At 70.5% G+C, this 57,671-nt stretch carries 49 protein-coding genes and 1 riboswitch (2 of these 50 running past the window's edge); of the genes, 31 read left to right on the top strand and 18 right to left on the bottom strand.

The features are described 5' to 3' along the window. The 4 genes in view from ABZ098_RS06385 to ABZ098_RS06400 are tightly spaced (at most 17 nt apart) and all read left to right on the top strand, a layout consistent with a single transcriptional unit that may run on beyond the window. On the top strand, positions 1-257 hold the 3' portion of the coding sequence (locus tag ABZ098_RS06385) for a hypothetical protein (RefSeq protein WP_356587855.1). Its footprint begins 58 nt before the window's first position; 257 of the gene's 315 nt are visible here — the last part of the coding sequence; its start codon lies off the left edge, out of view; it ends in the stop codon at positions 255-257. Between the two features lie 17 nt (positions 258-274). Next, positions 275-2,545 carry a bifunctional polysaccharide deacetylase/glycosyltransferase family 2 protein gene (locus ABZ098_RS06390; RefSeq protein WP_356587857.1) on the top strand — a complete coding sequence of 757 codons (2,271 nt, stop codon included), beginning with the start codon at positions 275-277 and terminating at the stop codon, positions 2,543-2,545. After that, entirely contained in the window at positions 2,545-3,786 is a 1,242-nt protein-coding gene (locus ABZ098_RS06395; protein ID WP_356587859.1) for an acyltransferase, read from the top strand. The genes ABZ098_RS06390 and ABZ098_RS06395 overlap by 1 nt, the downstream gene beginning before the upstream one ends. Continuing rightward, entirely contained in the window at positions 3,783-4,478 is a 696-nt protein-coding gene (locus ABZ098_RS06400) for a demethylmenaquinone methyltransferase (protein ID WP_356587861.1), read from the top strand. The genes ABZ098_RS06395 and ABZ098_RS06400 overlap by 4 nt, the downstream gene beginning before the upstream one ends. Before the next feature lie 47 nt (positions 4,479-4,525). Here ABZ098_RS06400 and ABZ098_RS06405 read toward each other — a convergent pair whose 3' ends face one another. Continuing rightward, positions 4,526-4,843, bottom strand: coding sequence for a PASTA domain-containing protein (locus ABZ098_RS06405; RefSeq protein WP_356587863.1), 318 nt, complete (start codon positions 4,841-4,843; stop codon positions 4,526-4,528). Positions 4,844-4,953: 110 nt separating this feature from the next. Continuing rightward, entirely contained in the window at positions 4,954-5,478 is a 525-nt protein-coding gene (locus tag ABZ098_RS06410; protein ID WP_356587865.1) for a GNAT family N-acetyltransferase, read from the bottom strand. Between the two features lie 122 nt (positions 5,479-5,600). On the opposite strand from ABZ098_RS06410, the gene ABZ098_RS06415 reads away from it, so the two are divergent. Then, positions 5,601-6,887: a geranylgeranyl reductase family protein gene (locus ABZ098_RS06415; protein WP_356587867.1), complete on the top strand. Its 1,287-nt coding sequence runs from the start codon at positions 5,601-5,603 to the stop codon at positions 6,885-6,887. A gap of 105 nt (positions 6,888-6,992) precedes the next feature. Here the strand turns inward: ABZ098_RS06415 and def are convergent, their stop codons facing one another. Both def and ABZ098_RS06425 read right to left on the bottom strand, forming a co-directional pair. Next, on the bottom strand, positions 6,993-7,721 hold the full coding sequence (gene def / locus ABZ098_RS06420; RefSeq protein ID WP_356587869.1) for a peptide deformylase: 729 nt from the start codon (positions 7,719-7,721) through the stop codon (positions 6,993-6,995). A gap of 399 nt (positions 7,722-8,120) precedes the next feature. Further along, positions 8,121-8,927, bottom strand: a complete 807-nt coding sequence (locus ABZ098_RS06425; protein ID WP_356587871.1) for a C40 family peptidase — start codon at positions 8,925-8,927, stop codon at positions 8,121-8,123. Positions 8,928-9,661: 734 nt separating this feature from the next. Here ABZ098_RS06425 and ABZ098_RS06430 point away from each other — a divergent pair. From ABZ098_RS06430 to nuoN, 14 genes are read left to right on the top strand one after another with little or no spacing between them, the layout of a single operon-like run. Further along, positions 9,662-10,021 carry an NADH-quinone oxidoreductase subunit A gene (locus tag ABZ098_RS06430; protein ID WP_007383963.1) on the top strand — a complete coding sequence of 120 codons (360 nt, stop codon included), beginning with the start codon at positions 9,662-9,664 and terminating at the stop codon, positions 10,019-10,021. Positions 10,022-10,035: 14 nt separating this feature from the next. Further along, positions 10,036-10,590 carry an NADH-quinone oxidoreductase subunit B gene (locus ABZ098_RS06435; RefSeq protein WP_007383964.1) on the top strand — a complete coding sequence of 185 codons (555 nt, stop codon included), beginning with the start codon at positions 10,036-10,038 and terminating at the stop codon, positions 10,588-10,590. Next, entirely contained in the window at positions 10,587-11,330 is a 744-nt protein-coding gene (locus ABZ098_RS06440; protein ID WP_356587873.1) for an NADH-quinone oxidoreductase subunit C, read from the top strand. Before ABZ098_RS06435 ends, ABZ098_RS06440 begins: the two co-directional genes overlap by 4 nt. After that, complete coding sequence (locus tag ABZ098_RS06445) at positions 11,327-12,649, top strand: NADH-quinone oxidoreductase subunit D (RefSeq protein ID WP_356587875.1); 1,323 nt, start codon at positions 11,327-11,329, stop codon at positions 12,647-12,649. Before ABZ098_RS06440 ends, ABZ098_RS06445 begins: the two co-directional genes overlap by 4 nt. Then, a complete protein-coding gene (nuoE, locus tag ABZ098_RS06450; protein WP_356587877.1) occupies positions 12,646-13,506 on the top strand; it encodes an NADH-quinone oxidoreductase subunit NuoE in 861 nt (286 codons plus the stop codon). Before ABZ098_RS06445 ends, nuoE begins: the two co-directional genes overlap by 4 nt. Then, positions 13,503-14,855 (top strand): NADH-quinone oxidoreductase subunit NuoF, encoded by a 1,353-nt coding sequence (nuoF, locus tag ABZ098_RS06455; RefSeq protein ID WP_356587878.1) that lies wholly within the window; start codon positions 13,503-13,505, stop codon positions 14,853-14,855. Before nuoE ends, nuoF begins: the two co-directional genes overlap by 4 nt. Next, positions 14,852-17,356: an NADH-quinone oxidoreductase subunit G gene (locus ABZ098_RS06460; RefSeq protein ID WP_356587879.1), complete on the top strand. Its 2,505-nt coding sequence runs from the start codon at positions 14,852-14,854 to the stop codon at positions 17,354-17,356. The genes nuoF and ABZ098_RS06460 overlap by 4 nt, the downstream gene beginning before the upstream one ends. Then, the gene (nuoH, locus tag ABZ098_RS06465; protein WP_356587881.1) at positions 17,353-18,720 is read left to right on the top strand and encodes an NADH-quinone oxidoreductase subunit NuoH; all 1,368 of its coding nucleotides are present in this window, start codon (positions 17,353-17,355) and stop codon (positions 18,718-18,720) included. The genes ABZ098_RS06460 and nuoH overlap by 4 nt, the downstream gene beginning before the upstream one ends. Continuing rightward, a complete protein-coding gene (nuoI, locus tag ABZ098_RS06470; protein WP_037720707.1) occupies positions 18,713-19,354 on the top strand; it encodes an NADH-quinone oxidoreductase subunit NuoI in 642 nt (213 codons plus the stop codon). Before nuoH ends, nuoI begins: the two co-directional genes overlap by 8 nt. After that, entirely contained in the window at positions 19,351-20,205 is an 855-nt protein-coding gene (locus tag ABZ098_RS06475; RefSeq protein WP_356587883.1) for an NADH-quinone oxidoreductase subunit J, read from the top strand. Before nuoI ends, ABZ098_RS06475 begins: the two co-directional genes overlap by 4 nt. Then, positions 20,202-20,501, top strand: coding sequence for an NADH-quinone oxidoreductase subunit NuoK (gene nuoK / locus ABZ098_RS06480; protein ID WP_003974374.1), 300 nt, complete (start codon positions 20,202-20,204; stop codon positions 20,499-20,501). Before ABZ098_RS06475 ends, nuoK begins: the two co-directional genes overlap by 4 nt. A 14-nt stretch (positions 20,502-20,515) precedes the next feature. Next, the gene (nuoL, locus tag ABZ098_RS06485) at positions 20,516-22,480 is read left to right on the top strand and encodes an NADH-quinone oxidoreductase subunit L (protein ID WP_356587885.1); all 1,965 of its coding nucleotides are present in this window, start codon (positions 20,516-20,518) and stop codon (positions 22,478-22,480) included. A gap of 5 nt (positions 22,481-22,485) precedes the next feature. Then, positions 22,486-24,057: an NADH-quinone oxidoreductase subunit M gene (locus tag ABZ098_RS06490; RefSeq protein WP_356587887.1), complete on the top strand. Its 1,572-nt coding sequence runs from the start codon at positions 22,486-22,488 to the stop codon at positions 24,055-24,057. Beyond that, positions 24,054-25,703, top strand: a complete 1,650-nt coding sequence (gene nuoN, locus ABZ098_RS06495; RefSeq protein WP_356587889.1) for an NADH-quinone oxidoreductase subunit NuoN — start codon at positions 24,054-24,056, stop codon at positions 25,701-25,703. The genes ABZ098_RS06490 and nuoN overlap by 4 nt, the downstream gene beginning before the upstream one ends. 71 nt (positions 25,704-25,774) lie before the next feature. Here nuoN and ABZ098_RS06500 read toward each other — a convergent pair whose 3' ends face one another. Beyond that, positions 25,775-26,329: a hypothetical protein gene (locus tag ABZ098_RS06500; protein ID WP_356587891.1), complete on the bottom strand. Its 555-nt coding sequence runs from the start codon at positions 26,327-26,329 to the stop codon at positions 25,775-25,777. Positions 26,330-26,575: 246 nt separating this feature from the next. On the opposite strand from ABZ098_RS06500, the gene recQ reads away from it, so the two are divergent. Beyond that, on the top strand, positions 26,576-28,633 hold the full coding sequence (recQ, locus tag ABZ098_RS06505; protein ID WP_356589325.1) for a DNA helicase RecQ: 2,058 nt from the start codon (positions 26,576-26,578) through the stop codon (positions 28,631-28,633). A gap of 197 nt (positions 28,634-28,830) precedes the next feature. Here recQ and ABZ098_RS06510 read toward each other — a convergent pair whose 3' ends face one another. From ABZ098_RS06510 to fahA, 8 genes are all read right to left on the bottom strand, one after another. Continuing rightward, positions 28,831-31,614 (bottom strand): fumarate reductase/succinate dehydrogenase flavoprotein subunit, encoded by a 2,784-nt coding sequence (locus ABZ098_RS06510; RefSeq protein WP_356587893.1) that lies wholly within the window; start codon positions 31,612-31,614, stop codon positions 28,831-28,833. A gap of 11 nt (positions 31,615-31,625) precedes the next feature. After that, positions 31,626-32,414: an ABC transporter ATP-binding protein gene (locus ABZ098_RS06515; protein ID WP_356587894.1), complete on the bottom strand. Its 789-nt coding sequence runs from the start codon at positions 32,412-32,414 to the stop codon at positions 31,626-31,628. Beyond that, entirely contained in the window at positions 32,398-33,282 is an 885-nt protein-coding gene (locus ABZ098_RS06520; RefSeq protein ID WP_356587896.1) for an ABC transporter permease, read from the bottom strand. The genes ABZ098_RS06515 and ABZ098_RS06520 overlap by 17 nt, the downstream gene beginning before the upstream one ends. Continuing rightward, a complete protein-coding gene (locus ABZ098_RS06525) occupies positions 33,279-34,616 on the bottom strand; it encodes an ABC transporter substrate-binding protein (RefSeq protein ID WP_356587898.1) in 1,338 nt (445 codons plus the stop codon). Before ABZ098_RS06525 ends, ABZ098_RS06520 begins: the two co-directional genes overlap by 4 nt. A gap of 16 nt (positions 34,617-34,632) precedes the next feature. Then, positions 34,633-34,860: a ferredoxin family protein gene (locus ABZ098_RS06530; protein WP_355747586.1), complete on the bottom strand. Its 228-nt coding sequence runs from the start codon at positions 34,858-34,860 to the stop codon at positions 34,633-34,635. Positions 34,861-34,900: 40 nt separating this feature from the next. Continuing rightward, positions 34,901-35,686: a GntR family transcriptional regulator gene (locus ABZ098_RS06535; RefSeq protein ID WP_356587900.1), complete on the bottom strand. Its 786-nt coding sequence runs from the start codon at positions 35,684-35,686 to the stop codon at positions 34,901-34,903. A gap of 238 nt (positions 35,687-35,924) precedes the next feature. Beyond that, positions 35,925-36,866, bottom strand: a complete 942-nt coding sequence (locus ABZ098_RS06540; protein ID WP_356587902.1) for a M56 family metallopeptidase — start codon at positions 36,864-36,866, stop codon at positions 35,925-35,927. A 151-nt stretch (positions 36,867-37,017) separates the two neighbouring features. Beyond that, a complete protein-coding gene (gene fahA, locus ABZ098_RS06545; protein WP_356587904.1) occupies positions 37,018-38,253 on the bottom strand; it encodes a fumarylacetoacetase in 1,236 nt (411 codons plus the stop codon). 274 nt (positions 38,254-38,527) lie between these two features. On the opposite strand from fahA, the gene ABZ098_RS06550 reads away from it, so the two are divergent. Then, positions 38,528-39,766, top strand: coding sequence for an ATP-grasp domain-containing protein (locus ABZ098_RS06550; protein WP_356587906.1), 1,239 nt, complete (start codon positions 38,528-38,530; stop codon positions 39,764-39,766). A gap of 50 nt (positions 39,767-39,816) precedes the next feature. Further along, entirely contained in the window at positions 39,817-41,037 is a 1,221-nt protein-coding gene (locus ABZ098_RS06555; RefSeq protein WP_356587908.1) for an FAD-dependent oxidoreductase, read from the top strand. Between the two features lie 245 nt (positions 41,038-41,282). Here the strand turns inward: ABZ098_RS06555 and ABZ098_RS06560 are convergent, their stop codons facing one another. Further along, positions 41,283-42,467, bottom strand: a complete 1,185-nt coding sequence (locus ABZ098_RS06560; protein WP_356587910.1) for an arabinogalactan endo-1,4-beta-galactosidase — start codon at positions 42,465-42,467, stop codon at positions 41,283-41,285. Positions 42,468-42,854: 387 nt separating this feature from the next. On the opposite strand from ABZ098_RS06560, the gene ABZ098_RS06565 reads away from it, so the two are divergent. The 5 genes from ABZ098_RS06565 (at position 42,855) to ABZ098_RS06585 (ending at position 48,665) form a co-directional block, all read left to right on the top strand. Continuing rightward, entirely contained in the window at positions 42,855-44,192 is a 1,338-nt protein-coding gene (locus ABZ098_RS06565) for a sugar ABC transporter substrate-binding protein (RefSeq protein ID WP_356587912.1), read from the top strand. Beyond that, a complete protein-coding gene (locus ABZ098_RS06570; RefSeq protein ID WP_356587914.1) occupies positions 44,189-45,184 on the top strand; it encodes a sugar ABC transporter permease in 996 nt (331 codons plus the stop codon). Before ABZ098_RS06565 ends, ABZ098_RS06570 begins: the two co-directional genes overlap by 4 nt. Then, complete coding sequence (locus tag ABZ098_RS06575; RefSeq protein WP_356587916.1) at positions 45,181-46,050, top strand: carbohydrate ABC transporter permease; 870 nt, start codon at positions 45,181-45,183, stop codon at positions 46,048-46,050. Before ABZ098_RS06570 ends, ABZ098_RS06575 begins: the two co-directional genes overlap by 4 nt. 41 nt (positions 46,051-46,091) lie before the next feature. Next, positions 46,092-47,120, top strand: coding sequence for a LacI family DNA-binding transcriptional regulator (locus tag ABZ098_RS06580; protein ID WP_356587918.1), 1,029 nt, complete (start codon positions 46,092-46,094; stop codon positions 47,118-47,120). A 732-nt stretch (positions 47,121-47,852) separates the two neighbouring features. Continuing rightward, positions 47,853-48,665: an HAD family hydrolase gene (locus ABZ098_RS06585; protein ID WP_356587920.1), complete on the top strand. Its 813-nt coding sequence runs from the start codon at positions 47,853-47,855 to the stop codon at positions 48,663-48,665. A gap of 3 nt (positions 48,666-48,668) precedes the next feature. Here ABZ098_RS06585 and ABZ098_RS06590 read toward each other — a convergent pair whose 3' ends face one another. Both ABZ098_RS06590 and ABZ098_RS06595 read right to left on the bottom strand, forming a co-directional pair. Then, complete coding sequence (locus ABZ098_RS06590; RefSeq protein ID WP_356587922.1) at positions 48,669-49,151, bottom strand: transglycosylase SLT domain-containing protein; 483 nt, start codon at positions 49,149-49,151, stop codon at positions 48,669-48,671. A gap of 5 nt (positions 49,152-49,156) precedes the next feature. After that, a riboswitch (cyclic di-AMP (ydaO/yuaA leader) is annotated at positions 49,157-49,357 on the bottom strand. A gap of 241 nt (positions 49,358-49,598) precedes the next feature. Then, positions 49,599-51,617, bottom strand: coding sequence for a CocE/NonD family hydrolase (locus tag ABZ098_RS06595; protein ID WP_356587924.1), 2,019 nt, complete (start codon positions 51,615-51,617; stop codon positions 49,599-49,601). 299 nt (positions 51,618-51,916) lie between these two features. Here ABZ098_RS06595 and ABZ098_RS06600 point away from each other — a divergent pair, with 299 nt between their 5' ends. From ABZ098_RS06600 to ABZ098_RS06615, 4 genes are all read left to right on the top strand, one after another. Further along, positions 51,917-52,927 carry a polyprenyl synthetase family protein gene (locus ABZ098_RS06600; RefSeq protein ID WP_356587926.1) on the top strand — a complete coding sequence of 337 codons (1,011 nt, stop codon included), beginning with the start codon at positions 51,917-51,919 and terminating at the stop codon, positions 52,925-52,927. Positions 52,928-53,210: 283 nt separating this feature from the next. Continuing rightward, on the top strand, positions 53,211-54,476 hold the full coding sequence (locus ABZ098_RS06605; protein WP_356587928.1) for a sigma-E factor regulatory protein RseB domain-containing protein: 1,266 nt from the start codon (positions 53,211-53,213) through the stop codon (positions 54,474-54,476). A 34-nt stretch (positions 54,477-54,510) separates the two neighbouring features. Continuing rightward, positions 54,511-55,515, top strand: coding sequence for an ABC transporter ATP-binding protein (locus tag ABZ098_RS06610; protein WP_356587930.1), 1,005 nt, complete (start codon positions 54,511-54,513; stop codon positions 55,513-55,515). Then, complete coding sequence (locus ABZ098_RS06615) at positions 55,502-56,413, top strand: ABC transporter permease subunit (protein WP_356587932.1); 912 nt, start codon at positions 55,502-55,504, stop codon at positions 56,411-56,413. The genes ABZ098_RS06610 and ABZ098_RS06615 overlap by 14 nt, the downstream gene beginning before the upstream one ends. Here ABZ098_RS06615 and ABZ098_RS06620 read toward each other — a convergent pair. Beyond that, a complete protein-coding gene (locus ABZ098_RS06620; protein WP_356587934.1) occupies positions 56,403-56,993 on the bottom strand; it encodes an NAD(P)H-dependent oxidoreductase in 591 nt (196 codons plus the stop codon). The genes ABZ098_RS06615 and ABZ098_RS06620 overlap by 11 nt on opposite strands. Before the next feature lie 83 nt (positions 56,994-57,076). Continuing rightward, on the bottom strand, positions 57,077-57,671 hold the 3' end of the coding sequence (locus ABZ098_RS06625) for an amidase (RefSeq protein ID WP_356587936.1). Its footprint extends 716 nt past the window's final position; 595 of the gene's 1,311 nt are visible here — the last part of the coding sequence; its start codon lies beyond the right edge, outside the window — the gene reads right to left on this strand; it ends in the stop codon at positions 57,077-57,079.

The raw sequence follows: 57,671 nt of genomic DNA on the forward strand, positions 1-57,671 counted from the left end.
TCGGCGCCCTGTCCCTCGGCTACGCCGTCGTGCTGGGCCTGGCCTTCATGGGCATCGGCGTCTCCAGCACGACGCTGCTGCCCTTCGCGGGCGGAGGCCCTGGCGGTTCCTCGAACACCGGCCCCGGCGGCATCCGGCCGCAGGGCGGAATCGGCACCCCGCCGGCGCTGCCCACCGGTACCCCGCCCGCCGGCACCGCCACAGGCGCTCCGCCGAGCGCCACCGCGACCCCGACCGCCTCCGCGACCGCCAACTGACCGGAACGGCCCACCACATGACCACGACGACGCCCTCCCGTGGCCGCCGGCGTGCCCCCTCCCGCATCGAGCGGGCGGCGGGCAAGGCCGCGGCGTTGCAGAAACCGCGGGTCATCCTCGCCCTGCTGCTCCTGCTCGGTCTAACCAGTGTGATGCTGCTCGACGGCTATCTGCGTGCCGAGGTCGGCGGCGACCAGCGGGTACGCGACGGTGCCAGCTCCAGCGAGGTCCCCGACAAGATCATCAACGGCGGGCCGATCATCAGCTTCCGGGGCGGCCGGGCGACCACGATCTCCGTGCCGTCCAAGACGATCGCGCTCACCTTCGACGACGGCCCGAACCCGACGTACACGCCCCAGGTGCTGGACATCCTGGAGAAGTACGACGTCCCGGCGACCTTCTTCGTCGTCGGCTCGATGGTCTCGCGCTACCCCGGCATCGTGAAGGGCATGGTCGACCAGGGCAACGAGGTGGGCATCCACACCTTCACCCACGTCGACCTCTCCTACCAGAGCGACGCCCGCGTCCGGCGCGAGATGACCCAGACACAGCTCGCCCTCGCGGGCGCGGCCGGCATCACCACCACGCTGTTCCGGGCGCCGTACTCCTCGGAGACGGACGCGATCGACAACTACAGCTGGCCCGTCTACAAGAAGCTCGGCGAGGAGGGCTACACCAGCGTCTTCGTCGACACCGACAGCGACGACTGGAAGAAGCCGGGCGTCTCGAAGATCGTCAAATGGGCCACCCCGTCCGGGACCTCGGGCGCCTCCGTGCTGATGCACGACGCCGGTGGCGACCGCGAACAGACGATCAAGGCGCTACCGAAGTACATCGAGAAGATGAAGGCGAAGGGCTACACCTTCACCACCATCAGCGGGGTGCTGGAGGCGCAGAACGCGAGCACCGGTCCGCAGGGGCAGCAGCAGGTGGGAGGCGTGACCGGCCGACAGGGGCAAGGACTGACGAACGCCCAACGCCTCCAGGCCGCCCACCGCGAGGCCACCGGCACCACCCTCTACGAGGGCAAGGCACTCATCGCTGCCGTGGCCGTCGCCGAGCTGACGGTGCCCACCCTGTCGGTCGGACTGGTGATCGTGGGCGTGGCCGTCATGGGCCGGTTCGGGATGATGCTGATCCTCGCCCGCCGCCACTACAGACAGCGCAACAAACGTCGCTTCAGCTGGGGGCCGACGGTCACCAGGCCGGTCAGCGTGATCGTCCCGGCGTACAACGAGAAGGAGTGCATCGCCAACACCCTGGAGTCGTTGTCGAAGAGCACCCACCCGATCGAGGTCATCGTCGTCGACGACGGCTCCTCGGACGGCACCTCCGAGATCGCCCGGGCCGCGGCCGACAAGCTCGGCATGACGAACGTCCGTGTCATCCGCCAGGAGAACGCGGGCAAGCCGGCCGCCCTCAACAACGGTGTCCGCAGCGCCAGTCACGACATCGTCGTGATGATGGACGGCGACACCGTCTTCGAACCGGACACCGTACGGCAGCTCGTACAGCCCTTCGCCGACCCCGCGGTCGGCGCGGTCGCCGGCAACGCCAAGGTCGGCAACCGCGACACAATCATCGGCGCCTGGCAGCACATCGAGTACGTGATGGGCTTCAACCTGGACCGCCGGATGTACGACCTGCTGCGCTGCATGCCCACCATCCCGGGCGCGATCGGCGCGTTCCGCCGCGAGGCGGTCCTCCAGGTCGGCGGCATGAGCGAGGACACCCTCGCCGAGGACACCGACATCACCATCGCGATGCACCGCGCGGGCTGGCGGGTCGTCTACCAGGAGCACGCACGCGCGTGGACCGAGGCGCCGGGCTCCCTGAAACAACTGTGGTCCCAGCGCTACCGATGGTCGTACGGCACCATGCAGGCGCTGTGGAAGCACCGCAAGTCCCTCACCGACAAGGGCCCCTCGGGCCGCTTCGGCCGGGTCGGCATGCCGTTGGTGGTGATCTTCCAGATCGTCACGCCGGTCTTCGCCCCGCTGATCGACGTGTTCACCGCCTACTCGATGATCTTCGTCGACTTCCGGGCGGCGCTGTACGCCTGGCTCGCGGTCCTCGGGGTCCAGCTCGTGTGCGCGGCGTACGCCTTCAAACTGGACAAGGAGCGGTACCGGTATCTGCTGATGATGCCGCTCCAGCAGCTCGCCTACCGCCAGATGATGTACCTCGTCCTCATCCATTCCTGCATCACCGCGCTCACCGGCGGCCGCCTGCGCTGGCAGAAGCTGAAGCGGACCGGCGAGGTCGGCACCCCGGCGGGGGTGGGCTGATGAGCTGGGAGCAGCAGGGGTATCAGTCGCAGGGGTACGGGGGGTACGGCCAGGAGTACGGGTACTCGGGGTTCGCGGAGCAGCCACGGGTTCTCGAAGCCCCCGCTGACGCCGAGGCGGAGGAGGAGAAGCCTCCGTCTCGGCCCTCCCGGCTCTCTCGCTCCTCCCGGCGCTCTCGCCCCTCCGGCCGTGACCGTTACTTCGACACGCTCCGGGCCGTCGCCCTGATCCGGGTCGTCGCGTATCACACGTTCGGGTGGGCCTGGGCCGGCATGGTCTTCCCCTCCATGGGCATCATGTTCGGCCTGGCCGGGTCGCTGATGGCGAAGTCCCTGGAGCGGCCCGCCCTGACGGTGATCAGGAGCCGGATGCGCCGCCTGCTGCCGCCGTTCTGGTTCTGGGGCGTCTTCGTGGTCCTCGCGATGCTGGTCCACGACTGGATGCCGGGCTGGCAGATCGTCTTCTGGGTCGTGCCGCTCGGCGACCCGCCGGGCAACGCGTGGGGCGAGCAGGCCTGGGAGATCCTCTGGTACCTGCGGACGTACCTCTGGTTCGTCCTGCTGTCCCCGGTGCTGCTGAGGGTGTTCCGGCTCGCCCCGGTGCCGGTCCTGCTGCTGTCCCTGGCCCCGATCGTGGTCTTCCAGTTCCTGTGGGAGCCCCCGGACAACCGCCTCGGCGGCGCGCTGACCGACCTCGCGACCTTCCTGTTCTGCTGGCTCCTCGGCTTCGCCCACCGGGACGGGGTCCTGGAGCGGCTGAAGCCGGTCGCTGTCGTCGTGGCCTCGCTCGCCGCGACCGGGTTCGGCGGCTGGTACGCCTTCACCCACCAGGCCGAGACGGGCTCGTACGACCTCGACGACATCCCCCTCGCGCAGGCCTTCTGGTCCGCCGGTTACGTGACGGTGCTGATGTGGGCGAAGTCGTACTTCGGGATCGACTTCGCCCGGCTCACCCGCTTCCGGCGGACCGACCGTCTCGTCACGGTCTTCAACTCCCGTGCGGTGACGATCTACCTGTGGCACGAGATCGCGCTGATCCTCGCCGTGCCGCTGATCGACCGGTTCTGGGACGTGCCCGCGTTCGAGAAGTGGCTGCCGTTGGAGAGCCAGTGGTTCATGTTCGGCGTCGGGTGGGTCCTGATCGCGGTGTTCGTGCTGCTGTGCGGATGGGTGGAGGACGTGGCCGGGAAGAAGAAGCCGCAGCTCCTTCCGGGAGGGGGGCCTGCAAGAATGGGGACGTGACCCGCGCTTCCCTGAACAAGCAGCCGCACGAAGTCGCCTCGATGTTCGACGACGTGGCGGAACGGTACGACCTGACCAACGACGTGCTGTCGCTGGGCCAGGACCGGGTGTGGCGCAAGGAGGTCGCCCGGGCCGTCGACGCCCGCCCCGCCCAGAAGATCCTGGACCTGGCGGCGGGCACCGCCACCTCCTCGCTGCCCTTCGCCCGCACCGGCGCCTACGTCGTGCCCTGCGACTTCTCGCTCGGGATGCTCCAGGTCGGCAAGCGCAAGCACACCTGGCTGCCGTTCACCGCGGGCGACGCGACGAAGCTGCCCTTCCAGGACGACACCTTCGACGCCGTCACGATCTCCTTCGGGCTGCGCAACGTCCAGGACACCGACTCCGCGCTGCGCGAGATGTACCGGGTGACCAAGCCCGGCGGCCGGGTCGTGATCTGCGAGTTCTCCCACCCGACCTGGGCGCCCTTCCGCACGGTCTACACCGAGTACCTCATGCGCGCCCTGCCGCCGGTCGCCCGTGCGGTCTCCTCCAACCCCGACGCGTACGTCTACCTCGCCGAGTCCATCCGCGCCTGGCCCGACCAGCCGGCCCTCGCGGAGCGCCTCCAGAAGGCGGGCTGGTCAAAGGTGGCGTGGCGAAACCTGACGGGCGGCATCGTGGCCCTGCACCGGGGCGTCAAGACGGCCTGAGCGGCTCGGACGGGACGGGGCGTACGCCGGCCCCGTCCGAGCCAACGTCAGAGCCCCGTCACACAGCGGACCACGTACGGGTCGCCCGGCTCGTCCAGTTCGCGCTGGAGGCCGCCGCTCGGGGGTCTGGGGACGCGCGGCTCGCGGATGCCGCCGCCGCCCTCACCCGGGCCGAGGTCGAACCACACGTACACCACCGAGTCCCGCGGCACCTCCGCACCGGCCTGCGGGTACTGGCGTACGACATAGTCGACGACCGCCTGGTGGAAGTCCTTGCGATCCGGCGCGTTGACGAACAGGCCCTGCGCCTGGGCCGTCTCGCGCGCGTCGACGGCCATGAGTCCGACCAGACGCGGTACGCGCACTTCGGGCGTCTTGGGTGTTATGTGCACAGATGTCACCCCCAGCGGTACTGGAAGGGTAACTCCGGCCCGGTGGCGCCCGGAAGTGCCGCGTGTCTTTCTGTAACAGACCGCTACCCTGCGTCACTTCCTTGCAGGGTGAGCCGGAAGCACAGCGCCTCTTCCGGCAGCAGTGGGTGCGGATAGGTCTCCGCGAGTTCCATTCCGAGGCGCTTGGTGACCGCTATCGACCGTTCGTTGCCGGGTCTGACCATCGCCACCACGTCCTTGACGCCCGCCGCCCTGAGCCGCTCCAGGGTCATCCGCGCGGCCACCGTGGCGTACCCCCGGCCCCAGTACGCACGCCCGAGCCGCCACCCGATCTCGATCTCGCCCGTCGGCCCCCAGTCCCGCGGCCACGGCTGGGCACCGGTGAAACCGATGACCTGCCCGTCCTCGTCGACCATGGTCCACAGGCAGAAACCCAGCTCGGCGTCGTGCCGGCGCTGGCGCGCGGTGAGTTCCTCGTAGACGTACAACTCCGCGGACTTGCCACCATGGAACTCCATGACGTCCGGGTCGTCGAAGACCCGGTGCCAGGCCACGGCGTCCTCGTCGGTGGGGACACGCAGCCGTACCACGGGCAGAGCTCGGTTCACTGGGGCAGCCCTTCAGCCGGGTGATCAATTCTGCTGAATAGACTGCCCATGTCCAGTGCCGGTCGGCACGCGGATTCAGAACTTGATTCCGAACTTGATTCCGAGCCTGGGGAGATCCCGCCGTGACCGAGCCCCTGTCCGAGAACACCGCCGATGTCATCGTCGTCGGCGCGGGGCCGGCAGGCTCCACGACCGCCTACCACCTCGCCAAGTCCGGACTCGACGTGCTCCTCCTGGAGAAGACCGAGTTCCCGCGCGAGAAGGTCTGCGGCGACGGCCTCACCCCGCGTGCCACCAAGCAGCTGGTGGCCATGGGCATCGACATCTCCGAAGAGGCCGGCTGGCTGCGGAACAAGGGCCTGCGCATCATCGGCGGCGGCGTACGCCTCCAGCTCGACTGGCCGGAACTGGCCTCCTTCCCCGACTACGGCCTCGTCCGCAAGCGCGACGACTTCGACGAGCAGCTCGCCCGCCAGGCCCAGAAGGCCGGGGCGCGGCTCTACGAGCGCTGCAACGTCGGTGCCCCGATCGTCGACGACCGCACGGGCCGCATCACCGGCGTCCACGCGAAACTCGGTGAGGAGAAGCGCGAAGTCACCTTCCACGCGCCCCTCGTGGTCGCCGCCGACGGCAACTCCACGCGGCTCTCCCTCGCGATGGGCCTGCACCGCCGCGAGGACCGCCCGATGGGCGTGGCCGTACGGACGTACTTCGAGAGCCCCCGCCACGAGGACGACTACCTGGAGTCCTGGCTGGAGCTGTGGGACCGCCGCGGTCCCGGCGAGGACCGGCTGCTGCCCGGTTACGGCTGGATCTTCGGCATGGGCGACGGCACCTCCAACGTCGGCCTCGGCGTGCTCAACACCTCCGACTCCTTCAAGGAGCTCGACTGGCGCGAGGTGCTGAAGGCCTGGTGCGCCTCCATGCCGGAGGACTGGGGCTACACCCCGGACAACATGACCGGCCCGATCCGCGGTGCCGCCCTCCCCATGGCCTTCAACCGCCAGCCGCACTACACCAAGGGCCTGCTCCTGGTCGGCGACGCCGGCGGCATGGTGAACCCCTTCAACGGCGAGGGCATCGCCTACGCCATGGAGTCCGGCCAGATCGCCGCAGACGTCATCGTCCAGGCCCACGCCCGCGCGACGCCCGCCCAGCGCGAGATCGCCCTTCAGCGCTACCCGCAGGTCCTCAAGGACACCTACGGCGGCTACTACACGCTGGGCCGCGCCTTCGTGAAGCTCATCGGCAACCCGAAGGTCATGAAGATCGCGGCCCAGCGCGGCTTGACCCACCCGCTGCTCATGAAGTTCACCCTCAAGATGCTCGCGAACCTCACCGACCCCACGGGCGGCGACGCGATGGACCGGATCATCAACGGGTTGAGCAAGGTGGCGCCGAAGGCGTGACGGGAGCCCCTTCACCGGAGCACCGTGGAGGGATGGACGCAGGGATCGCGTTACCCGTGTTCGTCATCCTCATCGCGGTGTCGGTGTGGGCGCTGGTCCACTCCCTCAGGCGCTGAAGGTGCCCGGGGCGCTGACGGTGCCCTGGGCGCTCTCCGTGCCCTGAGGGCCCTGGCTGCCCGGGGACCTCTGGCTGCCCTGAGTGCTCCGAGCGCCGTTCAGCGCCTCGACGTTGGCCGCCCGGCGGGCGAACACCTCCTCCCGCCGGTCCGCCATCTGCCGCAGCGCCTCCTTGCGGTCCCGCTTGGACAGCCGGTCCAGATACACGTGCCCGTTCACATGGTCCGTCTCGTGCGCCAGGCACCGCGCGAAATAGCCGGTCCCCTCGATCACGAGGGGCTCGCCGTCCCTGTCGAACCCGCGGACCACGGCCCGGTCCGGACGCGGTACGTCCATGACGGCGCCCGGCACCGACAGGCACCCCTCGCTGTCGTCGAGCAGCCTGCGCCCGGCCGGGTCGAGCTGGTCGAGCACCGGGTTGACGACGTGTCCGACATGCCGGACCCCGTCGTCGTCCGGGCAGTCGTACACGAAGAGCCGCAGACCGACGCCGACCTGGTTCGCCGCGAGGCCCGCCCCTTCGGCGATGTACATCGTGAGGAACATGTCGTCGATCAGCGCGGCGAGGTCGGGCCCGAACTCGGTCACGTCCCGGCACGGCTTGTGCAGCACCTCCTCGCCGACCTCGGTGACGCGCCGCACCTGCCCGCGCCGGGCCTCGGGGGCGAGCCGAGGGTACGAGTCGGTGGGCCTGCCCTGGACGAACACACTGGGCATGGTGATGTCTCCTGTTCGATGCGGTTGTTGAGGGTGCCGCTGTGCGCGGCGGGTCCAACAGAACACATCAAACAGCCCCGGGAGCGGAGCGGCCACAGTCGCGGGCGGTGCCGGGCGGGGGTGGTGGGCGAGAGCTGAGGCGGGGGCGAGGGCGAAGGCTGAGGCGAGGTCGGGGGCGAGGGCTGAGGCAGGTCGGGGGAGCGGCGGTCGGGTCAGGGGCCGTGGGTCGGGCTCGCGGTCAACCCGGTGCCGGACGCGGACAATTCGGGCGCCGTTCGGCGGACGTGCCGGAGGAGCCCCACCTGCCCCCGGCGAGGGAAGCACCCGCGACCCGGGAAGAACCAGCAGGGCCGCAGCCCCCGAGCGGCTGCGGCCCTGCCAAGCTGATCCGTCGTCCCGTCAGAGCACCCGCACCGCGCCGGTCGGCGGGTCGTAGGACATCGGCTTCTCGGCGACACCCGTCGAGGGGTTCTGCGCGCCGACGAACATGCCGTCACCGACGTACACCGCCACGTGGTACGCGCTGCCCGCGCTGCCCCAGTACAGGATGTCGCCCGGCTGCAGATTGCTCAGCGAGACCTGGGTACCCGCGGTCGACTGGTCCTGCGAGACACGCGGCAGGTCGACGCCGATCTGGCTGAACGCCGCCTGGACGAGGCCGGAGCAGTCCCAGGAGTTGGGGCCCGTGCCGCCGGAGACGTAGGCGTCACCGATCTGCGCCTTCACGAAGGCGATGACGGCCGCGGCCGAACCGGTGGCCGTGGACGAGCTCGTGGAGACACTGGCGCTCGCCGAGGCGGACAGGGTGGCCCGCTCGGAGCTGCGCGAGGCGGCCTCCTCGGCGGCGGCCCTGCGAGCCTCCTCGGCCTTCTTCTTGGCCTCCGCCTTCTTCTTGGCCTCCGCGAGGTCCGCCTTGGCCTGCTTCGCGGCCTTTGCGGCGGCCGCGTCACGCTCGGCCTGAAGCTGGTAGTTGGCGGCCGCCTGCTGCATCGCGTCGGCGGACTCGGCGACCTGGCTGCCCAGGTCGGCCGAGAGGGTGGGCAGTTCGAGGGTCTGCGTCGTCGACTCGGCGGCGAACGCCGAAGCCGACGCGCCCGCCGCTGCCATGCTGAGCACGCCACCGGCGACTCCGGCACGCACGGCGATCGAAGTCGTCGCGCTGCGGCGGGGTTTCCGGTGGCTGCGTATGTGAGCGGTGTGGGACATGAGACCAACTGGTATCAGGGGCTCCTCCATACCTTCAAGAAACGTGTGCTGCGCCACAGTTGTTCAATCGGCGGCCCGAATCCCGGGCGTGGCGTTCTTTATTGACGCCGTAACGGACATTGCGGACTCTCGTGATCATGGCTGTGATCATGGACTTTCGCTGTTACGCCCGAATTGCCCCGCAGCTACCATCCGTTGGGGCCGATGGCCAAGCCCCCTTCTTATGGATCTCTCATGGGTGTGGCGGAGGTCACGCAACGGTTACGACGACGGCTGCGTCCGGAGCCGTCCGGCACTCGTGAATGTGTGCACGCGTCCACATCCGTCCTCCTGCCTCCCCCTGATGTGTGAACGCGGGTCACTACCAAGCGGCCGCGTCCAGCGCCAATTTGCATGCAGAAGAAGTCTCTTGATATGGAGACGCCTGCCGCGACCTGCGCCGACTAGCGAAAATGTCACCTCTGGTGATCACTCGGACGCTTCTCGTATGAAGATCACCGCTGATCCGACTTCATGATCCTTCGTCTGGTGGTGGAGATCACAAAGCTTGTGCAATACCCCGTGTCGCAGATCACAGACCGGCGGGCATAAGATGCGGGTCAGTTGGGCTTGTGACCTGCTTCACATGTTCGCGATCTTCGTCGGGACGGACGGAGGTCAGAGGGACGTATGAGTCGGGTGTGAGTCCGATGCCATCGCCAGCAGTCAGTGCCGACTGAGAGGAGCGAGGAGCGGTGAACGCTTATGCGCCCATCCTCGTACTGGGAGCCCTCGGGGCAGGCTTTGCGATCTTCTCCGTGGTCATGGCCACGCTGATCGGTCCGAAGCGGTACAACCGGGCCAAGCTCGAGGCCTACGAGTGCGGGATCGAGCCGACCCCCACGCCGGCCGGCGGCGGGCGCTTCCCCATCAAGTACTACCTGACGGCGATGCTCTTCATCGTCTTCGACATCGAGATCGTCTTCCTCTACCCCTGGGCCGTCACCTTCGACGCCCTGGGTGTTTTCGGGCTCGTGGAGATGCTGCTCTTCGTGCTCACCGTCTTCGTCGCGTACGCGTACGTATGGCGGCGCGGCGGCCTGGAATGGGACTGAGGGGCCTTTAACTCATGGGACTCGAAGAAAAGCTGCCGAGCGGCTTCCTGCTGACCACCGTCGAGCAGGCCGCGGGCTGGGTGCGCAAGGCGTCCGTCTTCCCGGCCACCTTCGGCCTGGCCTGCTGTGCCATCGAGATGATGACCACAGGAGCCGGACGCTACGACCTGGCCCGCTTCGGCATGGAGGTCTTCCGCGGCTCACCCCGCCAGGCGGACCTCATGATCGTCGCCGGCCGGGTCAGCCAGAAGATGGCGCCGGTGCTCCGGCAGGTCTACGACCAGATGCCGAACCCCAAGTGGGTCATCTCCATGGGGGTCTGCGCCTCCTCGGGCGGCATGTTCAACAACTACGCGATCGTGCAGGGCGTCGACCACATCGTCCCGGTCGACATCTATCTGCCCGGCTGCCCGCCACGGCCGGAGATGCTGATGGACGCCATTCTCAAGCTCCACCAGAAGATCCAGTCCTCCAAGCTCGGCGTGAACGCCGAGGAGGCGGCCCGCGAGGCGGAGGAGGCGGCGCTCAAGGCCCTGCCCACGATCGAGATGAAGGGGCTGCTGCGGTGAGCGACGCGAACGGCACCAACGGAGCCAACCCGGAGAAGGAACTGAGCGGCTCCAACCTCCCCGGCCAGCGCGGCGACGGCGGCGAGGAGATCCGCGTCCAGCGCGGCATGTTCGGCGCCAACAACGGCGGCGACACCTCCGGGTACGGCGGCCTGGTCCGCTCGGTCCGCCTCCCGGGACCGGCGGCCCGCCCCTACGGCGGCTGGTTCGACGAGGTCGCCGACGAGCTGGAGGGCGCCCTGGAGGAGCAGGGACTGCTCCCCGACAACGCCATCGAGAAGACGGTCGTCGACCGCGGCGAGATCACCTTCCACATCGAGCGCGAGCACCTGCTGCGCGTCGCACAGACCCTGCGCGACGACCCGGCCCTGCGCTTCGAGCTCTGCACCGGCGTCAGCGGGGTCCACTACCTCCACGACAAGGGCCGCGAGCTGCACGCCGTCTACCACCTGCGCTCGATCACCCACAACCGGCTGATCCGCCTGGAGGTCAGCGCGCCGGACGCCGACCCGCACATCCCGTCCCTGGTCTCGGTGTACCCGACCAACGACTGGCACGAGCGCGAGACCTACGACTTCTTCGGGATCGTCTTCGACGGTCACCCGGCCCTGACGCGGATCATGATGCCGGACGACTGGCAGGGCCACCCGCAGCGCAAGGACTACCCCCTCGGCGGCATCCCCGTCGAGTACAAGGGCGCCCAGATCCCGGCTCCGGACCAGCGGAGGTCGTACTCGTGAGCACTTCGCATGCCTCCCCTCGGGAGACCACAGAGGGCACCGTCTACACGGTCACCGGCGGCGACTGGGACGAGATCGTCCAGGCCGCGGCCCGCGCCGACGACGAGCGCATCGTCCTCAACATGGGCCCGCAGCACCCCTCCACCCACGGGGTGCTCCGGCTGATCCTGGAGATCGACGGCGAGACGGTCACCGAGGCCCGCTGCGGCATCGGCTACCTGCACACCGGCATCGAGAAGAACCTCGAGTTCCGCACGTGGACGCAGGGCACCACGTTCGTGACGCGCATGGACTACCTGACGTCCTTCTTCAACGAGACCGCCTACTGCCTCGCCGTCGAGAAGCTCCTCGGAATCGAGGACCAGATCCCCGACCGGGCCGAGATCATCCGGGTGCTCCTGATGGAGCTGAACCGGCTCTCCTCGCACCTGGTGTGCATCGCCACCGGCGGCATGGAACTCGGCGCCACCACGATCATGATCTACGGATTCCGTGATCGTGAAATGATTCTCGACATCTACGAGCTCATCACGGGCCTTCGGATGAACCACGCGTACATCCGCCCCGGCGGACTCGCGCAGGACCTGCCGCCCGGCGCGGTGGACCACATCCGCGAGTTCGTGAAGAAGATGAAGAAGAACCTCCCGGAGTACGACAAGCTCGCCACCGGGAACCCCATCTTCAAGGCCCGTATGCAGGACGTCGGCTACCTGGACCTGGCGGGCTGCATGGCCCTCGGCGCCACCGGCCCCATCCTGCGCTCCACCGGCCTGCCGCACGACCTGCGCAAGGCCCAGCCCTACTGCGGCTACGAGACCTACGAGTTCGACGTCCCGACCGCCGACACCTGCGACTCCTACGGGCGCTTCCTGATCCGCCTGGAGGAGATGCGCCAGTCGCTCAGGATCGTCGAGCAGTGCCTGGACCGGCTCCAGCCGGGACCGGTCATGGTCGCCGACAAGAAGATCGCCTGGCCCGCCCAGCTCGCGCTCGGCCCCGACGGGCTCGGCAACTCCCTCGACCACATCAAGAAGATCATGGGCACCTCCATGGAGGCCCTGATCCACCACTTCAAGCTGGTCACCGAGGGCTTCCGCGTCCCGCCGGGACAGGCGTACGCGGCCGTCGAGTCGCCCAAGGGCGAACTCGGGGTGCACGCCGTGTCCGACGGCGGCACCCGCCCCTTCCGGGTCCACTTCCGCGACCCGTCCTTCACCAACCTTCAGGCCATGGCGGCGATGTGCGAGGGCGGCCAGGTCGCCGACGTCATCGTCGCTGTCGCGTCCATCGACCCCGTGATGGGAGGCGTCGACCGGTGACCACCAGTTCTTCCGAGCGGGGCGTCAGCCTGGGCATGCCCGAACTGCCCGCACCCGCTTACCCGGACGACGTCCGAGCCCGGCTGGAGGCCGACGCGCGCGAGATCATCGCCCGCTATCCGGACTCCCGCTCGGCCCTGCTGCCGTTGCTGCATCTCGTGCAGTCGGAGGAGGGCCATGTCACGCGCACCGGCATGCAGTTCTGTGCCGACGTGCTGGAGCTGACCACGGCCGAGGTCACGGCGGTGGCCACCTTCTACACCATGTACCGGCGCAAGCCGTCCGGCGACTACCAGGTGGGGGTCTGCACCAACACCCTCTGCGCGGTGATGGGCGGCGACGCGATCTTCTCCGAGCTCCAGGAGCACCTGGGCGTCGGCAACGGCGAGACCACCGACGACGGCAAGGTCACCCTGGAGCACATCGAGTGCAACGCGGCCTGCGACTTCGCGCCGGTCGTGATGGTCAACTGGGAGTTCTTCGACAACCAGACCCCGGCGACGGCCAAGCGGCTCGTCGACGACCTGCGCGCGGGGCGCCCCGTCGAGCCCACGCGCGGGGCGCCGATGTGCACCTTCAAGGAGACCGCGCGGATCCTCGCCGGCTTCCCCGACGAGCGGCCAGGGGCCGTCGAGGCGAGCGGCGGGGCCGGACCCGCGTCGCTGGTGGGACTCCGCCTGGCCAGGGGAGAGGCCGCACCCGCGCGCGTGGTCCATCCGCGTGACGGCGCACCGCAGGACCGGGACGTCCACGAGCCGTCCCCGTCGGAGCACCTGAGTTCGCACGACGCGCCACAGGACACGTCGGCCTCCGACCCGGCCCACCCGGCCGGGCCCGCCGCCGAGGAGGGGGAGTGATGACCTTGGCACCCGAACTGAAAGACACCAGCCCCGAGAAGCTGCTCGCACCCGTGCTGTCGGCCTTCTGGGACGAGGACAAGTCCTGGACGCTGGACGTCTACAAGAGGCACGAGGGGTACGAGGGACTCCGCAAGGCGCTCGCGATGTCGCCGGACGACCTGATCGCGTACGTCAAGGACTCCGGTCTGCGCGGCCGCGGCGGCGCCGGGTTCCCCACCGGGATGAAGTGGCAGTTCATTCCGCAGGGAGATGGAAAGCCGCACTATCTAGTTGTCAACGCCGACGAGTCGGAGCCGGGGACCTGCAAGGACATCCCGCTCCTCTTCGCGAACCCGCACAGCCTCATCGAGGGCATGATCATCGCGTGTTACGCCATCAGGTCTTCGCATGCGTTCATCTATCTGCGTGGTGAAGTCGTCCCTGTGCTGCGGCGGTTGCACTCGGCCGTGAGCGAGGCCTACGCGGCCGGCTACCTCGGACAGAACATCCTGGGCAGCGGCCTCGATCTCGACATCACCGTGCACGCCGGGGCCGGGGCGTACATCTGCGGTGAGGAGACCGCACTGCTCGACTCGCTCGAAGGCCGCCGTGGTCAACCGCGGCTCCGTCCCCCCTTTCCTGCGGTCGCGGGCCTCTACGCCTGCCCGACTGTTGTAAATAACGTGGAGTCGATCGCGTCGGTTCCCGCGATTCTCCAAAGGGGGAAAGACTGGTTCAGGTCGATGGGCAGCGAGAAGTCCCCGGGCTTCACGCTCTACTCGCTCAGCGGCCACGTCGCGAACCCCGGCCAGTTCGAGGCCCCGCTCGGCATCACGCTCCGCCAGCTGCTGGAGATGAGCGGCGGGATGCGGCCGGGCCACCGGCTGAAGTTCTGGACGCCCGGAGGTTCCTCCACGCCGATGTTCACCGAGGAGCACCTCGACGTCCCCCTCGACTACGAGGGCGTCGGCGCCGCCGGCTCGATGCTCGGCACCAAGGCGCTCCAGTGCTTCGACGAGACGACCTGCGTCGTGCGCGCCGTCACCCGCTGGACCGAGTTCTACGCCCACGAGTCCTGCGGCAAGTGCACCCCCTGCCGTGAAGGCACCTACTGGCTCGTGCAGTTGCTGCGGGACATCGAGGCCGGCAAGGGCGTCATGTCCGACCTCGACAAGCTCAACGACATCGCCGACAACATCAACGGCAAGTCGTTCTGCGCCCTCGGTGACGGCGCCGCCTCGCCGATCTTCTCCTCGCTCAAGTACTTCCGCGAGGAGTACGAGCAGCACATCACGGGCCGTGGCTGCCCCTTCGACCCGGCCAAGTCGACGGTCTGGGCCGACTCCCGCACGGAGGTGAACGCATGACCGTGACCACCAACGCTCCCTCCGGTGGGGGAGAAGCGGCGGTCCCGCCGGAGGATCTCGTCTCGCTGACGATCGACGGCGCCGAGATCAGCGTGCCCAAGGGCACCCTGGTCATCCGGGCCGCCGAGCAGCTCGGCATCGAGATCCCCCGGTTCTGCGACCACCCCCTCCTCGACCCGGCCGGCGCCTGCCGCCAGTGCATCGTCGAGGTCGAGGGCCAGCGCAAGCCGATGGCCTCCTGCACCATCACCTGCACCGACGGGATGGTGGTCAAGACCCACCTCACCTCGCCGGTCGCCGAGAAGGCCCAGCACGGTGTGATGGAGCTCCTCCTCATCAACCACCCGCTGGACTGCCCGGTCTGCGACAAGGGCGGCGAGTGCCCCCTGCAGAACCAGGCCATGTCCCACGGGCAGGCGGAGTCCCGCTTCGAGGGCAAGAAGCGGACCTACGAGAAGCCCGTCCCGATCTCCACCCAGGTGCTGCTCGACCGCGAGCGCTGCGTGCTTTGCGCCCGCTGCACCCGCTTCTCCAACCAGGTCGCGGGCGACCCCATGATCGAGCTGATCGAGCGGGGCGCGCTCCAGCAGGTCGGCACCGGCGAGGGCGACCCCTTCGAGTCGTACTTCTCCGGCAACACCATCCAGATCTGCCCGGTCGGCGCGCTCACCTCGGCGGCGTACCGATTCCGCTCCCGCCCCTTCGACCTGGTGTCCTCCCCGAGCGTGTGCGAGCACTGCTCCGGCGGCTGCGCCACCCGCACCGACCACCGGCGCGGCAAGGTCATGCGCAAGCTCGCGGCCAACGACCCCGAGGTCAACGAGGAGTGGATCTGCGACAAGGGGCGCTTCGCCTTCCGGTACGCGCAGCAGCGTGACCGGCTGGAGCACCCGCTGGTGCGCAACCCCGAGGGCGAACTGGTCCCGGCTTCCTGGCCGGAGGCGCTCCAGATCGCCGCCCAGGGTCTGCTCGCCTCCCGCGGCCGGGCCGGAGTCCTGACCGGCGGCCGCCTCACCATCGAGGACGCCTACGCGTACAGCAAGTTCGCGCGCGTGGCGCTCGACACCAACGACATCGACTTCCGCGCGCGCGTGCACAGCGGCGAGGAGGCCGACTTCCTGGCCGCGCGGGTCGCGGGCCGCGGCCGTGACCTCGACGGTACGGGCGTCACGTACTCGGCGCTGGAGAAGGCACCGGCGGTGCTGCTGGTCGGGTTCGAGGCCGAGGAGGAGGCGCCCGGCGTCTTCCTGAGGCTGCGCAAGGCCTGGCGCAAGCACGGCCAGAAGGTCTTCTCCCTCGCCACGTACGCCACGCGCGGTCTGGAGAAGGCCGGCGGCACGCTGCTGCCCGCCGCCCCCGGCACCGAGACCGAGTGGCTGGACGCGCTGGCCGGCGGAGTCGGCCTGGAGGGCGACGGCAGCAGGGCCGCCGAGGCGCTGCGCACCGCGGGCGCGGTGATCGTCGTCGGCGAGCGGCTTGCCGCCGTGGCCGGGGGCCTCACCGCCGCCGTGCGGGCCGCCTCCGCGACCGGCGCGCAGCTCGTGTGGATCCCGCGGCGGGCCGGAGAGCGCGGCGCAGTCGAGGCGGGCGCGCTGCCGTCGCTGCTGCCTGGCGGCCGTCCGGCCACCGACCCGCGCGCGCGTGAGGAGGTCGCCTCGGTCTGGGGCGTGGCCGAACTCCCGCACCGCTACGGCCGGGACACCGGGCAGATCGTCGAGGCCGCGGTGTCCGGCGAACTCCAGGCCCTCGTGGTCGCGGGCGTCGAGATCGCGGACCTGCCTGATCCGGCACGCGCGCGTGAGGCGCTCCAGGAGGTCGGGTTCGTGGTGTCGCTGGAACTGCGTCCCGGCGAGGTCACCGAGCACGCGGACGTCGTCCTGCCGGTGGCCGCGGTCGCCGAGAAGGCCGGCACCTTCCTCAACTGGGAAGGCCGGGTGCGCTTCTTCGAGGCCGCCCTCAAGCCCGACCAGATGACCCGCCGCCTCGCGCCCACCGACGCACGGGTGCTCCAGATGCTGGCCGACGCCATGGACGTCCACCTGGGGCTGCCGGATCTGCGCACCGTGCGCGCGGAGATCGACCGGCTCGGCCCCTGGGACGGGCCGCGCGGCACCGAACCCTTCGAGACCGGGGCCCAGTTGCCGCGGCCCGCCGCCGGAGAGGCCGTTCTCGCCGGGCACCGGCTGCTGCTCGACCAGGGCCTGCTCCAGCAGGGCGACGAGGCGCTCGCCGGGACCCGGCACGCGGCACGCGCGCGTGTGTCGGCTGCGACGGCCGCCGAGGTGGGCGTCAAGGAAGGCGACCTCCTCGCCGTGACCGGCAAGACCGGGGTCGTCGAACTGCCGCTCCAGATCACCGAGATGCCCGACCGCGTGGTCTGGCTGCCGCTGAACTCCCTCGGCGGGGGTGTCGCCTCCGACGCCGGGGCGCGGCCCGGCTCCCTCGTCCACATCGGCCCGGCGACGCTCGCAGCCGAAGCTCCCAAGGAGGTGGAGGCATGAGCCCGTACCTCGCCGCGGAAGACCTCTCGATGTTCGGCACCGACCCCTGGTGGCTGGTCGTCGTCAAGGCCGTCTTCTGCTTCGCGTTCCTGATGGTGACCGTGCTGTTCTCCATCGTGTGGGAGCGCAAGGTCGTCGCCTGGATGCAGCTGCGCATCGGCCCCAACCGGCACGGCCCCTGGGGCATGCTCCAGTCGCTCGCCGACGGCATCAAGCTGATGCTGAAGGAAGACGTCATCGTCAAGCGCGCGGACAAGGTCGTCTACGTCCTCGCGCCGATCGTCGCGGCCATCCCGGCCTTCATGGCGATCGCGGTGATCCCCTTCGGCCCCTCCGGCAACGAGATCTCGATCTTCGGCCACCGCACCGCGATGCAGCTCACCGACCTCCCGATCGCGATGCTCTACATCCTCGCGGTCGCCTCGGTCGGCATCTACGGCATCGTCCTCGCGGGCTGGAGCTCCGGATCGACGTATCCGCTCCTCGGCGGCCTGCGCTCCTGCGCGCAGATGATCTCGTACGAGATCGCCATGGGCGCCGCCTTCGCCTCGGTGTTCCTCTACTCCGGGTCGATGTCCACCTCGGCGATCGTCGAGGCCCAGCAGGACCGCTGGTACATCATCCTGCTGCCGGTCTCCTTCATCATCTACGTCATCACCATGGTCGGCGAGACCAACCGCGCCCCCTTCGACATGCCGGAGTCCGAGGGCGACCTGGTCGGCGGCTTCAACACCGAGTACTCGTCGATCAAGTTCGCGATGTTCATGCTCGCCGAGTACGTGAACATGGTGACGGTCTCGGCCGTGACGACCACGCTCTTCCTCGGCGGCTGGCGGGCCCCCTGGCCCATCAGCACCTTCTGGGAGGGCGCGAACCACGGCTGGTGGCCGCTCCTCTGGTTCGTGATCAAGGTGCAGCTCCTGCTGTTCTTCTTCATCTGGCTGCGCGGCACACTTCCCCGGGTGCGCTACGACCAGCTGATGAAGCTCGGCTGGAAGGTCCTCATCCCGGTCTCCGTGGTGTGGCTGATGCTCGTCGCGACCGTGCGGACCCTGCGCAACGAGAACTACGACTTCGCCGACATCGCCCTGTACGTCGGCGGCGGAGTCCTGGTCCTGCTGCTGCTCTCCTTCGTCGCCGACATGTTCCGCGAGAAGTCGAAGGCGGCCGCGGAAACCGCCGCGGAACCGGCCGGATTCGACCCGATGGCGGGCGGGTTCCCCGTGCCACCGCTGCCCGGACAGGAGGTGGCGCCCGTGCCGAGGCGCCGCCCCCGACGGGAGCGCGAGCTGATTGTCAGTGGTGGGTCCGATACTCAGAGTGACGGCGCATCTACGGATGGAAAGGAGGCGTCCGATGGCTGAGGAACCGAAAGAAACCAAGCCCGGTTTCATGAACCCCGTCGCCGGCTTCGGCGTGACCTTCAAGGCCATGTTCAAGAAGCGGCTGACCGAGCAGTACCCGGAGCAGCAGAAGACCACCGCTCCGCGGTTCCACGGACGGCACCAGCTCAACCGCCATCCGGACGGCCTGGAGAAGTGCGTCGGCTGCGAGCTGTGCGCCTGGGCCTGCCCCGCCGACGCCATCTACGTGGAGGGCGCCGACAACACCGACGAGGAGCGCTACTCCCCGGGCGAGCGGTACGGCCGCGTCTACCAGATCAACTACGCCCGCTGCATCCTGTGCGGGCTGTGCATCGAGGCGTGCCCCACGCGCGCGCTGACGATGACCAACGAGTTCGAGCTGGCCGACTCCAGCCGCGCCAACCTCATCTTCACCAAGGAGCAGCTGCTCGCCGGCCTCGAAGAGGGCATGGTCGACTCGCCCCACGCCATCTACCCCGGCACCGACGAGCAGGACTACTACCGGGGCCTGGTCACCGAGGCCGCGCCCGGCACTGTCCAGCAGGTCGCCGTCTCCAAGGGCGAGGTGGTCCAGGAGGCCGACTCCACCTTCGGTGCGGACGAACCGGCCTCGGAGAAGGTGATCGGGCGATGACCGCACCCCTCCAGCTCGCCACGGCCACTCTGGCCGCCGACACCTCCACCGGCGAGGCCTTCCAGTTCTGGGTCCTCGGCACCGTCGCCGTGATCGGCGCCCTGTGCACCGTCTTCATGAAGAAGGCCGTGCACAGCGCGCTCTGTCTCGCCGGCACCATGATCATCCTGGCGGTGTTCTACCTCGCCAACGGCGCCTACTTCCTCGGCGTCGTCCAGATCGTCGTCTACACCGGCGCGATCATGATGCTGTTCCTGTTCGTGGTGATGCTCGTCGGCGTGACCGCGGCGGACTCCCTCAAGGAGACCATCAGGGGCCAGCGCTGGCTCGCCCTGCTGTGCGGGCTCGGCTTCGGCATCCTGCTGTTCGCGGGCATCGGCAACGCCTCCCTCCACCAGTTCAACGGCCTCACCCAGGCCAACGCGGGCGGCAACGTGGAGGGCCTCGCGACCCTCATCTTCACCAAGTACGTCTTCGCCTTCGAGATCACCGGCGCCCTGCTGATCACGGCCGCCGTCGGCGCCATGGTGCTCACCCACCGCGAGCGCACCGAACGCGCCCTGACCCAGCGGGAGATGGCCGAGCGGCGCGTCCGCGAGGGCAAGCACGTCCCGCCGCTGCCCGCCCCCGGCGTCTACGCCCGGCACAACGCGGTGGACATCGCGGGCCTGCTGCCCGACGGCACCCCCTCCGAGCTCACGGTCAGCAAGACCCTGCGCGACCGCGGCCAGATCCGTGACGTGTCCGCCGAGGCGCTGGGCGACCTCAAGGCGCTGGAGCAGCGCGCGGAGGAACGCCTGGAGCGGACCGAGATCGAACCGGCCACCTTCAAGAGGGAGGCGTCGAAGTGAACCCGGTCAACTACCTCTACCTCGCCGCCCTGTTGTTCACGATCGGCGCCACCGGCGTCCTGATCAGGCGCAACGCCATCGTCGTGTTCATGTGCATCGAGCTCATGCTCAACGCCTGCAACCTCGCGTTCGTCGCCTTCTCCCGGATGCACGGCAATCTCGACGGCCAGATCATCGCCTTCTTCACGATGGTCGTCGCCGCCGCGGAGGTCGTGGTCGGGCTCGCGATCATCGTGTCGCTGTTCCGTTCCCGCCACTCGGCCTCGGTCGACGACGCCAGCCTGATGAAGCTGTAAGGGGTCGCTGAATCGTGGAAAGCCTCATCGCGCTGCTCATCGCGGCGCCCCTGCTCGGAGCGGCGGTCCTGCTGACCGGCGGCCGGCGGCTGGACGCCGTCGGCCACTGGATCGGCACCCTGCTCGCCGGCGCCTCCTTCGTCTTCGGCGCCATCCTCTTCGCCGATCTGCTCGGCAAGGACGCCGAGCATCGCACGCTCACCCAGCACCTGTTCAGCTGGGTGCCGGTCGAGGGCTTCCAGGCGGACGTCGCCTTCCGCCTCGACCAGCTCTCGATGACGTTCGTGCTGCTGATCACCGGCGTCGGCTCGCTGATCCACCTGTACTCGATCGGGTACATGGAGCACGACGAGCGCCGCCGCCGCTTCTTCGGCTATCTGAACCTGTTCCTCGCGGCGATGCTGCTGCTCGTCCTCGCCGACAACTACCTTCTGCTGTATGTCGGCTGGGAGGGCGTCGGTCTCGCCTCCTACCTGCTGATCGGCTTCTGGCAGCACAAGCCCAGCGCGGCCACCGCGGCCAAGAAGGCCTTCCTGGTCAACCGCGTCGGCGACATGGGCCTGTCGATCGCGATCATGCTGATGTTCACGACCTTCGGCACCTTCGCCTTCGGCCCGGTCCTCGGCAGCCACGAGGAGCCCGGACTCGTCACCGGCGCCTCCGAGGCCACGCTCACCGGCATCGCCCTGATGCTGCTGCTCGCCGCCTGCGGCAAGTCCGCCCAGGTGCCGCTCCAGTCCTGGCTCGGGGACGCGATGGAGGGCCCGACCCCGGTCTCGGCCCTCATCCACGCGGCGACCATGGTGACCGCGGGCGTCTACCTGATCGTCCGCTCCGCCAACATCTTCAACCTCGCCCCGGACGCCCAGCTCGTCGTCACCGTCGTCGGCGCGGTCACGCTCCTGTTCGGTGCGATCGTCGGTTGCGCGAAGGACGACATCAAGAAGGCGCTGGCCGGCTCGACCATGTCGCAGATCGGCTACATGGTCCTCGCCGCGGGCCTAGGCCCCATCGGCTACGTCTTCGCGATCATGCACCTGGTGACGCACGGCTTCTTCAAGGCTGGGCTGTTCCTCGGCGCCGGTTCGGTCATGCACGGCATGAACGACGAGGTCGACATGAGGAAGTACGGCGGCCTCAGGAAGTACATGCCGGTCACCTTCGTGACGTTCGGCCTGGGCTACCTCGCCATCATCGGCTTCCCGGGCCTGTCCGGCTTCTTCTCCAAGGACAAGATCATCGAGGCGGCCTTCGCCAAGGGCGGCACCGAGGGCTGGATCCTCGGCGCCTGTGCCCTGCTGGGCGCGGCGATCACCGCCTTCTACATGACGCGCGTGATGCTGATGACGTTCTTCGGAGAGGAGCGCTGGAGGAACCAGCCCACCCGCTCCCCGGAGGCCCCGAGCGCCGAGCCCGCCGCCGAGCACCACGGCGAGCACGCGGAGCCCCACCCGCACGAGTCCCCCAAGTCCATGACGATCCCGATGATCGTGCTGGCCTTCGGATCGGTCTTCGCGGGCGGCCTGTTCAGCATCGGCGACCGGTTCCTGAACTGGCTGGAGCCCATCACCGGCCACGACCACGGCCACGCGCCGATCGGCGCCGCCACGGTCACGGCGGCCACGGTCACCGTGATGGTCATCGGCGTCGCGATCGCCTGGCTCCAGTACGGCAGGCGCCCGGTCCCGGTCGTCGCCCCGCGCGGGTCGCTGCTCACCCGGGCCGCCCGCCGCGACCTGCTCCAGGACGACTTCAACCACGTCGTCCTGGTCCGTGGCGGGGAGCACCTGACGCGGTCCCTGGTGTACGTCGACCACACCCTGGTCGACGGAGTGGTCAACGGCACGGCGGCCTCGGTCGGCGGTCTGTCCGGGCGGATGCGCAAGCTGCAGAACGGCTTCGCGCGGTCGTACGCGGTCTCGATGTTCGGCGGCGCGGCGATCCTCGTCGCCGCGACCCTGCTGATGAGGGCGGTCTGATACCGATGTCCTTTCCTCTGCTGACAGCGACGGCGGTGCTCCCGGCGATCGGGGCCATCGCCACGGCCGCCGTGCCGGCCGCGCGGCGCACCGCCGCCAAATGGCTGGCGCTGCTCGTGTCGCTCGCCACCCTCGCCCTCGCGATCACCGTCCTGGTCCGCTTCGACCCGGACGGCGAGCGCTACCAGCTCACCGAATCGCACGCCTGGATCGCGGACTTCGGGGTCCGCTACGAACTGGGCGTGGACGGCATCGGGGTGGCGCTGCTCGCGCTGACCGCGCTGCTGATCCCGTTCATCATCCTGGCGGGCTGGCACGACGCCGACCCGCTGGAGACCGGCAACAAGCGGTGGCGGCCGACGCAGGGCTTCTTCGCCCTGATCCTGGCCGTCGAGGCGATGGTGATCATCTCCTTCGAGGCCACCGACGTCTTCCTGTTCTACATCTTCTTCGAAGCCATGCTCATCCCGATGTACTTCCTCATCGGCGGCTTCGGGGACCGGGCCCACGCCGGCTCCGACGAGAAGGCGGCGGCCCAACGCTCGTACGCCGCCGTGAAGTTCCTCCTCTACAACCTGGTCGGCGGCCTGATCATGCTGGCCGCGGTGATCGGCCTCTACGTCGTCGCCGGGAACTTCAGCCTCCAGGAGATCGCCGAAGCGCGGGCCAACGGCACGCTCGACATGGCGACCAACACCGAACGCTGGCTGTTCCTCGGGTTCTTCTTCGCCTTCGCGGTGAAGGCGCCCCTGTGGCCGCTGCACACCTGGCTGCCCAACGCGATGGGGGAGGCCACCGCCCCGGTCGCCGTCCTCATCACGGCGGTCGTCGACAAGGTGGGCACCTTCGCGATGCTCCGCTTCTGCCTCCAGCTCTTCCCGGAGGCCAGCAAGTGGGCGACGCCCGCGATCCTCGTCCTGGCGGTGATCAGCATCATCTACGGGGCGCTGCTCGCGGTCGGCCAGCGGGACATCAAGCGCCTTGTGGCGTACGCGTCGATCTCGCACTTCGGCTTCATCATCATGGGCATCTTCGCGATGACCAGCCAGGGCCAGTCCGGCGCGACGCTCTACATGGTCAACCACGGGATCTCGACGGCCGCGCTGATGCTGGTGGCCGGCTTCCTGATCTCGCGGCGCGGCTCGCGGCTCATCGCCGACTACGGCGGTGTCCAGAAGGTCGCCCCGGTGCTCGCCGGCACCTTCCTGATCGGCGGCCTGGCCACCCTCTCGCTGCCCGGGCTCGCGCCCTTCGTCAGTGAGTTCCTGGTCCTGGTCGGCACCTTCGCGCGCTACCCCGTGATCGGCATCATCGCGACCTTCGGCATCGTGCTCGCCGCGCTCTACACCCTCGTCCTGTACCAGCGGACGATGACGGGCCCGGTGAAGCCGGAGGTCTCCGCGATGCCCGACCTGCGGATGCGGGAGCTCGTGGTGGTCGCCCCGCTGGTCGTCCTGCTGATCTTCCTGGGCGTCTATCCGAAGCCGGTCACGGACATCGTGAACCCGGCGGTGAAGTCGACCATGTCCGACGTACACAAGAAGGACCCCAAGCCCGAGGTGGAGGCGGCCAAGTGAGCGCAGTAGCCGTCCACAGCCTGTGGACAACCGCGGCCGACCCGATCTCGAAGATCGACGCGCCGAAGATCGAATACGGGCAATTGTCGCCCACCCTGATCGTCGTGGGCGCGGCGATCATCGGAGTGCTGGTCGAGGCCTTCGTCCCGCGCAAGTCCCGTTACTACGCCCAGCTGTTCGTGTCCGTCGTAGCCCTGTGCGCCGCCTTCGCGGCGGTCGTCGCACTGGCCGCCGACGGCTACGCCACCACCAAGGCGGGCATCGCCGCCATGGGGGCGATCGCCGTCGACGGACCGGCCCTGTTCCTCCAGGGCACGATCCTGCTGGCGGCCCTGGTCGGCCTGTTCACCTTCGCCGAGCGGCGGCTCGACCCCGAGACGCACGGCAACCGCGTCGACTCGTTCGCCGCGCAGGCCGCGTCCGTGCCGGGCAGCGACAGCGAGAAGGCGGCCGTGAAGGCCGGGTTCACCACCACCGAGGTGTTCCCGCTGCTGCTCTTCGCCGTCGCCGGCATGCTGATCTTCCCGGCCGCCAACGACCTGCTGACGCTGTTCGTGGCGCTGGAGGTCTTCTCGCTCCCGCTGTACCTGCTGTGCGCCCTGGCCCGCCGCAAGCGGCTCATGTCGCAGGAGGCCGCGGTCAAGTACTTCCTGCTCGGCGCGTTCGCCTCCGCCTTCACCCTGTTCGGCATCGCGCTGCTCTACGGCTACGCGGGCTCGGTGTCGTACGGCACGATCGCGCGGGTCGTCGACGGCACCGTCGGCACCGTGGACCCGGCGCTCGCCGACACCATGGGCAACGACGCGCTGCTGCTGATCGGCGCCGCGATGATCGTCATGGGGCTGCTGTTCAAGGTGGGCGCGGTGCCGTTCCACATGTGGACGCCGGACGTCTACCAGGGCGCGCCGACCCCCGTCACCGGTTTCATGGCGGCGGCGACCAAGGTGGCCGCCTTCGGCGCGCTGCTGAGGATCCTCTACGTCGTCCTGCCGGGCCTGCGCTGGGACTGGCGGCCGGTCATGTGGGCCGTCGCGATCGTCACCATGCTGGGCGGCGCCATCGTCGCGATCACGCAGACCGACATCAAGCGGCTCCTCGCGTACTCCTCGATCGCGCACGCCGGGTTCATCCTCGCCGGTGTCATCGCGACCACGCCGGACGGGGTGTCGTCGGTCCTCTTCTACCTGGCCGCGTACTCCTTCGTGACGATCGGCGCGTTCGCCGTGGTCACGCTGGTCCGCGACGCCGGTGGTGAGGCCACGCACCTGTCCAAGTGGGCGGGACTCGGCCGTCGTTCGCCGCTGGTGGCCGCCGTGTTCGCGGTGTTCCTGCTGGCCTTCGCCGGTATCCCGCTGACCTCCGGCTTCGCCGGGAAGTTCGCCGTGTTCAAGGCGGCGGCGGAGGGCGGCGCCGCGCCGCTCGTCGTGGTCGGTGTGATCTCGTCGGCCATCGCCGCGTTCTTCTACATCCGAGTGATCGTGCTGATGTTCTTCAGCGAGCCGCGCCCGGAGGGACCGACGGTCGCGGTGCCGTCACCGCTGACGATGACGGCGATCGGGGTCGGTGTGGTAGTCACCCTGGTCCTCGGTGTCGCGCCGCAGTACTTCCTGGACCTGGCCAACCAGGCGGGAGTGTTCGTGCGCTGACCCGCGGCGCCTGAACCGTTCATGCGGCGGGCCCCGGTCCCCTTCGAGGGACCGGGGCCCGCCGCATGCGGTCACACATCCAGGTCCAGATCCGGGATCAAGTCCAGGTCCGGGAACGAGTCCGCCTCTGTGTCCGCGTCCGCCGAGCACGTCACATCGGCGTGTGTCGGGCTGAAGAGACCGCTGGGGTTCGTCTTGTAGATCCAGGCGCGGAGCGTGTAGCTGGAGCCCACCTCCGCCAGATCGACCGGCTGCTGGAACGTCTGACCGAACATCGACGGCGCGGCCGCGTCCGACTCGGCCTTCACAACCCACTCCACCCCGACGAGCCTGCGCCCGTACGGGCCGTCCTCGTAGAGGAGAGCCGCGGGCTTCTCCGCGTCGGTCTGCCCGACGTTCTCCTGGTTGACGTAGCGGTAGCCCGTGCCGGCCACGCAGGGTGTCGGGGCGAAGCCGTCGGCGACGGCGAACGGCTCGTAGGCGTACGTGCCGGTGGCCCCGTACGTGCGGGACAGCTCCGTCCAGACGGACGGGTCCAGGTCGGCTGCCTGCGCGGGCACGGCGGTCAGTGAGAAGGCCGCTGCCGCCGCGACGGTGAGCACTGCCTTCAGGGGCCGAGAGGCCATGGTCGTTCTCCTTGAGGCGCTTGAGGCGGAAGAGGCGCGCGGGTGAGGCGCCGTCCGTCGGAGGGCGGGCCTCCCCAGCCCGCCCCAGCAGCATGTCCCCGTGTCGAACGAGTGCGCCATGTGACATCCGCCGTTCGCATGAGCACGGAACGTCACCGGCCCGGCCTGTGGATAACTCCGACGCTGTCGGTGCCGGCCCCTATCGTGGAGGCAGTGGTCGAGGGACGACGTACGGGGGACGGGACTATGGGCGGGATGGGCGGTATCAGCGAGATGCCAGGGATCACCGGGACACCGGACGCGAGCGACAGCGAGGCACTGGCCACGCTGCACCGGGTCTTCGGATACGACGCCTTCCGCGGCGAGCAGGAAGAGATCATCGAGCATGTGGTGGCCGGCGGGGACGCAGTCGTCCTCATGCCGACCGGCGGCGGCAAGTCGCTGTGCTACCAGATCCCGTCCCTGGTCAGACCTGGCACGGGCATCGTCGTCTCACCGCTCATCGCGCTCATGCAGGACCAGGTGGACGCGCTCAGGGCGCTCGGCGTGCGCGCCGGGTTCATGAACTCCACGCAGGACTTCGACGAGCGCCGCGTGGTGGAGGCCGAGTTCCTGGCGGGAGAGCTGGACCTGCTCTACCTCGCGCCGGAGCGGCTGCGCCTCGACGCCACGCAGGACCTCCTCTCCCGGGGCAAGATCGCCGTCTTCGCCATCGACGAGGCCCACTGCGTCTCCCAGTGGGGCCACGACTTCCGCCCCGACTACCTGACGCTGTCGGTGCTCGGCCGGCGCTGGCCCGACGTCCCGCGGATCGCGCTCACCGCGACGGCCACCCGTGCCACGCACGAGGAGATCACCCAGCGGCTGGACATGCCGACGGCCCGGCACTTCGTGGCGAGCTTCGACCGGCCCAACATCCAGTACCGGATCGTCCCCAAGGCCGACCCCAAGAAGCAGCTCCTCGCCTTCCTGCGTGAGGAGCACCCGGGCGACGCGGGCATCGTGTACTGCCTCTCCCGCAAGTCGGTGGAGGCCACCGCCGAGTTCCTCTCCCGCAACGGCATCGAGGCGGTCCCGTACCACGCCGGTCTGGACGCGGGGACCCGCGCCGCCCACCAGTCCCGCTTCCTGCGCGAGGACGGCCTGGTCGTGGTGGCGACCATCGCCTTCGGCATGGGCATCGACAAGCCGGACGTCCGCTTCGTGGCCCACCTCGACCTGCCCAAGTCGGTCGAGGGCTACTACCAGGAGACGGGCCGCGCCGGGCGGGACGGGCTGGCGTCCACGGCCTGGATGGCCTACGGCCTCAACGACGTCATACAGCAGCGCAAGATGATCCAGTCGAGCGAGGGCGACGAGGCGTTCCGGCGCCGGGCCGCAGCCCACCTGGACTCGATGCTCGCGCTGTGCGAGACCGCCCAGTGCCGGCGCGGGCAGCTCCTGAACTACTTCGGCCAGGAACCGGGGCCCACGGGATGCGGCAACTGCGACACCTGCCTCACCCCGCCCGAGACCTGGGACGGCACCGTCGCGGCCCAGAAGGTGCTGTCGACCATCGTGCGGCTCCAGCGGGAGCGGGGGCAGAAGTTCGGGGCGGTGCAGATCGTCGACATCCTGCTCGGCAAGCGCACCGGCAAGGTCATCCAGTTCGACCACGACCAGCTCTCCGTGTTCGGCATCGGCGAGGAGCTCTCCGAGGGCGAATGGCGGGGTGTCGTACGGCAGTTGCTGGCCCAGGGGCTGCTAGCGGTCGAGGGGGACTACGGCACGCTGGTGCTGACCGAGGCGAGCGGCGCGGTGCTGCGGCGGGAGCGGGAGGTCCCGCTGCGCAAGGAGCCCAAGAAGCCGGTGAGCGCCAAGTCGGCCTCGTCGTCCTCGTCCGGGCGGGGCAAGGCCAAGGCGGTCGTGGCCGAGCTGCCCGAGGCGATGGTGCCGGCGTTCGAGGCACTGCGGGCCTGGCGCGCCGAACAGGCCCGTGAGCAGGGCGTCCCGGCGTACGTCATCTTCCATGACGCCACGCTCAGGGAGATCGTCACGGTGTGGCCCACCTCGGTGGCGCAGCTCGGGAGCGTCGGCGGGGTCGGCGAGAAGAAGCTCGCCACGTACGGGGAGGGTGTGATCGGGGTGCTCGCCGGGCTGGCCGACGGCGGCGCGGCCCCGAAGGCACCGAGCCAGGGGGGCGACGTCGATCCCGGTGCGGCGGATCTCGGTGCGGATCGAGGTGCCGACCCCGGCGCGGATCCGGGCGCCGATCACTGGCCCGAGATGGACGCGGATCCGGAGCCCGAGGACGACTGGATATAGCCGCCGCCGGGCCCCGGTGCGGGACGCGGGGTGCGGTGGAGTGCGCGCGGGGCTTAGGTCACGTCACGGAATGCGCGTCGCACAGGCCCTGCCTCTCGTGGCACAGGGCTTGTGCCGCGCAGGTCTTGCCGTTCATCTGACACGGTCCGCGCCGCGTCACGTCGCAGGCCTGCGCCGCGCGATCCCCGCCTCTCACGTCACAAGGCCCGCGCCGCGTACGCCCTGACGTCCGCGTCCGAGTCCGTCGTCGCCGTGCCCAGGGCCGCCCGGGCGTCGTCGGTGCCCGAGTGGCGGGTCAGGGCGAGGACGGCGGCCTTGCGGACATCGGCGTTGGGGTCGGCGAGGGCCTTGGCGAGGGCGGGCACGGCCACGTCCGGGTCGGCGGCGGACAGCGCGGTCGCGGCACCCGACCGGACCTGCCAGGCGGTGGCCGACAGGGCGGTGACGGCTCGGGAGGCGAGCGGCGCGGGGCAGCCGGTGGTGCCCAGTGCTCCGTAGGCCGCCCCCCGCACCAGGGCGTCGGGGTCCTCGGTGAGACGGGCCAGGGCGTCGAGGACGGCGTCCAGCGGGCGTTCCGCCGACACCGTCGCCAGCGCCTTGGCGATCGTCACGCGGACCTCGCGGGACGGGTCGGCGGTGGCCGCGCGGGCGAGCTGTTCGGCGGCGTCCACGGAGACGAGGGCGCGGACGGCCTCGATGCGGACGGCGATGTCCGTGTCGGTGAGGGACCCGGCGAAGAGTTCCGTGTCACCGAGGCGCAGGGCCCGCAGGACGTCCAGGGCGGCGGCGCGGACGACCGGGTCGGACACGTCCAGGGCTGCGGCGAGCCCCTCGCGGAGGGCGGGTTCGGGCGGGAGCGTCTCGACGAGTTCGCGCAGGGACGCGGCCGCGACGGCGCGGACACCGGGGTCGTGGTCGGTGAGGGACTCCGCGAGGACCGGTCCGGTCCCCGTGGGCGTGGTCTCCGTCAGGACGCTGACGGCCGTGCGGCGGACTGCGGGGTCGGGATCGGACAGGTAGGAGCGGAGGGCGGAGAGTTCGGGCTCCTGCTCGGCGAGGGCGAGGAGGTCGAGCAGACGGGGCGAGACAGAGGCGTCCGTCAGGGTGCCGGTACCGGGGCGGTCGGCGGTGCCGCCCTCCCCGCCGGTGGCACCGAGCCCGCCGGCGGCGACCGGGGCCAGCTCGCGCGCCCCCGCAGTCGCCACTTGCTCGGCGTGCACCTCGCCGATGTGCCGGGAGGGGCCGCCGACCGGGGTGAACTCGTCGATCGGGACCAGGTAGGGAGCCACGGGACGGGCCGTGAACTCCATCGCACCGGAGGGGGACTTGTGCAGGTCGAGATGGTGGAACCAGGAGGTGTCGTCGCGATGGGGGTGGTCGAGGCGGTCGTGGTAGAGGCCCCAGCGGGACTCCGTGCGGGCCAGGGAGGCGCGCGCGGCCATCTCCGCGCAGTCGCGGATGAAGGAGACCTCGGCGCAGCGCATGAGCTCGTGCGGGGTGCGGGCGCCCATCGCGGCGATGTCGTCCCGCATCCGCTCGAAGGACTCCAGGGCCAGCGAGAGACGTGCGCCGGACTTCGGCGGGGCCACGTAGTCGTTCACGAAGCGGCGCAGCTTGTACTCGACCTGGGGCTGCGGAGGGCCGTCCGGGTTGCGCAGCGGGCGGTAGATCAGTTCGTGCGCCTCGCGGAGCTGGTCGAGCGGCAACTCCCCTTCGTACGGCGCGTACTGGGAGGCGTCCGCGCCCGCGAGGTCGCCGAAGACGAACGCGCCGATCATGTAGTTGTGCGGGACGCAGGCCAGGTCGCCGGCGGCGTAGAGACGGGGGACGGTCGTACGGGCGTGGTCGTCGACGCGGACGCCGGAGGCCGAGTGGCCGCCGCACAGGCCGATCTCGGAGATGTGCATCTCGATGTCATGGGTGCGGTAGTCGTGCCCGCGGCCCTCGTGGAAGGTGCCTCGGGTGGGCCGTTCCGTGGAGTGCAGGATCGACTCCAGGGACGAGATCGACTCCTCGGGGAGATGGCTCAGCTTCAGGTACACCGGGCCCCGGTCGGAGGCGACCTCGGCGGCGAACTCGGCCATCATCTGGCCGGACCAGTAGTCGGAGTCGACGAAGCGCTCGCCGTGCCGGTTGACCTGGTAGCCGCCGAAGGGGTTGGCGACGTACGCGCAGGCGGGGCCGTTGTAGTCCTTGATCAGCGGGTTGATCTGGAAGCACTCGATGCCGGTGAGCTCGGCGCCGGCGTGGTAGGCCATGGCGTAGCCGTCGCCCGCGTTGGTCGGGTTCTCGTACGTGCCGTACAGGTAGCCGGAGGCGGGCAGGCCCAGGCGGCCGCAGGCGCCGGTCGCGAGGATCACCGCGCCCGCGCGGACCGTGACGAAGCCGCCCGTACGGGTGTTGAAGCCGACCGCCCCCACGGCCCGTCCGTCGTCCGGGGACGTCAGCACCCGTACCGGCATCACCCGGTTCTCGATGCGGATCTTCTCCCGCATCTCGCGGCGCCGCAGCTGCCGGTACAGGACCTTCTTGACGTCCTTGCCCTCCGGCATCGGCAGCACGTACGAGCCGGAGCGGTGGACCTGGCGGACCGCGTAGTCGCCGTGCTCGTCCTTCTCGAACTTCACGCCGTACGACTCCAGGCGCTGCACCATGCCGAAGCCGCGGGTGGCGGTCTGGCGGACGGTGGACTGGTCGACGATGCCGTCGTTGGCGCGGGTGATCTCGGCGACGTAGTCGTCGGGTTCGGCGCGGCCGGGGATGACCGCGTTGTTGACGCCGTCCATGCCCATGGCGAGGGCGCCGGAGTGCCGGACGTGCGCCTTCTCCAGCAGCAGGACGTTCGCCCCGTGCTCGGCGGCGGTCAGGGCGGCCATGGTGCCGGCGGTGCCGCCGCCGACGACGAGGACGTCGCAGCGGATCTCCTCGGCGTCGGTCAGGGCGGGGATCTCGAGCGGCGTGTTCAAGGAGGGCGTGGTCACCGGGGGGCCTTTCAGGTACCGAGCGAGGAGAGGACGTCGCGCCGCAGCGCCACACGCGCGGGATGGTCGTGCGCCGACCGGTCGCGCGGGCGCGGTACGTCGCGTACGGCGGTCAGACGGCCGCCTCCGAGGAGCGCCACGCGGTCGCCGAGGAACAGCGCCTCGTCCACGTCGTGGGTGACGAAGACGACGGTCGCGCCCGTCCCCTTGAGCACCTCCACCAGCAGGTCCTGCATGCCGGCGCGGGTCTGGGCGTCGAGGGCGCCGAAGGGTTCGTCCATCAGGACGGCGCGGGGTGCTCCCGCGAGGGCGCGGGCCAGTTGGGCGCGCTGGCGCTGCCCGCCGGAGACGCGGTGCGGCAACTGCCGGGCCTGGTCGGCGAGTCCGACCCGGTCCAGCCAGGACTCGGCCTGTGCGCGGCGCTCGGTGCGCGACACGCCCTTGATGGCCAGCGGGAGTTCGACGTTGGCGCGCAGGGTGCGCCAGGGCAGGAGGGCGTCCTCCTGGAAGACCAGGGCGCGTTCGGCACCCGGGCCGGTGAGGGGCCGGCCGTCCTGGGCGACCTCGCCCGAGAGCAGGGGGAGGAGGCCGGAAAGGGTGCGCAGCAGCGTGGACTTGCCGCAGCCGGAGGAGCCGACGACGGTGAGGATCTCGCCGGGGGCGATGTCCAGGTCGACGCCGGTGACGACGGGGGCGCCGGGGCGGCCGAGGATCGCGTCGCGGAGAGTGAGTCGGGTACCGCGTGCGGCGGACGGTGCCTGGGCAGCCGTGTCGACGAAGGTGTCAGACGAGGTGCTCATGGCGTGCCTCCCCGGCCTCGGATGTGGTTGCGCTGCGAAGGGGCGTGGTCGCGGCGCGCGGTGCCTTGGGCCGGGGCCCGGTGACGGACGACGTCCTCGGCAGCCACCGGGTGAGGCGGCGGCCGAGGAGTTCCACGGCCGTGGAGGTGAGCCAGCCGAGGACGCCGATGGTGACCATGCCGACGAAGACGCCCGCATAGTCGACGACGGTGTAGTCCTGCCAGGTGCGGTAGCCCACGCCGTACTGGCCGGAGATCATCTCGGCGGAGATCACACAGATCCACGAGACGCCGATGCCGACGGACAGACCGCCGAAGATGCCCGGCAGGGCGCCGGGCAGGACGACCGAGGCGAGGATCCGCCACCGGCCGCCGCCCATGGTCTGCACCGCCTCCTCCCACACGGGGGTCAGCGCGCGGACCGCGTGCCGGGTGGAGACCAGGACGGGGAAGAAGGCGGCGGCGAAGGTGATGAAGACGATGCCCTGCTCGTTGGAGGGGAAGAGCAGGATCGCGACGGGGACCAGGGCGATCGCCGGGATCGGGCGGACGACCTCCAGGACCGGGCCCAGGAGGTCCTCGGCGAGGCGGGAGCGCGCGATGAGCACGCCCGTCGCGACGCCGAGCACCGCGGCGAGCAGGAAGCCGGTGAGGATGCGGGCGAGGCTGTCGGTGAGGTCCGTCCAGTAGTCGGGACCGGTGAGGCGGTCGGCGAAGGTGCGCGCCACATCGGTGACCGTGGGGAACTGCGAGAAGCGCAGCCACAGGTCGATGTCCAGGCTGGTCAGCAGTTGCCACAGGCCGAGAGCGACCGCCAGCGACGCGGCCCTGAGCGCGTACCGGCCGGCTTTCGGCAGGGGCCGGCTCACGACGCCCGCTCCAGCGCGTCGGCGTACGTGACGATCCGGGCGCCGCTGTGGGCGGAGACGTAGGCCCGCGCGGTCTCCGGGGCGACGAAGGGCAGGAGCCGGCCGCCGTCGGCCACCCAGACCGCCTTGTCGGCGAACCAGAGGGTGCCGGTGGTGGCGTCGGGGACGTAGGCGGCACGGATGCCGTCCTTGTGCGCGGCGACGTAGGCGAGGAGTTCCGCGGGCGTCTTGAAGCTCCGGGTCGCGGAGGCGCCCTTGGGCCAGACCTCGCTCGCGGCGGCGGCCGGAGCGGCGGCGAGGCGTTGCGCGTAACCGGCCCCGAGGGCCTTCTTGACGTACTGGTCGTCGACGAAGGAGTCCACGTCGATGTCACCGGTCAGCTTGGCCGCCTTCAGCACCGAGACGTCCTGCTTCAGGGCGGAGACCAGTTGCGGCTTGATCGCGGGGTCGAAGGTGGCGATACCGTGGGCGCCGTTGTAGAGGTAGACGACCTCGGCGGGCAGGCCGGTGGCCTTCGCGACCGACTCGGCGGCGGCGACCGGGTGGTCGTCGAGGTAGTCGGTGGCCTCGGCCTGGGCTTTCAGGAAGGCATCCAGGACCGCCGGGCGCTGCTTGGCGAAGTCCTCGCGGGCGGTGACGCCGTGGAAGGTGGGCAGGTTCAGCTCGGCACCGTCGTACAGGGCCTTCGCCTTGCCCTGGTAGGTGAGCAGTCCGGGCCAGGCGACGAACTGGGACAGCGCGTCCGTACTGCCCGACGTCAGGGCCGAGGCACCCACCGCGGGCTGCTGGTTGAGCTTCTCGATGCCCTTGTCGGGGTCGATGCCGGCCCGCTGGAGGGCGCGTACGAGGGTGCCGTCGGCGGCGGAGCCGACGCTGGTGGAGACCTTCTTGCCGCGCAGGTCGGCGAGCGAGGCCAGCTCGGAGTCCGGGGAGGTGACGATGGTGTTGAGGCCGCCGCGGAGGTTGTAGCCGGTGACGGAGACCAGACGGGTGGGCTTGCCGAGCTGCTTGCCGCGGGCCGCGTTGATGAGGAGCGGGAAGTCGCCCATCGAGCCGATGTCGATCTTCCCGGCGGTCATCTGGGCGGTGATGGGGGCGCCGGTGGCGTAGTCCTGCCAGTCGACCTTGTAGGTGTGGCCGTCGTGCAGGGAGTTGAGCTGCTTCTCGAAGTAGCCGAGGGAGCGCAGCAGGGTGCCGGCGGTGACCGTGTTGATGGTCCTGGACTGGTAGCCGACGGTGACGGTGACCGTGGAACCGTCGCCGGCCTGGGCGCTGCCGCAGGCCGTCAGCGGCGCCAGCAACAGCAGGGTGGCGACGACTGGTTTGTGTTTCATGGGAGTTCGGGGCCTCTCACCGGAGCAGATAGGGCATGTTGACCGTGACGGCTCCGGTGGGACAGCGGGCCGCGCACGGGCCGCAGTACCAGCACTCGTCGACGTGCATGTAGGCCTTGCCGCTGCTGTTGTCGATGGCCAGGGAGTCCAGCGGGCACATGTCCACGCAGAGCGTGCAGCCGTCGATGCACTTCGACTCGTCGATGGTCACGGGCACGTCGGCCCGCTGGGGCGCCAAGGGCATGGCTGTCTCCGGGAAGCGGCTCGGGAAGAGGGCAGAGGGATCAGAGGGAGCGGTGCAGCAGGCCGCTCATGGTGATGCGGTCGCCGCGGAAGCGGATGAACTCCAGGTCGACCGGGCGGCCGTCCGCGAGGTGCGTGAGGCGTTCCAGCATGAGGACGGCCGCACCGCGCGGGGCCTCCAGTACGGCGGCGGAGTGGGCGTCCGCGTTCACCGCCTCCAGGGTGATCTCGGCGTGGCCGAGGCCCTGGCCGGTGATCGTCTCCAGGAGGCGGAAGACGTCGGTGTTCTCCAGGTCGGCGCCGAGCAGGGCGGTGCCGAGGTCGAGCGGGACGTAGGTGAGGTCGAGGGAGAGGGGGAGGCCGTTGAGGCGGCGCAGACGCTCGATGTAAAGGACGTCGGTACCGGGGTCGACCTGGAGCCGCCGGGCCACCGGGTGCGGGGCGGGGGCGGGGCCCATGGTGCGGACCTCGTTGGTGACCGTGCCGTGTTCGCGCAGGGTTTCCGCGAGACCCATCAGACGGTCCAGGCCATGGGGGTACTTCTGGCCGACGACCACGGTGCCGACGCCGGGCAGGCGTTCGACCAGGCCTTCCGCGCGGAGCAGGTCCAGGGCTTGGCGGACCGTGTTGCGGGAGGCGCGGTAGTCGGCGGCGAGGGTCGTCTCGTGGGGCAGGGCGCCGTTCTCGAAGCCGCCGGCGAGGACCTGGTGGCGCAGGAGATCGGCGAGTTGTCGTGCCTGGTCCGCACGCAGCCGGCGCCTGGCGCGGGCGGCGACGGTGGTCGCGCCCTGGCCGGCGTGGTCCCGGATGCGGTCGGTGGGTGGCATGGCTGGAACCATACCTAGCTGGTAGGAAAAGCTGTGTTGCTGGATTGTTGCGCCACCTGACGAGGTGACGGATATGGGGCTGACCTGCGGTTTCTATATTTGTGCGGTGAGATGTGCCACCTGCACGGGGAAGCCCGCGTGAGTGAACCCACCCAGGGGCGCGGGGCTGTGTCGATATGCGGCTCCGCCGCGTAGGCGCGACCGTCCCCCACCGGCCGATGGCCGAAAACCAACCGTCCTACGCCAGCGCCGACAACCCCGGCCCGAAGACGATCAGCAACGGCAACAACGGCACCAGCGCAGCCGTCGCAGACGTCAGCGCCCGCTGACGGCGCAGCAACCGCGGCGGCGGCTCCAGCAACCGGTCCACCCGCTCACCCAGCAACCGCTGACTGGACGCGCACGACAGCACCCCCCGGTGCTGGTTCAGCTCGATCAGCGCCAGCGCGGTCGTCAGGTGACCGCACCGCCGCGACGCCGTGTCGTCCGCCGCCAGCTCCACCAGCCGGTGCGTCTGGTCGCAGAAGTGGGCGAACAGCGGCACCCGCGGGAACCCCGTGGCCAGCGCGGTCGAGAGGTGGAGCAGCCAGTCGTGGCGGGCCCGCGCGTGCCCGCGCTCGTGGGTGAGGACCGCGTCGAGCTGGTGATCGGTCAGCCGGTGCAGCGCGCCGGTCGTCACGATGAGCTGCGGCGGGTTCCCCGGCATCCACCACGCGTCCGGGTACTCGTCCTCCAGCACCAGCAGCGGACCGCGTGTCGCCGCCCCCAGCCCGGCCGGCAGATCCGGCGCGCGTTCCCGCAGGTGCTCGCGGGCCGCGCCCCGGCGCCGACGGGCCTCGACCAGTTCACGCGCCAGCATCGCCGTGGTCCACGCGGCCCCGGCCGCCAGCAGGACGGTCGAGGCGACCGCCCAGACCGGCGCGGCCGACAGGTCGTACGCCGCGGTCACGGCCGGCGGCGCCGGGGCGAACACATGGTCGCGGACCGTGTGGAAGACCGCCGCCGCGCCCAGCACCAGCGCGGTCAGACAGCACAGCAGCACCGTGGCGACCAGGCACTGCCACACCCACAGCCCGACCACCGGTTCCCGTTCGGGCCACGCGGCCCGGGTGAGCGCGCGCGGCACCGGCACGGCCGCCGCCACGGCGACGGTGCTCAGCAGGAGCAGGCAGAGTGTCATGCCACGGGCTCCGGATCCTGATCGGAGACAGGGGAGGGTGGGGCTGTGGTGAGGTGCTGCGGGGGCCGGTACGTCGTCCCACGCAGGCCGCCCGCCGCCAGTATGCCGTGAGCGCAGGCCCCGTGGCAGGGCTCGGACGGCACCGGATGCCTCACACGCCCCCGGAGACCACCCGTCCCACCACGTCCCCCAGCCCCACCCGGACCCCGTCCGGACCGGGAGCCCACGCCGACAGCGTGACCACGTCCCCGTCCTCCAGGAACGTCCGCTTCCCGTCGGGGAGTTCCAGCGCGTCCCGTCCGTTCCAGGTCAGCTCGAGGAGCGACCCCCGCTCGCCCGCCGAGGGCCCGCTCACCGTGCCCGAGCCGTACAGGTCGCCCGTCCTGAGCGAGGCCCCGTTCACCGTCATGTGCGCCAACTGCTGGGCCGCCGTCCAGTACATGGTGGAGAAGGGCGGCTCCGAGACCACGTGGCCGTTGATCGCGACGGACATCCGCAGGTCGTAGCCGCCCGGTTCCACGTCGGAAGCGGTGTCGTCCAGATACGGCAGCAGCTCGTGCGTCCGCTTCGGCGGCGCCACCCGCGCCTCCTCCAGCGCGTCCAACGGGGTGATCCACGCCGACACCGACGTGGCGAAGGACTTGCCGAGGAACGGGCCGAGGGGGACGTACTCCCAGGCCTGGATGTCCCGCGCGGACCAGTCGTTGAGCAGGCACAGCCCGAAGACGTGCTCCCGGAAGTCGCCGAGCGGCACCGGCTTGCCGAGCGAGGACGGCACCCCGACCACGAAGCCGACCTCCGCCTCGATGTCGAGCCGCACGGACGGTCCGAACACGGGAGCCGCGTCGGTGGGGGCCTTCCGCTGCCCCGACGGCCGTACGACATCCGTCCCCGAGACCACCACCGTGCCCGAGCGGCCGTGGTAACCGATCGGCAGGTGCTTCCAGTTGGGCGTCAGGGAGTCCGCGGCGTCCGGGCGGAAGATCTGGCCGACGTTCCGCGCGTGGTTCTCGGAGGCGTAGAAGTCGACGTAGTCCGCGACCTCGAAGGGGAGGTGGAGGTCGACCGAGGACAGCGGGTGGAAGAAGCCCGCGATCGCCTCCTGGTGGGCCGGCACCGTCACCCACGCGGTCAGCGCGCGCCGCACGTCCGACCAGGCGGTGCGGCCGGCGGCGAGGAGCGCGCCCAGGGACGGCCGGGCGAGCAGGGAGACGTACGGGGAGCCGAGGGCAGCGGCGGCCGCACCCGCGTCGAGGACGTGGTCGCCGAGCCGGACGCCGACGGTCCGCTCGGACGAACCCGAAGGCGAGAAGACGCCGTACGGAAGGTTGTGCGGGCCGAAGGGGTCGCCCTCGGGCAGGTCGAAGGGGACTTCGAAGGGGGGCATGGGGTGCTGCCTCACTCTCGCGCGTGCCGTGCGGACCGGCTGGTCGCGGCACACGTTGCGGTCCGGGTGGTCGCGCCACACGTTACGGCCGGGACGCCGGTCACGGGAGTGTCTGAAGGGCCGACGATGTGGCTAAAGAGTTAGCAATGTCCGGTTAAGGGACGGTCGGAGGCTTCCATTCCGGCTTAGCGTCCTTTGCGAGCACGGACGGGACGGGTGGGGGCGCGTCCGTGGGGGGACGCGTGGGGGGACCGTGGCCAGGAGCGCGAGCAGTGTGCCATTCGAGGCCGACCGTGAGGTCCCGGCCCTGATCGTCAAGTTCGGCGACTATCCGCTGCACCACGGCGGAGTCGGCGCGATCCGCAGCCTGGGCCGCCTCGGCGTACCCATGTACGCCATCACGGAGGACCCCTACACACCCGCGGCCGCCTCCCGCTACCTCACGCGCGCGTTCGTCTGGCCGACGACCGGCACCGAGGACCCGGGCCGACTGGTCGAGGGGCTGATCCGGATCGGGCGCCGCATCGGCCGCCCCGCCGTCCTCGTGCCGACCGACGAGGAGGCGGCGGTCCTGATCGCCGAGCACCAGAGCGACCTGTTCGGCCGGTTCCTCTTCCCGCGCGTGGAGCCCGGCCTCACCCGCCGGCTGGCCAGCAAACAGGGCCTGCACGAACTGTGCGCGGAACACGGGATCGCGAGCCCGCAGACCGCCTTCCCGCGGTCGTACGACGACATCGTGGCCTTCGCCGAGAAGGCGCGCTTCCCGGTGGTGGCCAAGAACCGCGAGGCGTTCGTACGGCGCCGGCGGCCCGCGGTGGGCGGCACCACCCGCATCGCCACCCGTGAGGGGCTGCTCGCCCTCGCCCGTGACTGGGGCGAGCAGCCCGGGGTGATCCTCCAGGAGTACCTGCCGCGAGAGGAGGCCGAGGACTGGATCGTGCACGCCTACTTCGACGACAACTCCGCCCCGCTGGCCCTGTTCACCGGCGTCAAGGTGCGCTCCTGGCCGCCGCACGCGGGCATGACGGCCAACGCGTACGTCGTCGACAACCCGGAACTCGCGGACCTCGCCGCACGTTTCGTCAAACAGATCGGCTACACCGGCATCATCGACCTCGACCTGCGCTTCGACCGGCGCGACGGCCAGTACAAACTGCTCGACTTCAACCCCCGCATGGGCGCCCAGTTCCGGCTCTTCGAGAGCGAGTCCGGGGTGGACGTCGTCCGCGCCATGCACCTGGACCTCACCGGGCGGGCCGTCCCGGAGGGGGAACAGCGGGCCGGCCACCGCTATGTCGTGGAGAACATCGACCTGCCCGCCCTGCTCGCCTACCGCCGCAGCGGCTATACGACCCCGCACGCGCCGACGCGGCCCAGCGGGACCGAGCTGGCCTGGTTCGCGGGTGACGACCCGCTGCCGTTCCTCACCATGCTCGGCCGGTTCGTGCGGCCCGGCGTGATCCATCTCCACCAGCTGTGGCGGGCCAACCGCCGCGGGAGCGCGACCAGTTGACCATCGGTACCACCGCGAAGTGACGAAGTGACGTCCTGGGGAGGGACTTCGTGATCCAACCGGTAGCAGCCGTCCAACCGGTAGCAGTCATCGGCGCCGGGCCCTTCGGCCTGTCGACCGCGGCCCATCTGCGGGCGCGCGGCATCCCCGTGCGCGTCTTCGGCGATCCCATGGTGAGCTGGCGCGACCACATGCCCGCGGGCATGCTGCTCAAGTCGACCCCGGCCGCCTCCAATCTCGACGCGCCGCAGCGCGGGCACACCCTCGTCGACTACTGCGACGCGGCGGGGATCCCCCGGCTGGTGACGGACGAGGACATCGTCCCCGTCAAGACCTTCATCGCCTACGGCCAGTGGTTCCAGCAGCAGTTGGTGCCCGACCTGGAACAGGTGCGGGTCGTGTCCGTGGACCGCAGCGAGCGGGGCGGCTTCCAGCTCAAGCTGGACTCGGGGGAGTCGTTCACCGCGCGGGCGGTCGTCGTGGCCACCGGTCTCTCCGGGCTCTCGCACCTGCCCCGGGAGCTGGCCGACGCGGCCCCCGACGGACCCGCCCCCACCGGCCCCCTGTCCCACAGCTCCCAGCACCACGACCTCACCCGCTACTCCGGCAAGGAGCTGATCGTCGTCGGCGCCGGCCAGTCCGCGCTGGAGACGGCCGCCCTCGCGGCGGAGGCGGGCGCCCGGGTCAGGGTGGTCGCCCGCGGACGCGGCAGCGTGGCCTTCGGCGCACCGCCCTGGAAGCAGCCGAGGCTGCGCCCCGAGTCGCCCTTCGGTCGCGCCTGGTCGCTGTGGGCCCTGACCTACTACCCGCACCTCTACCGCCGGCTCCCCGCCGGCACCCGCCACTACCTGGTCCGACGGGTCCTCGGCCCGCTCGGTGCGTGGTGGCTCCGCGACCGCTTCGAGGGCAAGGTGCAGGTCACCGAGGTGAACCGGATCCTCGCGGCGGACACGTCCGACGGCCACCCGACCCTGGAGGTCCTCACCCACACCGACACGCGGGACCGCCTCGACGCCGACCACGTCATCGCGGCCACCGGCTACCGCGTCGACCTCGCCGCGATGGACTTCCTCGGCCACGAACTGCGCACCGCCCTCGCCGTCAGCCGGGGCACGCCCAGGCTCGGCGCCGGATACGTCTCCTCCGTACCGGGCCTGTACTTCACCGGCCTGCCGGCGGCGGCGTCCTACGGCCCGGTGATGCGCTTCGTGTGCGGCACGGAGTTCGCCTCACCGAGGCTGGCGCACCACCTCGCGGCGGCCCACGGCTAGCCCGCCCGACGCCCTCGGCGACCCCGCCGTCGCCCACCCACCCTGGCCCTCGGCGACCCTGCCGACGTCAGCATCGACCGCTGGGAGGCATTCGTCTGCCTCCGAGGAGTCCGGCGGGAGGTGGGTGGGCGGGCGGCGGAATCGTGGCAGGCATCGACTCCCGCCTTCTCTGGAGCGGGCCGGCCCCGGCCATACGCCCGCCACGAACTGCCCGGCATGTGCAGGGGGGCTTCCCGCACCCCCGCCTACGCCCGATAACACCCCAGCGTCCGCAACCCCGGCAGCGCCCTGTCCTCGAAGTCGAAGAGGGCCAGGTTCTCCCACGCGTTGCCCGAGGCGGGGTCCGTCGGGTCCCAGCCGCTGCCCGCGCGGTAGGTCCACAGGCCCTCCCAGTAGCAGTAGCCGAGACCCTGCCCGTCCGGCACTCCCGCGGCGAGGTCGGCCACCGTGCGCAGCCAGGCGGCCTGGCCCTCGGGGGTGGCGGGGTAGCCGTCGGTGAGCTGCGAGGGGCTGTTCATGATGTCGTTGACGTCGTCCTCGCTCTCCAGCGTGAACGGGTACGCCGTCTCGGCGATCACACACGGCTTGCCGTAACGCGCGGTGACGTCGGCCATGTTGGCGGCCGCGTCCGCGAGCGGCCCGTGCCAGAACGGGTAGTAGGAGAGCCCGATGATGTCGAAGTCGACGCCGTACGACACCACGTTGTCGAACCACCAGCGGTACAGCCCGTTGTCGCCGCCGTTCGCCAGGTGCAGGATCGTGCGGACGCGCGGCGTGGTGTCGCGGGCCGCGCTCAGACCGGCCTTGAGGAAGGCGGTCATGTTGTCGAAGTGCTCCCAGTTGCCCTCGGGCCAGATCAGACCGCCGTTCAACTCGTTCCCGATCTGCACGAGTTGAGCCGGGGTGCCCTGCCGCCTCAGCGCGCCGAGGACGTCGGCCGTGTGGTCGTACACCGCCCTCGTCAGGCCCGCCACATCCAGGCCCGCCCAGGCGGCGGGCTTGGTCTGGTGCGCCGGGTCGGCCCAGCTGTCGGAGTAGTGGAAGTCGATCCAGATGCCGACCCCGGCCCGCTTCAACCGTCGTGCCAGCGGCAGGATGTGCGCCTTGTTGTTGTAGCCGTCGGCCGGGTTCACCCACACCTTGAGGCGGGCGTGCGTGACGCCGGCCCGGGCGATCAGGCGGACCGGGTCCGCGCGGTGACCGTCGGCGGTGCGGTACACCGCCCCGTGGGCCTCGTTCTTCGGCAGTGACGAGATGTCCACGCCCCGGATCCCCAGACGGCCCCGCCGCGTCCCGGCCGGCGCGGCGGCTGCCGACGCGGCCCCCGGCGCGGGCACGACCGACGCGGGCACAGCCGACGCGGGCACGCCCAGCGCGGGCACGGCCAGCGCGGCGGCTCCGGCGGCGGTGAGAACACTGCGTCTGCGCATGTCAAAGAGTCCTTTCGCGGACGGTCACGGGGATACCGGTTCTGCGGTGGCCTCGGCGGCCAGGGGGCCGGGGCGAAGGCGACGAGCCAGGTGGGGAGCGGGGCGAGGAGCGGGGTGAGGGGAGCCGTGAACGCCGGACGACCCAGAAAACCCTCATTTTCTGTGATCGTGCACAGCTCCCCTCACCCCTGTCAGTGGCGGGCAACAAGTAGATAACCGCACGCTCACGGCATTGACAAGGGCCCGAAACAATTCTCTACTGTGCACGATCACAGAGCCGCGCGGCCCTCGCGCACAGCCTCTCGATCACGTCCGCAGAACCTCCCCCCACGGCGGTTGCCGCGAACGCGAGACGTCTCGAGACCGGCTGGTTCCAAGTCAGGGGAGATGAAGATGTCGATCAACCGCCGCCAGATCAGCAGGCGCAGCATCCTTGCCGGGGCCGCAGCCCTCGGCCTCACCAGCACCCTCGCCGCCTGCGGCGGTTCCGACGACGACTCCGGCGACAGCGACAGCGGGCCGGTCAAGCTGACCTACTGGTCGTGGGCGCCGAACATGGAGAAGGTCGCCGCGATCTGGAACAAGAAGAACCCGGACATCACGGTCACCGTGTCCAAGCAGGCCAGCGGCGGGGAGATCGTCTCCAAGCTGATCACCGCCAAGAAGGCAGGCAACGCCCCCGACCTCATCCAGGTCGAGTACCAGTCGCTGCCCACCCTGGTCTCCAACGACGTCCTGGCCGACATCACCAAGTACGCCGGTGACACCAAGTCCCAGTTCGCCGAGGGCCTGTGGGGCATGGTCACCCTCGGCACCGACGCGCTCTACGCGATCCCGCAGGACGCCGGGCCGCTGATGTTCTACTACCGCGAGGACCTCTTCAAGAAGCACGGCCTCACCGTCCCGAAGACCTGGACGGAGTTCGCCGAGACCGCCCGCGCCGCCAAGAAGGCCGTACCGGACGCCTACCTGACCACCTTCTCCGCCAACGACCCCGGCCTGTTCGCGGGCCTCGCCCAGCAGGCCGGCGGCAAGTGGTGGACCGTCGACTCGGGCGGCAAGTGGACCGTCGGCATCGACGACGCCGCCACCCGGCGGGTCGCCGAGTTCTGGGGCGGCCTGGTGCAGGAGGGCGTCATCGACAACCAGCCGATGTACACCCCGGCCTGGAACAACGCCCTCAACAAGGGCACCCACCTGGCCTGGGTCTCCGCCGTCTGGGCGCCCGGTGTGCTGGTCTCCTCCGCGCCCGACACCAAGGGCAAGTGGCGCATGGCCCCGCTGCCGCAGTGGAAGTCCGGCGACAACGTCACCGGCAGCTGGGGCGGCTCCTCCACCGGTGTCTCCACCGACTCCAAGCACGCCGAGGCCGCCACCAAGTTCGCCACCTGGCTGAACACCGACCCGGAGGCGCTGGCCGCCCTCGTCAAGGAGGCCGCCATCTACCCGGCCGCCACGAAGGGCCAGTCCGGCTCGGTCCTGGCCACGCCGGAGTTCTTCTCCAACCAGGCGGACTTCTACACGACGGCCGGTGAGATCGCCGCGACCACCGCCGCCGCGGCCTGGGGCCCCAACGTCAACACGGCGTACACCACCTTCCAGGACGCGTTCGGCAAGGCCAGCAAGGCGAAGAAGGAGACCCAGTTCGACTCCGCCCTCGCCACCATGCAGGCGAAGACCTTCGCCGACATGAAGAAGCAGGGCTTCGAGGTGACCGAGGCATGACCAGCGCTCCGCTCAAGGGCGCCGACCTCCCCGAGGTCGGGCCCTTGGCGGACGGCACCGGCACCGCCCAGTCCGTCCGCCCCAGCCGCCCCCGCCGCCGTGGCCGCAGCGCACCGTACTGGTTCCTGGTGCCCACCCTCACCCTCTTCGCGGCCTTCACCGTGGTGCCCATCGGGTACGCGATCTGGCTGAGTCTGCACAGGGTCCGGGTCAAGGGCATCGGCCTCGGCAAGGGCGCCCGCGAGCAGGTGTGGAACGGCATCGGCAACTACACCGACGTCCTGAAGGACTCCGAGTTCGGCCACAGCGTCCTGCGCGCCTTCGGCTACGGCCTCATCGTCATCCCGACCATGCTGGGCCTCGCGCTGCTCTTCGCGCTGATGCTGGACACGCCCAAGGCGCGCAGCGCGCCCTTCGCCCGGCTGATGATCTTCCTGCCGTACGCGGTGCCGGGCATCATCGCGGCCCTGATGTGGGGCTTCCTGTACCTGCCGGACGTCAGCCCCTTCTACTACCTGCTCGACAGGTTCGGCCTCCCGCAGCCCGACCTGTTCGACGGCGGCAACCTCTACCTCTCCTTCGCGAACATCGCGGTCTGGGGCGGCACCGGCTTCAACATGATCGTCATCTACACCGCGCTCAGGGCGATCCCGCCGGACATCTACGAGGCGGCCAGGCTCGACGGCGCGACCGACCTGAAGATCGCCCTGAGGATCAAGATCCCGATCGTGCTGCCCTCCCTGGTGCTCACCTTCTTCTTCTCGGTGATCGCCACCCTCCAGGTCTTCACCGAGCCCATGGCCCTCAAGCCGCTCACCAACGGCCTGCCCAGCTCGTGGAGCCCCCTGATGGCCATCTACGACAAGGCCTTCCTCCAGTCCGACATCTACGGCGCCTCCGCCACCGCGGTCGTCCTGGCCCTGGCCACGTATCTCCTCTCCTTCACCCTGCTGCGCGTCTCCGACCGCTACACCCGGGAGGACCGGGCATGACCCCCCTCACCCTCAGCGCCGACACCACCGCGAAGGCGCGCCGCACCGCCTGGGTGCCCACGATCGTGCTGGTCCTCGGCGCCCTGTACTGCCTGATCCCCATCGCCTGGGTGGTCGTCGCGGCGACCAAGGACCGCTCGGAGCTCTTCTCCACCTTCACCTTCGCCCCCGGCACCGGCTTCCTCCAGAACCTGAGCGACCTGACCGCCTACCGGGACGGCATCTTCTGGAGGTGGATGGCCAACTCGGCCTTCTACGCCGGTCTCGGCGCCCTGCTCTCCGCCGCGGTCTCCGCCGCCGGCGGCTACGCGCTCGGCCGGTTCGCCTTCCGCGGCCGTGAGGCCGTCTTCAAGATGATCCTGGCCGGCGTCCTGGTGCCGTCCATCGTGCTCGCCGTACCGCAGTACCTGCTGCTGGCGAAGCTGGGCATGGCCGACTCGTACTGGTCGATGCTGCTGCCGTCGATCCTCTCGCCGTACGGCGTCTACCTGGTCCGCATCTACGCGGCCGCGTCGGTACCCGCCGAGCTCATGGAGGCGGCCCGCATGGACGGCGCGAGCGAGTGGCGGATCTTCTCGCGGATCGCCGTACCGATGATGATGCCGGGCCTGATCACGGTGTTCCTCTTCCAGTTCGTCGGCATCTGGAACAACTTCCTGCTGCCCTTCGTCATGCTCGCCGACGACGAGAAGTTCCCGATCACCCTCGGCCTGTACACCCTGCTCGCCCAGGGCGCCTCGCAGCCCGCGCTCTACACCCTGGTCATCACCGGGTGCCTGCTCGCGATCCTTCCCCTGATCGGGCTCTTCCTGGTGATCCAGCGGTTCTGGTCGCTGGACCTGATGAGCGGCTCGGTCAAGGCCTGAGGCCCCGGGCTCCCCTTCACGAACGTCTCCGAACGAGGAACATGACCACCAGCGCGAACGGACGCCGCAAGCCACCGACCATCCACGACGTGGCCAGGGAGGCGGGCGTCTCGCGGGGCACCGTCTCCCGCTTCCTGAACGGCGGCCACTACGTCTCGCCCGCCGCGCGGCGGTCCGTGGAGGCCGCCATCAAGAAGACCGGGTACGTGGTCAACCGGCATGCCCGCAGCCTCAGTACGGGCCGGTCGGACTCGGTGGCGTTCCTGCTGACCGAGCCGCAGGAGAAGTTCTTCGAGGACCCCAACTTCAACATCCTGCTGCGGGGCTGCACCGAGCGGCTCGCCCAGCACGACATCCCGCTGCTGCTGATGCTGGCCGAGAGCGACGACGACCGGCGCCGGCTGACCCGGTACATCACTTCGGGTCACGTCGACGGGGTGCTGCTGCTGTCCAACCACAGCGGTGACCCGGTGGCGGCCGAACTGCACGACGCCGGGATCCCGTTGGTGGTCTGCGGCAAGCCGATCGGGCGGGGCACCAAGGTGAGTTACGTGGCCGCCGCCGACCGGGAGGGTGCGCAGGACATGGTCCGCCATCTCCTCGCGGGCGGCCGCCGGCGCGTCGGCATGGTCACCGGGCCGCTGGACATGCCGGGTGGCCCCGACCGGCTGGCCGGGTACCGGGACGTGCTCGCCGAGGCGGGCCTGCCCTACGACCCGGCGCTCGTCGTCGAGGGCGACTTCCGGCGCAGCGGCGGCGAACGGGCGGCCCGCCGCCTGCTGGCCCAGGCCCCGGACATGGACGCGGTGTTCGTCGCCTCGGACCTGATGGCCCTGGGGGTCGTGGGCGTCCTCCAGCAGGCCGGGCGCTCGGTCCCGGACGACATCGCCGTCGGCGGCTTCGACGACTCCCCGGCGGCCACCGCGATCACCCCCGCCCTCACCACCATGCGCCAGCCCTTCGACCGCATCAGCGCAGAGATGGTCCGCATGCTCCTCGCCCAGATCGCGGGCGAGGACACGGCAGGCGTGATCCTCCCCACCGAACTGGTGGTCCGGGACTCGGCGTAGCGCTCCGTGGGCCGCGCCGGAAGACGGTCAGGGACTCCACGGGCAGCCCCGGAAGACGGCCGCGCCACGGCACCGTTCGCGGACCGCTCGCCCGCCGCGGGGATCGGGGCCAGTGGGTCGACGGCCCGAGTGAATTTCCACCAACTGGTGGTCCGGGACTCGGCGTAGCGCTCCGCGGGCCGCGCCGGAAGACGGTCAGGGACTCCGCGGGCAGCCCCGGAAGACGGCCGCGCCACGGCACCGTTCGCGGACCGCTCGCCCGCCGGGGGGATCAGGGCCAGTGGGGTCGACGGCCCGAGTGAGCTTCCACCGAACCGGGGGTCCGCGACTCGGCGTGACCGCTCCGCGGGACGCGCCGAGAGGTCGCCCGGGCCGGACCGTGTCGGACGACGGATCGTGTCGGCGCCTTCGTGCAAGGCGCCGCCCGCCGCGCCGGCGCCGATCGGGCACGTGCAGCGGCCGCGCCACCGGGGTGGCGCTTCGGCGATGATCGCCTGCACACCGCTCATGAGGCCGCCCGCGCCGGCGCCCCGGACCGCGCGGAAGGCGAGCAACTGGCCCATGGTCGCGGCCCGTCCGGCGAGTACCGGGCCGGCCACGAAGACGATGACCCCGCCCCGCCCGCCGACGGCGCCCGCGCCCCGGAACCGGAACTGCCGTCAACGGATGTGAAAGCAGCAGCCGTCCGGTTCGCGTCGAGTCGCAGGGGCCAACCATCCGTATTCTCTGATCATGGCCGCCTCCCCCGCATATTCACTCGTCGCCACCGACCTGGACGGCACGCTGCTGCGCGCCGACGACACGCTCTCCGACCGGTCGTTGGCCGCGCTCGCGCGGGTGGCCGCCGGTGGGGCCCGGCATCTCGTGGTGACGGGACGGCCGGCGCCGAGAGTGCGGCCGCTGCTCGACGACCTCGGCAGCACGGGGCTCGCGGTGTGCGGACAGGGCGCGCAGGTGTACGACGCCGGCGCGGACCGTCTGCTCTGGTCGGTGACCCTGGACCGGGAGCTGGCCGAGACCGCGCTCGGCAAGATCGAGGCCGAGGTCGGGCAGGTGTACGCGGCCGTGGACCAGGACGGTGTCGACGGGCTCACGCTCATCGAGCCGGGCTATCTGATGCCCCATCCGACCCTGCCCGCCGTGCGGGTCGACCGACGCGACGACCTGTGGTGCGAGCCGATCAGCAAGGTGCTGCTGCGCCACCCCTACCTGTCCGACGACGAGTTGGCGGTCACGGCACGGTCGGTGGTGGGCTCACTGGCGACGGTCACCATGTCGGGGCCCGGGACCGTCGAACTCCAGCCATGCGGCGTCACCAAGGCGACCGGCCTCGCGCTGGCCGCCGAACACCTGGGCCTGGGGCCCGAGGTGACGATCGCGTTCGGGGACATGCCCAACGACATCCCCATGTTCGACTGGGCGGCCCGCGGGGTGGCGATGGCCAACGCCCACCCCGAACTCAAGGCCGTGGCCGACGAGGTGACCCTGTCGAACGAGGACGACGGCATCGCCGTCGTCCTCGAAGGACTTTTCGCGCGGGGGTAGTTCCTAGTACGCGCCGAACACGTTGTCGATGGACCCGTACCGCTGGGCCGCGTAGTTGCAGGCCGCGGTGATGTTCGCCACCGGGTCGTACGGGTCCCACGAGGTGTTGGCCACGTGGTACGCGTTGAAGGTCGGGTCGATCACCTGGAGCAGGCCCTTGGAGGGCGTGCCGGCGGCCGCGTTGGAGTCCCAGAGGTTGATGGCGTAGGGGTTGCCGGAGGACTCGCGGATGACGTTGCGGTAGATCCCGTCGTAGGAACCGGGGATCCCGTGCTCCGCCATGACGGCGAGGGAGGCCCGGATCCAGCCGTCGAGGGTGTTGGGGTAGCCCAGCGTGGTCGCGGTCTGAAGGGGCGGGGTGGCCGCGGACGCGCTGGTCGCGCCGAGGAGCGGGAGGGCGAGGACGGCGGCTCCGGTGCCGACGACGGCGAGCCTGCGGGCGAGACGGCTGGTGCGGGTGCGGCGGTGCTGAGCGGCAGCGGGCATGGCGAAGTTCCTCTCCGTCGCCTGCGAGGTGAGCTGTCGGGTTCGGGCGGGAGATGCCCGGCCACGCCCACGAAAGGCGTGACTTCACCCCAAGCCGTACCGGTATGTCCGAAGACGACCGTTCCGGCGACTTACCTGGTTCCCCCGCTCCTGCCGTGGTTCTCGGTGGGTGTACGGGCGGTGGCAGGATTCGGCGTCCGCCCGACAGGCCGGGAACGTATGCGAGAGCACATGTCCGGAACAAGTGGCGAATTCACATGGCGTGCCTATTGACCTTGGTAAGAGGCATTTGGGGTGCTTGATCCTTTGCGTTCGCCAAGCCTCAACTCGCGCGCGGGAAAAGGCGGATCGATGGATTCCGGAAAGCCGCCGATCCGTACGCCTGAGTGGGCCAAGTCACAGCCGAGCGCAAGAGGTGTAAAACGGTCAAGAAGGCTCAACTCATGTTCAACCGGCCGTTCGTGGGATCCGCTTCTCCCACGTCCGGTGGAAGACCACCTCGCCGCCGTCGGTGCACACGACCTCGTCGGAGGTGACGAAGTCCGTGCCGTCACAGGTGATCTCCGAACGGGTCCGGACGGTCGCGTCCCAGGCGAGCTCGGGGCGGTGCAGCCGGACCGACCAGTCCGAGCGGATGCGGGCGGACAGGGGGTCCTTCTCGTCGATCGTGTACGTCTCCAGCACGTCCTCGGCGCACTCCAGCCCGTCGGGGTACACGCGCGTGCCGCCGTACCGGGGGTCGACCTCCAGACGCCACTCGCCCTTGGCCACGTCACGGACGACCAGCCGCTCGGGGCGGGGTTCGTCCAGGGTGGCGGGGCTCCATCCATCAGCGGCCACGGCGCGGTCGACCCCGAGCGGCCCGGACTGCTCCGGCTCCTCGAAGGCGATGTCCGAGTCCGCCTCACGCGCGCGTACCGGCAGTTCGAGGAAGCTCCCCGCAGGCTCCAGGGTGAAGCCCGCCTGCGACCCGGGCTGCGGCCAGACCCACGGCCAGTACGCCGAGGAGACGGCGAGCCGGATGCGGTGGCCGGGCGGGAAGGCGTGCCCGGCGCCGTTCAGCTCGAAGGCCAGCTCCTGGGTGGCCCCCGGCTCCCAGGGCACCGCCCGGTCCGGCCCGTGACGGGCCGACAGATTCAGCACGCCCCGCGTGACGAGCGTCGACGACCCGTCCGGGGCGACATCGCAGAGGCGGGCGACCACCTGCCCGCGCGACACCTCCGAGGTCACCCGGAGCCGCACCCGCGGCCGCCCCAGCACCCAGGTCTCCTCACCCACCGCGAACTCGAAGCAGGCCGAACGGGCGTCCTCCTCCCGCTGGTCCGGCGGCAGGTCGGCGTCGTTGCCGGAAGGAACGAAACGGCCGGCGTCCACGCCCGTGTGCTGTGGGGAGCGGACCAGGACGGGGGCGCCCTGGAGGCCGTACGCCACCGTCGTCACGTGCGGGGAGGGCCAGGCCGGCTCGCCGACCCAGCGGCCGGGCAGGGTGTCGTGGACCGTGGCCGGGGGGTGGGAGTCGCTGACGTACGCCCTCAGGAGGGGTTCGCGCATGACGCCGGTGTCGACGCCCTTGAGGTGCTGGTCCCACCAGCGCAGGGTCTCCTGGAGGAAGCCGATCGCCGGGCCGGGCGGCAGGCCGCGGTCCGGGTACTGGTGGGACCAAGGGCCGACGATCCCCCGCACGCGGTCGGCCGGGAGGTTCTCGACCAGCCGCAGGACCGTGTCGCGGTACGGGTCGTGCCAGCCGCCCACCGCGAGGACGGCCGCGCCGATCGTGCCGTGGCCCTCGCGGACGCTGCCGTGCCGCCAGTAGTCGTCGCGCGTCTGGTGGTCGAGCCAGGTGTGGAGGAACGGGGCGACGGCTTCCAGCCGCGTCAGCCACATCTCCCGCCAGGCGTCGCCGAGATGGAGCGGATCGGGCGGGAGGCAGGCGGAGGCGAGCATCGTCGCGGCCCAGGCGTGCATGCCCACCGCGAGGACGGATCCTCCCGTGTAGTGCGCGTCGTTGTCGTAGCGGTCGTCGGTGGCGCAGACGGTGACGACCGCCTTGAGCGGTTCGGGTGCGAGGGCCGCGATCCGGAGGGAGTCGAAGCCGCCCCCGGCGATGCCGAACATGCCGACCCGGCCGTCGCACCAGGGCTGCGCGGCCAGCCAGTGGACGACCTCGACCCCGTCGGCGATCTCGGTCGCCGAGTGCGCGTCGCCCGGCACGCCCCCGCTGTTGCCGTGCCCGCGCACGTCGACGCGGACGGAGGCGTAGCCGTGGCCCGCGTACCAGGGGTGGCGCTGCCGGTCGCGGGGCGCGGTCCGGTCGCTGAGGCGGTCCGGCAGGTATTCGAGGATCGCGGGTACCGGTTCCTGGGTGAGGGGCCGCCACACGCGTGCGTACAGGAGCGTCCCGTCCGGAAGCGGGACACGGACGTCCTCGTGGGCCGTCTCGTAGGGGAAGGACGTAGCGATGCGCATCGGTGGGGTCCCGTCGGTCTCAGTGCACCTGGTGCGTGCTGCGGCGCGGCCGGGGCGCGGCGGCCGCGATCTCGGCTCCGGTTCGGGACACGGGCGGCTACTTCCCTACAAGTCGATAGATATCCATCCTTTTCAGGTGATCAAAAACATACCGGTCGTGATCCGATACCGCCTGGCATGGACGGGGCGGGCGCTAGCGGTGATCCAAAGGTGACCGGATACGCTGACTTGAGTGATGGCAGCGACCTATCGACATTTCGCGTAACCGCCAGTAGACACCAGCAGACAGGAGACCCCTCGTGACCGTCGTCGGGCCGTTCGGGCTGAGCGTGCGGGACCAGGCTCTGGAAGCCGATGTCCAGGCCGGATTGGCGGCTGTCGAGGAGGGACTGCTCGAGGCCACCAAGAGCGAGGTCCCCTTCATCACGGAAGCCGCCCAGCACCTGGTGCGGGCGGGCGGAAAGCGGTTCCGGCCGCTGCTCGTGATGCTCGCCGCCCAGTTCGGGGACCGCTACGCGCCGGGCGTCGTGCCGTCCGCCGTGGTCGTGGAGCTGACCCACCTCGCGACGCTGTACCACGACGACGTCATGGACGAGGCCGAGGTCAGGCGGGGTGTGGACAGCGCCAACACCCGCTGGGGCAACTCGGTGGCCGTCCTGACCGGTGACTTCCTGTTCGCGCGCGCCTCGCACATCCTGGCCGACCTCGGGCCGGAGGCGGTCCGGGTGCAGGCGGAGGCGTTCGAGCGCCTGGTCACCGGCCAGATCCTGGAGACGGCCGGGCCGCAGGACGGCCGGGACCCGGTCGAGCACTACCTGGACGTGCTCGGCGGCAAGACGGGCTCGCTGGTCGCGGTCTCGTGCCGCTTCGGGGCGATGATGTCGGGCGCCGACGAGACGGTCGTGGACGTCCTGACCCAGTACGGCGAGCGCCTCGGCGTCGCCTTCCAGCTCGCCGACGACGTCCTGGACATCGCCTCCGACTCCCACGAGTCCGGCAAGACACCGGGCACGGACCTGCGCGAGGGCATCCCGACCCTGCCGGTCCTGCGGCTGCGGGAGCGGGCCGCCCGGCTGGGGCTGGCCGAGGACGTCGCCCTGTGCGAGCTGCTCGACTCCGACCTCACGGACGACGCCCGGCACGCGGAGGCGCTGGCCGCGCTGCGTGCGCACCCGGCGCTGGAGCAGGCCCGCCGGGACACCGTGCGCTACGCGGAGGAGGCTCGCGCGGCCCTGGCCCCGCTGCGGGAGTGCGACGCGAAGGCGGCGCTGATGGAGCTGTGCGACGCGGTGGTCCACCGCGCCGGCTAGCGACCCGGCCAGTGACATGCGTCACTGCTCAGGCCGTCGTAGTCGTCAGAGCCCCGCTCGTCGCCGGTGGTGTCCCCTACGGGTCGTAGGGGGCGCCCGCATGTCGTGTCATACCCCAGGTGTACGCGGAGTTGGCCCCGAGGGCTGACGCATGCTCATGGCCGATTTGGTCAGATGGACACCACAGAAAACACCACTCCTCACCGATTCGGGTGAGAATGGCGGCTACGGGGTGGACGCACGGGAGTTGACAGCCGCCGCCGACGACGGAGGTAAGGCACACATGGCACCGTACGAATCCGACGACAGCGCGACCGCCGCGGACGCCGAAGAGCTGCGTTCCGCGCGCCGACGCAAGGCCGCGCGGTACATCGTGCCGGCCACGGTGGTGGGAGTCGCGGCGGCGACCATCGGGCTCGTCCCGGCACTCGCCGACTCCGGCGACCCCGACCTGCCGAAGATCAGCGCACAGGAACTCATCGAGAAGATCGCCGCGTCGGACGTGCAGCAGCTGTCCGGCACCGTGAAGATCACCACGGATCTCGGCCTGCCGGACCTCGGCGGCCTGGAGAGCTCGCTCGGCTCCGCCGCCGGGCCCTCCGGATCGGGCGACGGCTCGTCCGCCGACCCCTCCACCAAGCTCACCGAACTCGCCTCCGGCACGCACACGCTGCGGGTGGCGGCCGACGGCGAGGACAGGCAGAAGGTCTCGCTCCTTGAGGACGCGGCCGAGTACAGCCTCATCCACAACGGCAAGGACGTCTGGGGCTACGACAGCAAGTCCAACTCGGTCTTCCACACCACGGCCTCCGAGAGCGACAAGAAGCACGAGGAAGAGCTCCCGGCCACGCCCAAGGACCTTGCCGAGGAGGCGCTCAAGGCCGCCGACAAGACGACGTCGGTCACGGTCGAGGGCACCGCGCAGGTCGCCGGGCGGGACGCCTACCGCCTGGTCGTCAAGCCCAAGGACGACGGCTCGACGGTCGGCCAGATCACCGTGGCGGTGGACGCGAAGACCGGCCTGCCGCTGAAGTTCACCCTCACCCCGGCGAGCGGCGGCGCGGCCGTCGTGGACGCGGGCTTCACCCAGGTCAGCTTCACCAAGCCGGCCGCCTCCACCTTCGACTTCACCCCGCCCAAGGGCGCGAAGGTCGAGGAGGGGGACGCGTCGAAGGCACCCGAGCACGCGAAGGGCTTCGGCAAGGAGCAGTCCGGGGAGCTCGGCAAGGAGCAGTCCGGGGACCTCGGCAAGGGCGTGACCGGCGAGTTCGGCGAGAACGGCCCCGAAGGGCTGAGCGTCATCGGGGACGGCTGGGACTCCATAGCCACCTTCGACACCGGCGGCCAGGGCGTCCCGTCCGGCTCCGAGGTCGGAGGTGACGTCGGCGGCTTCCTGGACTCGCTCGGCGACAAGGTCTCCGGCAAGTTCGGCGAGGGCACCGTCTTCAAGACCCGCCTGATCAACGCCCTGATCACGGACGACGGCAAGGTCTACGTCGGCGCGGTCACCAAGGACACGCTGGTGAAGGCGGCCGACGCGGCGAAGTAGGTCCCCCGCGGGGCACGACGAATCGAGGGAGCCGATGGAGCAGCCGTCCGCCACGGAGCCGGACCCGCAGGGGTCGGGTGACAGCGCAGACGGTGGCGCGGGCGGGGACGAGGCCGTCATCCACACCCGCGCCCTCACCAAGCGCTACCGCGGCGGACAGCTCGCCGTGGACGGTCTCGACCTGACCGTCCCGGCGGGCAGCGTCTTCGGCTTCCTCGGCCCGAACGGCTCCGGCAAGACCACCACCATCCGCATGCTGATGGGCCTCATCGAACCGACCTCCGGCTCGGCGCGCGTCCTGGGCCGCCCCATGCCGCGCGCCTCCCGGACCGTACTCCCGCACGTCGGCGCGCTCATCGAGGGCCCCGCCCTCTACGGCTTCCTCTCCGGCCGCGACAACCTCGTCCGCTACGACGCCGCGGACCCCACCGCCGACCCACGCACCCGGCGTGCCCGCGTGGCGGCCGCCCTGGACCGGGTGGGCCTGGCGGCCGCCGCCGGCAAGAAGGCGAAGGCGTACTCGCTGGGCATGAAGCAGCGCCTGGGCCTCGCCGCGGCCCTCCTCCAGCCCCGCAGACTCCTGGTCCTGGACGAGCCGACCAACGGTCTCGACCCGCAGGGCATGCGAGAGATCCGTTCCCTGATCAGGGAGCTGGCCTCGGACGGCACCACCGTCTTCCTCTCCTCCCACCTCCTGGACGAGATCGAACAGGTCTGCACCCACGCGGCGGTGATGGCCCAGGGCCGCCTGATCACTCAGGGCCCGGTGGAGGACCTGGCGGCGGGGGCGAGGGGGAGGCTGGTGGTGACGACTCCGGACGGGGCGGACGCGGCTCGCGTTCTGAAGGAGCAGGGCGTCGGCGACGTGGTCGTGGAGGGGGACCGCGTGACGGCCGAACCCCCGGATCGCGAACTGGCCGACATCAACGCCGCGTTGGTGAAAGCAGGGGTACGGGTGCGGGCCTTCGGAGTGGAGAGGGCCTCCTTGGAGGACGCCTTCGTGGCCCTGACGGGGGAGGGCTTCGATGTCGCAGGCTGAGGAGACCGCTTTCCAGGGGCGCGGGGAACCGCGCGCCAAGCCCCCACGAACCGCAAGCCGCCGTACGTCCTTCTACGGCACCCTCTTCCGCAACGAACTCCACACCACCTTCCGCCGCTGGCGCACCCTCGCCCTGCTCGCCGTCCTCGCGGCCGTTCCGATCCTCGTCGGGATCGCGGTGAAGATCGAGACCGGTGACGGCTCCTCGTCCGGCGGTGGAGGCGGCGGCCCCGCCTTCATCTCCCAGATCACCAACAACGGCCTCTTCCTGGTCTTCACCGCCCTCGCCGCGACCCTCCCCTTCTTCCTGCCGATGTCCATCGGCGTCATCGCGGGCGACGCGATCGCGGGCGAGGCCAACGGCGGGACCCTCCGCTACCTGTTGGTCGCTCCGGCCGGCCGCACCCGGCTGCTCCTCACCAAGTACGCGACGGTGATGACGTTCTGCCTGGTCGCCACCCTCGTGGTCGCCCTCTCGGCCCTGGCGGTCGGCGCCGTCCTCTTCCCGCTCGGCGACCTGACGACGATCTCCGGCACGCAGATCACCTTCGCGGAGGGCCTGGGCAGAGCCCTGCTCATCGCCCTCGTGGTGGCGGCGTCACTGACCGGCGTGGCGGCCCTCGGCCTGTTCGTCTCAACCCTCACGAACAGCGGCATCGCGGCGATGGCCACGACGGTCGGCCTGCTGATCACGGTCCAGATCCTCGACCAGATACCCCAACTGCACGCGCTCCAGCCGTACTTCTTCTCCCACTACTGGCTGTCCTTCGCCGACCTCATGCGCGAGCCGGTCTACTGGGACGACCTGGTGAGGAACCTCGGCCTCCAGGCGCTCTACGCGGCGGTGTTCGGCTCGGCCGCATGGGCGAGGTTCACGGTGAAGGACATCACGGCGTGACCTGCTCGTAGGGGAACCGCGCGAGCGGCGCCTCCTGGTCGAAGAAGGTCTTCGCCCGGGCGAGCGCGTCGGTGTCCCGCAGGACGTCACCGGGCTTGCTGCCGTTGCCGAGGAGCACCCCGCCGAAGCGCATCCCCATGTACGCGGCCGAGTTGTTCAGGGTGCCGATCAGCGGCTCGGCGACCTCGAACTCCTCGTGCGCCAGTGCGGTGACACCCCACAGCGTGCGCCCCGCCATGGTCGCCTTGAACTCGACGCCCGGTGTGCGCAGCCAGCCCGACCAGTGGTCGAGGTAGCGCTTGACGTGCGCGGAGACCGAGTACCAGTACAGCGGGGAGGCGATCACGATGTCCGTCGCCGCGAGCGTCGCGTCGAAGAGCAGCGCCGTGTTGCCGATGGTCGGACGCGTGTGGTCGGTGTCGTGGCGCAGGTCTTCGAAGTCCGGCAGCGGATGCTCCGCGAGGTCGATCCACTGCTGCTCGACGTCCGGCGGCAGTTGCTCGGCGGCCCGGCGGGCCAGCAGTTCGGTGTTGCCGTCGTTGCGGCTGCTGCCGAGCACGAACAGGAAACGGCGCGTCATGGAGCTCTCCCGGCTGATCGGCGTACGGTAAATACTCGCACGTGCATTATATGCGTGCGCATTTACATGTCCAGGGGTGAGCCTCAGGCCGTCGCCGGTGCCCCCTGTGTCGCCCCGGCCCCCGCCCGCACCACCTCCAGCAGCAGCGCCTCGCCGCCGTGCCGGGCCACGAGCTGGAGTCCGACCGGGCAGCCGTCGGGACCGAAGCCGGCCGGCAGGCTGAGCGCCGGGTGGCCGGAGAGGTTGAACGCCCAGGTCAGAGCGGTGGAGAAGCGGTCACCAGGCCCTTCGTGACCGTGCGGCGGGTACGGGGTCGTGGGCGTCAGCAGCAGGTCGGTGCCTGCGAAGACCTCGTCGAGGAGACGGTCGTTGGCGGCCCGGATCCGGTCGGCGTCCCGCAGATCGGAACCCGGCGTGCGCAGGGCGAGCCAGGCGGGGGCGGGGTCGTACAGGCGCGGCGGGGTGCGGGGCCGCGTCAGCCGTACGACACCGGCGTCGGCCAGCCGCCCGGCCGCCGCGCGGGCGATCCGGACGATCCCGGGGTCGGGATCGGCGAAGCCGAGGTCGGGGGACCAGACGGCGGTGACGGGGAGGGCGGGGGGCGGTGCCGTGCCGTGTCCGTGTCCGCGTCCGGCCCCGTCCCTGGAGTGGCTGCCGTGCCCGTCCCCGGAATGGCTG

The organism is Streptomyces sp. NPDC006335, from assembly GCF_040612795.1.
Lineage (GTDB): Bacteria > Actinomycetota > Actinomycetes > Streptomycetales > Streptomycetaceae > Streptomyces.

Bases quoted from the DNA above. Each gene is read 5' to 3' on its own strand.
- ABZ098_RS06515 (WP_356587894.1), bottom strand. From the start codon at position 32,414: ATGAGCACCTCGTCTGACACCTTCGTCGACACGGCTGCCCAGGCACCG.
- fahA (WP_356587904.1), bottom strand. From the start codon at position 38,253: ATGCCCCCCTTCGAAGTCCCCTTCGACCTGCCCGAGGGCGACCCCTTC.
- ABZ098_RS06560 (WP_356587910.1), bottom strand. From the start codon at position 42,467: ATGCGCAGACGCAGTGTTCTCACCGCCGCCGGAGCCGCCGCGCTGGCC.
- ABZ098_RS06525 (WP_356587898.1), bottom strand. From the start codon at position 34,616: ATGAAACACAAACCAGTCGTCGCCACCCTGCTGTTGCTGGCGCCGCTG.
- ABZ098_RS06540 (WP_356587902.1), bottom strand. From the start codon at position 36,866: ATGACACTCTGCCTGCTCCTGCTGAGCACCGTCGCCGTGGCGGCGGCC.
- ABZ098_RS06610 (WP_356587930.1), top strand. From the start codon at position 54,511: ATGGAGCAGCCGTCCGCCACGGAGCCGGACCCGCAGGGGTCGGGTGAC.
- ABZ098_RS06530 (WP_355747586.1), bottom strand. From the start codon at position 34,860: ATGCCCTTGGCGCCCCAGCGGGCCGACGTGCCCGTGACCATCGACGAG.
- nuoH (WP_356587881.1), top strand. From the start codon at position 17,353: ATGAGCCCGTACCTCGCCGCGGAAGACCTCTCGATGTTCGGCACCGAC.
- ABZ098_RS06460 (WP_356587879.1), top strand. From the start codon at position 14,852: ATGACCGTGACCACCAACGCTCCCTCCGGTGGGGGAGAAGCGGCGGTC.
- ABZ098_RS06575 (WP_356587916.1), top strand. From the start codon at position 45,181: ATGACCCCCCTCACCCTCAGCGCCGACACCACCGCGAAGGCGCGCCGC.
- ABZ098_RS06615 (WP_356587932.1), top strand. From the start codon at position 55,502: ATGTCGCAGGCTGAGGAGACCGCTTTCCAGGGGCGCGGGGAACCGCGC.
- ABZ098_RS06570 (WP_356587914.1), top strand. From the start codon at position 44,189: ATGACCAGCGCTCCGCTCAAGGGCGCCGACCTCCCCGAGGTCGGGCCC.
- ABZ098_RS06395 (WP_356587859.1), top strand. From the start codon at position 2,545: ATGAGCTGGGAGCAGCAGGGGTATCAGTCGCAGGGGTACGGGGGGTAC.
- ABZ098_RS06620 (WP_356587934.1), bottom strand. From the start codon at position 56,993: ATGACGCGCCGTTTCCTGTTCGTGCTCGGCAGCAGCCGCAACGACGGC.
- ABZ098_RS06435 (WP_007383964.1), top strand. From the start codon at position 10,036: ATGGGACTCGAAGAAAAGCTGCCGAGCGGCTTCCTGCTGACCACCGTC.
- nuoI (WP_037720707.1), top strand. From the start codon at position 18,713: ATGGCTGAGGAACCGAAAGAAACCAAGCCCGGTTTCATGAACCCCGTC.
- ABZ098_RS06585 (WP_356587920.1), top strand. From the start codon at position 47,853: ATGGCCGCCTCCCCCGCATATTCACTCGTCGCCACCGACCTGGACGGC.
- recQ (WP_356589325.1), top strand. From the start codon at position 26,576: ATGGGCGGGATGGGCGGTATCAGCGAGATGCCAGGGATCACCGGGACA.
- ABZ098_RS06605 (WP_356587928.1), top strand. From the start codon at position 53,211: ATGGCACCGTACGAATCCGACGACAGCGCGACCGCCGCGGACGCCGAA.
- ABZ098_RS06595 (WP_356587924.1), bottom strand. From the start codon at position 51,617: ATGCGCATCGCTACGTCCTTCCCCTACGAGACGGCCCACGAGGACGTC.
- ABZ098_RS06590 (WP_356587922.1), bottom strand. From the start codon at position 49,151: ATGCCCGCTGCCGCTCAGCACCGCCGCACCCGCACCAGCCGTCTCGCC.
- ABZ098_RS06475 (WP_356587883.1), top strand. From the start codon at position 19,351: ATGACCGCACCCCTCCAGCTCGCCACGGCCACTCTGGCCGCCGACACC.
- ABZ098_RS06535 (WP_356587900.1), bottom strand. From the start codon at position 35,686: ATGCCACCCACCGACCGCATCCGGGACCACGCCGGCCAGGGCGCGACC.
- ABZ098_RS06490 (WP_356587887.1), top strand. From the start codon at position 22,486: ATGTCCTTTCCTCTGCTGACAGCGACGGCGGTGCTCCCGGCGATCGGG.
- ABZ098_RS06425 (WP_356587871.1), bottom strand. From the start codon at position 8,927: ATGTCCCACACCGCTCACATACGCAGCCACCGGAAACCCCGCCGCAGC.
- ABZ098_RS06565 (WP_356587912.1), top strand. From the start codon at position 42,855: ATGAAGATGTCGATCAACCGCCGCCAGATCAGCAGGCGCAGCATCCTT.
- ABZ098_RS06500 (WP_356587891.1), bottom strand. From the start codon at position 26,329: ATGGCCTCTCGGCCCCTGAAGGCAGTGCTCACCGTCGCGGCGGCAGCG.
- ABZ098_RS06390 (WP_356587857.1), top strand. From the start codon at position 275: ATGACCACGACGACGCCCTCCCGTGGCCGCCGGCGTGCCCCCTCCCGC.
- ABZ098_RS06580 (WP_356587918.1), top strand. From the start codon at position 46,092: ATGACCACCAGCGCGAACGGACGCCGCAAGCCACCGACCATCCACGAC.
- def (WP_356587869.1), bottom strand. From the start codon at position 7,721: ATGCCCAGTGTGTTCGTCCAGGGCAGGCCCACCGACTCGTACCCTCGG.